This window comes from Myroides sp. 1354, assembly GCF_030324495.1.
GTDB lineage: Bacteria > Bacteroidota > Bacteroidia > Flavobacteriales > Flavobacteriaceae > Flavobacterium.
Genome location: NZ_JACAGN010000014.1, coordinates 149 through 57,819, shown reverse-complemented (window position 1 = coordinate 57,819; position 57,671 = coordinate 149). Strand labels below are relative to the sequence as shown.

Here is a 57,671-nt window from a genome sequence, read left to right as displayed (position 1 = left end):
TCCAGATTGGACTGGACTGACTAATCCTACGGTATGGGTTGTAGCAGGAACCATTGCCATTGTTGCTTCTATTGAAACTTTATTGTGTATTGAAGCAACGGATCGCCTCGATCCTTTAAGACGACATACCGATACCAATCGCGAACTTAAAGCACAAGGAATAGGTAATATTATCAGCTCCTTGATTGGAGGATTACCTATGACTTCTGTAGTAGTGCGATCATCTGCTAATGTTAATGCAGGAGGATTGTACAAAGCCTCTGCCATTATACACGGAGTATTTCTCCTGTTGGCTGTTGTAGCACTGCCTTTTGTGCTGAATATGATTCCATTAGCTTCTTTAGCAGCCGTGCTAATCTTGGTGGGATATAACCTAGCAAAACCTGCTGTTTTACTCCATTTCTGGCATAAAGGTTATACGCAATTTGCTCCTTTTATTGTAACATTAGTTATGGTTGTTGCAACCGATTTACTTATGGGAGTTTTAGCGGGAATGCTCGTGAGTATCGCCTTTTTATTGTTGGGAAATGTTCGAAAGGCTTTTTCTATGCAACATACGGTTAAGGATGAACAACTCGTCTATACACTAACATTAGCACAAGAGGTATCTTTCTTTAATAAAACCGCAATTAAAAATAAGTTACACCAATTACCAGATAATTGCCATTTGGCGATTCAAGCCAAGCAAATGGGGTATATCCATATGGATGTTCTAGAAATGATTCAATCGTTTATCAACGAAAAAGCCAAGGAAAAGAATATCGCAATTACTACAACGGGATTTCATAAATCCATTCAAATCAGCCAAGGGCAGTCAAATCTTATTTTATCACATCGCAAAACGATCTAATTATGAACTCATTTACAAAAGAAATATTAGCAAATACAACACCAGAGCAAAGTTTAAACCTTTTATTAGAAGGGAATAACCGCTTTGTTAACAATTTAAAATTCAATAGAAACTTTTTACATCAACTCCAAGAAACCAAAGATGGTCAACATCCCCATGCGGTAATCTTGAGTTGTATGGATAGTCGAGCTCCATTAGAACATGTATTAGATCAAGGAATTGGAGATATTTTTAGTTTGAGAATAGCAGGTAACGTATTGACTGATGAAGTCATCGGCAGTATGGAATATGCTTGTCAAGTTGTGGGTAGTAAGCTAATTCTCGTCTTAGGACATAGCCGATGTGGAGCAGTAACAGGTGCTTGTAATCACACTAGTTTAGGTAAATTAGACACAATCCTAGAACGCATCCATCCTATTGTTGAAAAAGTACGCGAGAAGAACCAAGATAAAGAATTAAGTCAATCGGAACTAGTTGAATTAGTTACCATGGAGAATGTTCGTTCTATTGTAGCACAGCTTCAACGCGTTAGTCCAGCCTTAACTCAATTAATTGAAGATGGTCAAATTGGCGTTGTGGGTGGTTATTACGATGTGGTTAGTGGAAAAGTAGAACTGATTTGTTAGTATATCGTTATACTTTGTTAACGTTGAAAAGCCCCTTGTAGGGGCTTTTTTATTGTTTATCGCATTAAATCTTCTTGTTGGGTTTAAAAAGGAATAGCAATACAGCAATACCATAAAGTAGAAAGAAAAAAATACACGTATTGTGAATTTTATTTTAATTAAATATTGTTTTTTGCGATTTTTTTGTATTTTTAATCGTTTATTTAAACTGTTAAAATATTGGCGTTATTTCTATTATTTGGGATATTTATATTTATTGGATAATAAATTCGCCGTTATGATTGAGTATTTACTTTTTGTTTGGAATTTGCGATTGTGTTGAGATTAAAGCTTTAATACTTGGTTTTAATGCATTCATTTACACTTGTTTAATTATTAATAGAGGAAACTATGTTACAAGCGAACGACATAATCAAACGATTAAAACAGTTACTGGGATTTAAAACAGATTTGGAATTAGCTAATTTGTTGGAAATTAAACCCAATACTTTATCGTCATGGAAGGTAAGGGAGACTTTGCGTTATGATAAAATTATTGAGATTTGTAAAGAGCATAAAATTGATTTGAACGATTTGTTCTTGGTTCATCCCAATTCAGTTTACAAGGCTGATTTAGATAATCGAGTGGTAAAAATGATTAGTGTCAATCAACATATTGAGTATTTTATTAATCCTGAAAAGTGTTTGGCTTCTTCTCCAGCTTGTGTTTTTCCAACGGAAGAGGAAGTTACTATAGGTTTTCAAATTGGTGTGGAGAATATGTATCCTACCCTAAAAGTAAGCTCTTATCTCTTGTCAATAAAAGTTGATCCTACAGCGCTAAAACCTTGGTATATGTATGTTTTGATTGTGGAGAATCGCGGTATTTTATACCATCGTTTTAAACGGGTATTGGACAATGGTAAACTTTTATTTGTTAGTGATAATCCCGCTTTTGAAAGTGTAACGCTATCTGTAGGAGAAATCCGCGAAGCTTTTGTTGTTCGCGCTATCTTTTTACCTCATGTCAAAAGTTTAGTGGAATACTAAAGAGGAAAGAGGATCGTAGGGGCACAGGGTCCTGTGCCTAATAAAACGAAGTCGTTTTTAATCATCCTCACCACCACACCGTCTAACCAAACACCTCACACCCCACGCATGTAAACACTTGGTGATACGCCGTATTTTTTTTTGAAAGCTGTAGAAAAATGGCGCTGGTTTTTATAGCCGATACTGTCTGAAATTTCACTGATATTGAGGTTGTTATCGGTTAATAACTTTTTGGCATATTCCAGCTTTTGATTGGTCCAAAACGAAATGACCGTTGTTCCGAATAATTCTTTAAATCCCTTTTTCAACACAAAATCATTGGTTCCTACTTGATGGGCTAAATCGACAAGGGAGTAAGTACAATCTAAATTGTCAAGCATAAAATCGCGAACAGCATAAATCTTGTCTAGGTCTTGTTTCTTTAAAGATCCTTGGTAGGGAGATTCTCCATAAAATTGCTCCAACTGTAAGAGCAGAAGTTCGATAACTTTAGCCTCTAAAAAAAGACGTTTGAAAATCCCTTTCTTATCACAGTGAATGATTTGATTTAGGATTTGATGCATTTCGTGGTTGATGATGTGATGTTCAGGATGCAATAAACTCGATTTTCCCTTTTCAACTGCCTGGCGAAAGCGATCAAATAAGTGATGATCACTAGGAAGAAAACGCTTGAAGAATTCAGGTCTTAAGTTGATTTCACACAAGTGAAAATCTTCACTTTCCCATTGCATTCTTCCTCCTAATCCATTGGTGTATAAAATGTTGTGAGAATGAGCGTCAAAGCTGATAGGTTGATCAAATTGAGAGGTCTGTGCCCTGCTGGATCCTTTCAGTGTAAAGTGCATTTCGATGGTTTCAAAATCGCTTTCAAAACCCAATAATACGGGCTGTGTTAGACGAACATTTCCAATTCCGATATGAACACCATCAAAGTATATTTCCTTGTAATAACCTCGTCCCATAAAGGAATCTAGATGGGTAATACTTTCTTTTACAGTTCCATCTGGCGTATCAAAAAAGGAGGTAGGGTACTCTTTTTCAACTATAATATGTTTGTGTTTAAGGTCATATAATCGTAAAGTCATAAGCTCAAGTATGGTTTTTTGACGGACATTTTTATCCGTATTTGAAACATCAGGGGAATATTCGCCCGCTATCTTTGCAAATATATTAATTGTTTAGAATCAATCTTAATAAGGTGGACGTTTTTTATAAATGCTTGTTAGAAAGGAATTATGAAAATAGATGATGATATCGGATTGATGAAAGAACAGATTTAAGTATAAGATATGGACAAGCAAAAACAACTTATTTTAGAAGGAAAACTGCCCACCGTCATGTGGCATTTAGCCTGGCCAGCTGTGGTGGCTATGGTGATGTACGGATTGAATAATTTCTTAGATGGTATTTTCGTCGGACATCTCATCAGTAATACTGCCTTAGCCGCAGTGGGGATTGCCTATCCTTTAGCGCAATTTGCACAGGGATTTGGTACGTTGATAGGTACGGGAATTGGTTCAGCAATTAGTATTTGGATTGGCGGACAAGATACGAGTAAGCTGGAAAAGGCGATGGGAACAGTGAACTATTTAACCTTACTTTTTTCTATCGGATTAACCTTGCCCTGTTATATTTTCGCAGAAGAATTGGTCTATATGATGGGAGGTAGAGGTGAAATTCTAACGTTAGGGGTGGAGTATTTTCAAGCTACAATCTTGGGGAGTTTTTTTTGGATTCACGGGTTAGCACTTAATATGATTATCCGCGCGGAGGGAAGAATGAAAACGGCAGCTTGGATGATTGCCATTGGACTTTTAGTGGATTTAGCATTAAAACCTATTTTTATTGATACATTAGGTTGGGGAGTGGCGGGAGCCGCATGGGCAACCAATATCTCTATGATGGTGTATACGCTTTTAGGCGTTTGGTATTATGCTGGTGGTAAAGCTTCTTTTTATACTAAATTCTGGTCGATAAAACGCAATACAGCGATTGTAAAGGAAACCCTTTCTCTAGGTATGCCCGGTTTTATTATGATGGTGATGATTGTCATTCAAAATATCGTCGTCTTTAATGCACTCGCGAAATATGGAACCGATGCGGATATTACTTTTTTTACCGCTGTGAATCGCTTTTATATTTTACTGAATACACCTTTATGGGGGCTGATGCGGGCACTACAACCCGTTGCGGGAATGAATTATGGAGCCAAAAACTATGATCGAAGTAGTAAAGCCTATCGCTTGTTCTCTTTTGCAGGGTTGGCTATTCTCTTGCCCTTTTGGTTATTCGTAATGCTCTATCCTTCAGGTGTGCTTGCAGTAATGATTCCACATACAGAATTTTTAAGCGATCAGCTTTTTGATTTCCGAATCTATATGAGTGTCTTACTCGTCTTGCCTTTTGTATTTATGGCTATGGTATGGTTCCCGGCTATCGAAGATGCTAAACCTGCTACCTTCATCAGTCTGCTTCGTCAAGTCGTATTTTATATTCCCATTATGCTTTTTGTTCCAGGAGTACTCGGTGTTAGCAGTATCTATTGGGCTAGTGCAGCCATTGACTGGATCGTTTTCGGGCTTATTCTCTACGCGGTAAGACGAAGTGTTAAGCGGTTAACCGTTAACGGTTAAATTTTCTGATTTTGAGGATACATTTTCTTTAATCGATAATCTGACAAAAGCACAAAAGCACAAAAACACAAAAAAGCAAATTTAAAGGTTATCGGTTATCAGTTTTCAGTTAAATTTTCTGATTTTGAGGATACATTTTCTATAATCGATAATCTAACAAAAAGACAACTTGCGAAAAAACAAAAAAGCAAATCTAAAGGTTATCGGTTATCAGTTATCAGTTATCAGTTATCGGTTATCAGTTAAATTTTCTGATTTTGAGGATACATTTTCTATAATCGATAATCTAACAAAAAAACAACTTGCGAAAAAACAAAAAAGCAAATCTATCGGTTATCGGTTATCAGTTATCAGTTTTCAGTTAAATTTTCTGATTTTGAGGATACATTTTCTATAATCGATAATCTAACAAAAAAACAACTTGCGAAAAAACAAAAAAGCAAATCTATCGGTTATCGGTTATCAGTTATCAGTTATCAGTTAAATTTTCTGATTTTGAGGATACATTTTCTTTAATCGATAATCTAACAAAAAAACAACTTGCGAAAAAACAAAAAAGCAAATAAACAAAAACACAAAAAAATGAATTATTCTACAAAAATTAAATGGTCTTTTATCGCTGCTCTTGTAGCTTCTCTTCTTTGGGTAATTGGAGATATTCTCATTGTAGGGTTTTATGTCGATTCTACAAAATATCCTTTATTTACGGATACGTACGCTAATGAATTAGATACTACTTTGGCACTTTTAATGATTGAAGGGTCTACTCAACGCCTCATGTGGGGAGCCTTGATTGCGTCTATGTCTGCGTTTCTTTTTCTGCCTGCCGTATGGTTAGCTTATCAGTTCTTTAAGGATAAAACGAAACCTTATGCCTGGATTACGTATTTTATTTTGGTCATCAGTGTGGTTTTAATGCCGCTTGGACATGCAGATTTTTATTATAGTGGGGAACTGTTCAAAGCTATTTATCACACGGATCCTGTAGCACATCCTTACTTAATTGAAATGGCTGAAGGATTTACAACTGTACTTTATATCGCTTGGGGAACAGCTATTGCTGTACTCTTATTGGGTTGGTTGTTATTTTCGATCTTCGTATTTATGGGTAAAACGATACTTCCTAAATGGGTGGGCTTTATTTCGCCCGTTTTTATTACCCTCTATCAACAACCCATTAAATTCATGTTGCCCGATTCACTACTAAAATCGTGGATTAGTGCCGCGGGATTTAATATCGCTTACTTGATTTTCTTTATTTTACTGTTCGTCTTTTTTAGAAAAACAGCGAAGGAAATGGCGTAACGAATCTTTCATTCAGGAGTAAGGACTGGGAAATAGCAATTCACAACTTGCGGTTTGTTAATTATTATTTAGAATTATTCTAGTTTATATCCTTTTTTAGTATACTTTTGTTTTTATTTAAACTTAATATAAATAACAAGGGTGTTACGCAAACTTTTTATATACAGTGTATTTCTTTCAACAAGTGCTTTAGTAGCCCAGCATAAAGTTTCATTTGCGATTGAAAACCAAGAATCTCAATCGATTAAAGGCGCTGTGCTCTATTTTAATCAAGTCGCCTATACTGCTGATGTTGCAGGGCGTGTAGATTTAGAAGTAAAGGAAGAGCAAAGAGGGTATGTTGTGGTCTATGCGGAAGGATACCTGCCTTTACAAGAAGAAGTTCAGCTATCCAATGGTAGCTCTCGTATTTTGAGGTTAACAAAAGAGGGAACGGTATTAGCGGATATTCAGATTGCTAAGAGAGCGGAACAGGGGGAAGTAAATAGAGGAATCATACGCGCCTTGGAGGTTGATACCAAGAGTCAAGTGGTACGCCCGGTGTCTTTGGAAGATGTTATGAATCGCACCACAGGGGTACGCGTTCGAGCAAGTGGTGGATTGGGAGGGGAGACTCATGTCAACATCAATGGGTTTCAAGGTCACGCGATTCGCTATTTTAAAGATGGAATTCCAATTAATTACTTAGGAAATTCCTATACACTCTCTACCATTCCCTTGGATGTATTGAATAAAGTAGAGGTGTATAAAGGGGTGATTCCCGTTTATTTAGCTAGCGACGTCTTGGGTGGAGCGGTTAATTTTGTCTCCAATACTAACCAAGCAAATAGCTTAAGGATTTCAGGAGAATATGGTTCGTTTAATACTTGGCGTACTGCAGTACGCGGACATTATAACCTCAATGAACATTTTTATATAGGAGGGGAATTTTTCTCTAATTATGCTGATAACGATTATAAAATCAATACACCAGACCCTGAACTGGCACAAGAAGTTGGAAAAGTGCGTTTGTTTCACAATAGATTTAAACAGTATACTACCAGTGTTTACGTGGGCGCAAAACACTTGAAAATAGCAGATCTTTTGCAGTTGGAGTTGAATTATTACACCTTAGATAAACAAATTCAACACAGTCCAACAACCATGCTTACTCCCTTTGGGGGAATTGAAGATCGTCAGCACAGTTGGATACCTTCCTTGCGTTATAAAAAGAAATTTGCACAAGACAAACTATCTATTGACCAATTCTTTGCTTATAATGTAGTGAAAAGCAAAACGATAGATACCCTTCAAGGGCGTTATTCTTGGTTGGGAGAGTTTTCTCCTAGAGGCTTTAGAGGAGAAGGGGATCATCCTACACAAGCAGCAATTGATATGACGTTTTTTACTAGTCGAACATTGGTTGGATTTCAGTGGGATAAAAACCAACAGTTCTGGCTGAACAATACGTATACGTATAACAAAAGAGTGGGTACAGATAGTTATGGTAAAAGAATTGAAGATACTCAACAACCCCTTATTGAAGTTCCTTCTTATTACAAAAAAAATGTAGTGGCTTTAGGGTTAACGAGTCAATGGTTATCTACTCGATTGGAAACGATTTTAGTACTGAAACACTATCAGTACTCCAGTGAAGGACTCAATACTGCGTATCAAGTGGATTGGAGATCGAAAGAGCTCCACACTACTGCCAATACGGATTGGGGATGGGCTATGGCGGCGAAGTACCGCTTGAACAACAGCGTTAATTTGAGATTTTCTGTTGAACATGCCCGTCGATTACCTGGATATAGTGAGCTTTTTGGTGATAATCTTTTTATAGCTTCTAATTTTGACCTGAAACCCGAACAGAGTTTAAACTTCAATCTAGGAATTGATAAACAAGGAGGACGATGGGAGGCTAGTTTGAATGGATTTTATCGCCAAACCAAAGATATTATCGTCTTAACGGCTGGAAGTCCACCTTTGTCACTCTTTGTCAATAAGGAACGCGCCCAAGGTTATGGTTTTGAAGGAGATGTGTCCTTTAAATTGACACCAACGACCAAACTTTTTAGCAATTTTACCTGGCAAAGTATTCGCTACGGTCGTTTTGAAAATATTGCTGATCAATGGCTCAAAGGCAATCGCGTACCTAATATTCCTTATTTTTTTGCCAATATTGGGGCGGAACATAAATTCAACGCTCTTTTTACTACTCAGGACGTCTTCACACTTTATGCGCATCTAAACTTTGTGCGTGAGTTTTACATTCAACCCATTGATAAATCGATGGAACCCAGTGGTTTTCTCGGTTTATTTGGAAGTAGTAAAGGAGATGTGAAAAATGTGGTTCCCGATCAAACCTCCTTAGCTGCTGGCTTGGTTTATGAATGGCCCTCTAGTGGATGGTCCGTTGGTGTGGAAGGACGAAATCTGTTGAATCAAGATTTATATGATTATTACAAAATTCAAAAAGCAGGTAGAAGTTTCTATCTGAAGTTCAATTATAAACTCAATTAATCTATGCACACAATGAAACGAATATTATCCTTGGCTTTTATCTTGCCTTTAGTTTTGACGGGATGTTCGTCAGATGATACTACACCTACCCCTGAACCCCCTTACCCACCATCCGATAAGGAAGCTCAATATTTTGTGATGACCTTAGCTGAAGGAAAGGGACCAATTAAGAATGGATTCCTCAAAAGCTATGCCGCGCTCCCAACCGGAACTCTTGACAATGCAACCGGAAATACGACGGCTGCGGGTGGAATGGGAGGCTATCGCCAATACGGAGATCGCGTGTATCGCATGTTTGACGATAATAATGCCAGAAGTTTAGGGCAATTTGTTTTTGATGAGAAGGGATTTTATACGACAAAATCAATTGCTGTTGAACCTAAAATTGCGGGTTCAGGAAACTTTACCCTGACGAATGACAATCAAACGGGATATTATTTTGAAGGAGCTACTCCTACGGCAATTCAGATTTTTGATCCCATTACCATGACCAAGAAGGGACAATTGGGGGATTATACAGCCCAAATTCAACAAATAGAAGCAGACTTACAACTGACAGGAGTAAATTTTCGCGCAATTGGTCAACATTTTCTAGCAGTAAATGGTGATAAATTATACGCGGATATCACCTTTGGTAAGAATCAAGGAGCCCAAGGGGGAATGTTTGATGGAGTAGCTCCTGATGTTCACTTAGCGGTGATTGATTTGAAAACAGGGAATTGGCTGGCACATACGGCTGTGAGAAATACAGGGAATATTGCTTTTGTAGATGAGAATCCCCTGTATTATTTTGATGAGAATAGAGATTTATACTTGATTACCCAAGGAGTCAAAACAGGTGGTCTGGGAGATCAATCGAAAATAGCGCGAATTAAAAATGGCGCAAATGAGGTGGATTCCTCTTGGGAATTAGACTTTAATACTCTATTTAGTCAGGTTGCTTCGGGAAAATTCTCAACAATTTTTGTGGAAAAAGGAAAAATTATTACCCTAGTAAATGAGGTGACCTTAGCTGATCCACAGTCGATTAATTTAACGCCTATATGGAAATACGTGCTCATCGATATTCAAACTAAAACGGTTACACCGATTGCTATTGAAGGAGTGACCTTAGTAGAAACTCCAGCTGCTGCTTTGGGGGTTTCTAAAATTGACGATAAACGTTTTATTCGCGTGGTGAGTGAGACTAAGTTGGGATTTTATGAATTATCTGCTGATTTATTGACTGCTAAACCATCAATTGCCATCGGAAAAGGAGGTAAACCACAGGGATTATTTAAAGTGAATAGAAAGTAAAAGAATGAAGATAAGAGTATTAGTCATAATACTAGTAGGAATGATAGCGATGAATGTACAGGCTCAAAAGAGATATACCATAGAAATCAACCTTCGTTTAGAGAAACAAGCTCAGACTCAGGAGGCAATATATATAACAGGGAATTTCAATACATGGAACCCCAAAGATGAACGTTATAAGTTAACACCTAATTCAGAACGCATAGGTGAATATTATATTCAATTAAACGATATTCCGCAAGGAGTATTGGAATATAAATTTACGCGCGGTTCTTGGCAAACGCTAGAATGTTCTCCAAAGGGACGATTAATCAACTTACACGACCAAGTGATTGAACAAGATGAAATACTTCAAGAGACCATTTATGCTTGGAGAGACCAGTATCCAGTCTCAACGGCACCAGAAGGTCTTATTGTGTTGGAGAATTTTATTATGCCTGAGCTAAACCGAACGCGTGCAATTCGCATTTATCTTCCTCGAAATTATAAAATGTCTCAACAAGCTTATCCTGTTTGGTATATGCATGACGGACAAGATTTGTTTGACGAAGCCACTTCAGAAGGTAGATTAGGTCCTGTTGAATGGGGAATAGATGAAACCCTTGAACGATTGGGAGACCATTATATAATTGTGGGAATTGATCATGAATATGAGAAGAATAGAAGAGAAAGAGAATATGCCTTTTTCCCTACGAGTCAAACACCAATGGCAGAAGGGAAACAATACTTGTCTTTTATCGTTCATACGCTAAAACCCTATATCGATGCCAATTATCGAACGCGAAAAGATAAAGAAAGTACAGGGATTGCTGGAGGTTCTTTAGGAGGATTGATTTCATTGTATGCGGGACTAACTTATCCCGAAGTATTTGGTAAAGTAGGTGTTTTTTCTCCTTCACTTTGGCAAGATCAACAACTACAAGCCTATATGGACGGATTTACACCTGAACAAATTCAATTGCTACAGCAACAGCAGTACTTCTTTTATGCAGGTGGGAGAGAAAATCGAAAAATTGGAGGTGGAGAAGTGGTTCATATGGATCAAGATGTTCTGAACCTTGTTCAACAAATGGAAGAGCGTTTTCAATTGCACAACCAAGTAAAAATAAATCCCATGGGAAAACACGGAGCCTGGTATTGGCAACAAGCATTCTCTTGGATGATAGAATTAGATAATCAATTTAATATCAAATAATTATGAAATACACAAAACAAATTACTTTAGTGGGAGCTTGTTTCTTGGCACTGTCAACAACAACTTTTGCACAAACAATAGATAAGAGTCAGGCCGTTGGAAAAGGGTTATATGAATTGACTTACAATAGCGGTGATAATGGAGTTTACGTGGCTTCTGTAGTTGATTTCAAAAATAAAGAAGGTATTATCTACAAGTTGAATGGCAATACATTAGCTGTAGAAAGTGAAATCAATGTACAAGGAAATCCTGTATTTGGAATTGCGGTCAACGAAAAAACACAAAAGTTGTACGGAACCAATACCATTACCAATGCGATGACGGTAGTAAACTTGAAAACAGGGGAGGTAAAGGTAATTACCGGCACACATGAAAAAGGTCACAATAGAGAAATCGCTATAGATGAACGTACGAATACCATTTATGCTTCAGATACACAAGAAGAAGGGAGAATCTGGATCATCAATGGAAATAATGATACACTAGAAGGCTATATTGAAAATACAGGTGTTTTTACAGCTGGTTTGGCGTTTGATGCGAAAACAAACCAATTATACGCTACAAATATGGGAACAAATGAAGTAGCGATTATCGATCCGAAAACCAAAAAAGTAGTGAAGAAATTCGCTTCTGGAGGAGAGAGTCCTATTAATGTGGCTCTTGATGAGGTAGGAAGAAGATTGTTTGTTACTAATTCTTCTACGGGATTAACGATTTTACATGCTGATTCAGGTGAACTTTTAAAAGTAGTGAAATTCAAAGGTGGGTCTTTGGGTGTTAAATACGCTCCTACAGTAAATAAAATTGTGTTAGCCAATAGAGAAAGTGGTAAAACAGCTATTGTTGATGGTAAATCATACGAGGTTGTAACAGAATTAGAAACGGGATCTCATCCCAATACAGTAGCAGTTAATGTGAAAACAGGAACAGCCTATGTAACGAATAAAACAAAACGTATGCCTAAAGAGGAAGGAAAAGAACCTCAAGTGGATACCAAGGGTGATATTGTGAGTAAAATCCAATTGTAAGTTGAAACGTTAGATTTTAAGTTGTGAAAAGAGACTGTGATTGCAGTCTCTTTTTTTATGGAATGATTTATAAAGTTTTAGTTCATATCGTTGAGCAGAAAACCCCTAGAAAACTTTTACTTCAAACAGAAGAATCTTACCTTAGTAGGTATTACTTTTAGTTACTATCGATGAAAACCATCTATTATTATATTCCATTTATCAACTTATTAATTGCTGCTTTATTAGGCTTGCTGTTGAGAGCTGCTTATGTATTTCCTTTCGACGGTTTTACGTTTTTATATGTTTTACATGGACATTCTCATGTAGCGCTATTGGGATGGTTGTATTTACTCGTTTATGTACTATTGGTCGATCAATTTGCAGTAGACACGCCAAAAGAACATCGGTTTTATCGTCGTTTGTTTTGGATGACAGAAGGGACTGTAATCGGAATGGCGGTGACTTTTCCTTTTCAGGGATATGCAGCACCTTCCATCTTCTTTTCAACGCTGCATATAATTTGTTCTTATTTGTTTGTTTATCGCCTATGGCGTAGGGGAAGAGAGGGAAATCAACAACAACAACTTTGGATGAAAACAGCCTTGTTTTTTATGGTGCTTTCTACACTTGGTGTGTGGTGTTTGGGACCTGCTATTGGTATGATGGGCAAGGTTAGTGCTTTCTTTCAATTGTGTATTCAGTTTTTTCTGCATTTTCAATTTGATGGATGGTTTTTTACGGCCTTTATTGCCTTATTGTATCCATATTCCTTTTCCGCTTCTATACCACAACAAGCATTTAAAAAAGGATATGTCTTATGGATTGTTTCTATCGTGTTAACGTACGCCCTACCTATCAGTTGGTATGTTTCCGCTCCCAGCTTATATTACGTCAATGGTGTAGGGGTGGTGCTACAAGCGATAGCTTTGTATAAGCTTATTCAGCCGTTGTTGAAAAATGCAAAAGATAAATCAACAACTTCCATTTGGGAGAATCTATTATTCTTCCTAGCAATCAGTTGTATCGGTATCCGTTTAGTACTCCAATTGCTAACATTAGTAGAACCTTTTGCCGTAGCGTTAAAAGGACTTAGAGGATGGATTGTCGGATTCATTCATCTGAATATGTTGGGGATTTTTACGGCTCTAGGCTTGTGGTTGCTCATTCAAAAAGGAAAAATACTCTTAACCATCTGGACGAAAATAGGATGTATATGCCTCGTACTTGGATTTATATTGACAGAAGGTTTATTGGGGATACAGGGGATTCAACAATTTTTGCAGGTACCTTGGCTTGATGCCTATAGTATATTGCAGTTATTGTTTTGGTTTTCTGTTTTTTTACCGGTAAGTGTGGTTTGTTTTTTGATTGGAAATCGCAAGGTAGAGAGAGGAAATCGGATAGATGTAGGGGCACATGGCCATGTGCCTAATAACATGAAATAACTTTTTTAAAGCGACTACCAAAATAAATATAAAAGAGGTGAGATAAAGAGGAAAGAGGATAGAGGAATATGTAGGGGCAAATGGCCATGTGCCTAATAATATGAAATAACTTTTTTAAAGCGACTACCAAAATAAATATAAAAGAGGTGAGATAAAGAGGATAGAGGATAGAGGAATATGTAGGGGCAAATGGTAATTTGCCCATTATCCTGCATAATAATTGGAAAGAAGATAGAGGTGAAATTTCTAAATATTGAAAATCTACACAAAAAAACAAAAAGGCAAATAAACCAATGAGATAAAGAGGTTCCCTCACCACCACACCAACTATCTCACCTAGTTTATAGTATCTCATTAGGTTTATGTTTTGTTTTGGTGTTCGATGAATCTCCACTGCGTTCCGATTTCACCACCTCAATTCTCAACCAACAACCAACCAACAAAAAAAAAGCTGGTATAAAACCAGCTTTCTTATTATGCATCGAGATTTCTAATTTGTTGTAATTTATCTTGCCAGATTTTCAACTCATCTCTGTATTTTTCAATGTTTTTATTCACTTCCTTCACTAGTGGATTATCTTTTGTAGCATTAGAAACATAAGCTAAGTTATTTTCTAATTGTAGAATTCCACTTGTAATTTCCTCAATCTTGCGTTGAATGAAGATAGCTTCTTGCTGTAATTTGCGTTTGTCATTTGATTCTAATAAATCATCTAATTTATTTGAGAACTTCATGGCTTCAGCCTCTCTTTTGCTTAGACTTAATTTATCGAACAATACATCCAAGATTTTATTGAATTTACCCTCAATAAAACGCTTGTTGTGTGGTACATTTCCGATGCTTTTCCAGGTATTTATTTTTTCCTTAATCGCATCTAAGTCTGCCTTATGCTCACCAATTAAATTGAAAGACTTCAACTCCTCTAAGAATTCTTTTTTCTTGTTGTAGTTTTCATTGCCTTCTTGGTTCTCGCTATTTCTAACAGTATGCAGGCGATCGAAGTAGTAATTACAAGCATCTTTGAAGTCTTTCCACAACTGATCAGAATATTTTCTTGGTACGTGTCCAATTTTTTTCCAATCCTCTTGAATTTGCTTCATGATAGGCGTTACTTTATCGTATTCTTCGCTATCCTTGTATTTTAAAGCCTTTTCAATTAAAGCCAGCTTATCGTTATAGTTCTTCTGTTGAACTTTCTTTAAATCTTTATAGAATTTATTCTTGTTGGCATTGAAGTTTCTTGTAGCCAATTTGAACAAGTTCCATACTTCTTCATTATTCTCTTGAGGCACTTTGCCAATAGAGAAGAAGTGATTGCGTAAATCTTCTACTTTTTTAATCTCTTTTTGCCATTGACTATGAGAAGTAATCTCTTGTCTAGACAGTATATCGATTTGGCTAATCACTTGAACTTTTAATCCCAAGTTTTCTTTTTCGCCTTCGCGTAAATTCTCAAATAAGGATTCGCGTTTATCGTGTAATTGTTTAGTTAAGTCACTGAATCGTTCCCAGATTTCTTCTCTGATTTCGCGATCAACTGGACCAATTTCTTCTCTCCAAATGCGGTGTAGCGTTTGCAGTTCTCTGAAGGCTTTGATTACATCATCTTCTTGTAGTAACTCTTCCGCACGTGTAATTATCTTTTGTTTTTGATCTAAATTGTATTTAAAATCTAAATCTCTGGATTCTCTGTCTAAGTGTAGTTGATCGTAAAAACGCTCTATATGGAAGTGATAGTTATTCCAAACATGATTGTATTTATCTTTTGGAATCGCTCCTGCATTTTTCCATTCGTCTCTTAAATCACCTAATAGCTTAAGCGCATCGACTTTATTTTCACTAGCGTCTACAAGATCTTTAATGCGATCAATAATATTTAGACGTTTGTTTAAATTCGACGTTAAGTTGTTTTGCAATTCTTTATAATACGAATTTTTCTTCGTCTTAAATTCATTGTAAAACGCATCGAAAGTGGCTTTTATTGGGAGGTTGTATTCAAAATCACTAGCATTTGCATCGGGATTCTCCTCTAAGAAGGTTTCTCTTTTTTCGTCTATTAAATCACTGTATTTTCTGTAGAATTCTTTTTTGATATCTTCTACTAAATCTTTGATGTTTGTGATTTTATAGCCTTGCGTAAGCTTTTGCAACTCCGTAGCAAGCTGTTCCAAATCTAGCTTCTCGTAGTCAAGGATTGTGATGTCATTTTTTTCATGTACATCATTGTCTTCGCCTTCTTCGGCATTTGATGCAATAATGGAATCTAGAGCTTTCTCTCTTTCAGCAAGATCTGCAGAATTTGGCGTATTTGATTCCGGATTTTGTCCATCTGCTAGCTCGTGCAGGTTTTCATTCTTTTGTTCTAACATAGGTATAAAAATCTTATAATTAACAACAATAATCCTTGCTTAGGATATTTCTAATATTCTCAAATTTAATAAAAAATATCTAAAGTAAAAGGAAATAATACGATTAATACGCGATAAATAATCTTGTTTTGTCCGTTTAATCTTGTTGAAATCGCTTAGACCATATTTTATATGCTTTCTCTGCTTGTAGGACTAGCATTTCATGCCCGTTTTTAATGGTGGCTTGTTGTGCCTCAGCTAAGCGCAAAAAAGCCGTTTTCTCTGGATTGTAGATTAAATCATAGACCAAATGTTGCGCAGTTAGGTATTCATATGGAATATTTGGCTTTTCCTCTACTCGAGGATATGTTCCTAAAGGTGTTGTATTGATAATCAAGGTGTATTTGGTTAGAATCGCCTGCGTTAACTCTTCATACGTCAATTCATTGTCTTGTTTCGTTCGACTGACAAATTTATATTTGATCCCCAATTTCGTTAAAACATATTCAATGGCTTTACTCGCTCCTCCTGTCCCTAAAATCAATGCATGGGTATGCTGCTTTTTTAATAATGGTTTGAGGGAATGATAGAAGCCATACCAGTCGGTATTATACCCTTTAAGTCTGTTTTTTTTCGTGATGCGAATGGTATTCACTGCTCCAATAGTTGCTGCCTTTGTAGACAAACTGTCTAAATAGGGGATAATCGCTTGTTTATATGGAATAGTGACATTGAGTCCCTTCAGATTGTCAAAACGCTCTAAGATGTCGTTAAATTCACTAATTTTGCTTAAATCAAAGTTGCTGTAAAGACTATCTGTTAGCTGCAGTTTTTTAAATTTCTCGGTAAAGTAATTTTGAGAAAATGAATAAGCAATATCTTTCCCAATTAATCCGTATTGTTTCTTAATCATAGCATGGGTATTAAAGTGAAATAGCTATTCATTATGTTGAATAGCTATTGTTTTATGGGGTGTGATTTTTAATGGCTTGTTGTAATAAGGCGTTCTCCCATTGTGCAGGAAATAATGATTCAATGATAGACACTTTTTCAAAATCTGAAGCAAATCCTTTTTTCAGCCAAACTAGAGCTTCTTCATTTTGGTGAGAAGCGAAGTGATAAACGGCTAAGCGGTAGTAAATCTCTACTGCATGTGGATGAGTTTCTTCAATTTGCAATAACTTATCAATGGCGTTGTCATATTCTTCTAAAAGATAGAGGATATCCGCCCAGTCCATCCAATAATCAAGGATGTATTCTCCAAGTTCAGTTGCTTTGCGATAGCCAATTTCTGCTTCTTTAAATTGCAACAAATTGCGATTTAATACCGCGTATCTGATCCAATAACGCTCATTGAGTTCATCAATATTAATGGCCTTTTGTAGGGTAACTAAAGCTTTGTCAAATTGACTTTCTTTGATGTAGATATCGGTTAAAGCAATCCAACCTTTGTCCAACATCGGATCTTCGTGTACTGTTTTTTTGTAGTATTGAATCGCTAAAGGGAAGTTATTCAAGGCTTCATAACAAATACCAATGCGCAATAATACATAAGAAGAAGGAGCATCCAGCTCAAGCGTAATCATATAATTATCAATAGCCTCTTGGTATTGTTGTAACTTTTCTAATGATTTTCCTTTTTCGAGATAAGCTCCCAAAAACTGTTCGTCAATTAGTGTAGCATAGTTGAAGGCCCAAACGGCTTTTTCGTAATTCTTTTGGGCGTAATATTGTCTTCCCAATTGATGCCATGCAATCTCGCTATATGGATTCTTATCAATGAACGAATTTAAATACGAAATAGCAGCTTCGTTTTCATTTAAGAAATCAAAACAGTAAATAATATTATATAAGGTTGATTGATCTTCATCGTCGTTTTCTAAACACAAAATAAAGCTTTGCTTGGCTTTTTCAATTTCGTCAATAAACAAATATTCCATGCCCAGAAGGGAATAGATATCTGCTAAGTCTTCGGTAATAGTCAACGCTTTTTCTAAGGCCTTGATAGCCTCTAAGTGATTTCCTTTTTTTGAGTATATACTCGCTCTATGGATGTAAACCTCGTCGTTGTTTGGTTCTACTTGTTCTATTTCATCAAGCAGACGATCGGCTGCTTCTAATTTATTTTGAAAAATTAATATTTCAACTTCAACAAGCTTTAAGCCTATGGAAGTAGGATGTTGGTCCAAAGCTAATTTTAATGCTTTCTTGGCCAAGTTAATCTTACCTGAATCTAGGTAATGAAGTATGATATTCTCAAACTCTTCCGAATCAAAAAACAAAATTTTATTCGTTTTGAGCATTGACTCAAAACGAGCAAGTGATAAGTTGTTTTCTTCTTCTTCGTTTTTATTGAAATCCATTGCTTTTTATTAGTGCGTTAATGAAAAAGTTATAATCCTAACTCTTTTTGAACTTCATCTAAAGCTTCTAAAATCATGGCACAACCTTCTTTTATTTCTGTTTCGCTAACAGTAAGTGGTGGGGTGATGCGAATTGCTTTTCCTTCGAATAGAAGCCAGAACAAAATTAGTCCTTTTTCTTGACATTTTAAGATAACGCGGTTAGTAATCTCACTGCTCGGTGTCATTGGAGCAATCATTAATCCTCTTCCTCTGATTTCTGTAATCAAAGGGTGAACAAGTAAACGTCTGAAGAGTTTTTCTTTTTCTAGTACTTGTTCCATAAGGTCAGTTTCTACAAGCTCTTTTAAGGTAGCTAAACTAGCTGCAGCAATCACAGGATGTCCTCCAAAGGTTGTAATATGACCAAATTTAGGGTTGTCATATAGCAAGTCCATGTGAGCATCACTCGCTGTAAAAGCGCCACAAGGCATTCCTCCAGCCATTCCTTTTCCCATTACGATAACGTCGGGTACAACGTCGTAATTTTGGAAGCCAAACAAGGTTCCTGTACGACCAAATCCCGGTTGAATCTCGTCGACAATCATCAAGGCACCCACTTCGTCACAACGCTTTCTCACTTTGGTAAAGAAACCATCAAAAGGTTCTACGAAACCAGCACCTCCTTGGATAGTCTCTAGAATAATACCTGCGGTACGTGTCGTGATTTTTTCTAAGTCTTCTACGTTGTTGAAATGAATAAAATCAACATCGGGTAGGAGGGGACGAAAAGCTCTCTTGCGCTCTTCAAATCCCATAACACTCATAGAACCCATCGTATTGCCGTGGTAGGCATTGAAACACGAAATCAATTGACTTCTTCCTGTGACGCGTTTGGCTAATTTTAAGGCTCCTTCTGTTGCTTCGGTTCCTGAATTTACCAAATAGGTTTTATTCAACGGAGCAGGAATGTTCTCTGCTAAAATCTTACAGAATTCTACTGCAGGGTCTTGGATGTATTCGCCATAAACCATGACATGAGAATATTTATCTAGCTGATCTTTGATCGCGTTGTTTACTTTTGGATGCTGATGTCCCAAAGTACAAGCCGAAACCCCCGCTACGAAGTCTAAGTATGCTTTTCCGTTTTTATCGTATATATAAGACCCTTTTGCATGGGAAATTTCCATCGCTAAGGGATTAGGTGAAGTCTGTGCTTGGTATTTAAAAAAATCTTCTTTCATTTTATTTAGAGGCTTTTTTATCTTTTGTTGGTTGAGGTTCAGCTCCTGGATTTAAAGTTTCTTTCTGAACTTCTATCGGGTCATCTGCCTCTTTTTGTTTTTGTTCTCGTTCTTCTTTTTTATCTACTTCATCCTGAATTTCTTCCTCACTGAAAATCTCAGCTAGCGTGTTGATTTTTTCCTCGCCCCGCCAAAGGAAATCCTTCAAGAATCTCGCATTTTCTGGTAACATATTATCGGGATAGAGTTGACTTTCTGGAGAGACGAATAGTGTTACACTGCTAATCTCATTTTCACTAAAACCAACGTTAATATGGCTACAAATTCCTTTGTCTATACCGATAAATTCATTCTTTTCATTGTAGGCATAGTAAATCATCTCCGCATTTTTAACCAAATCCAGTTCACTGAGCTTGTTATCTACAAACTTGCCGTAGAGATTGACCCCCTTCACTTGGTTGTATCCTGTGCCTATCGTATCTTTTTCAATGATAAAAGCATTGTTGAGCACTTTAAGAGAATCCATTTGATTGGTCTGTAAATTGCTGAGTAGATGCATTACTTCACCTGTCACTTGGCTATCGCCATTCCACAAAACAGGACGTCCAATCATTTGAGTTAATCCCAGTTTTTCACTCGAGTGGATCGAATCGGCTTTTCCACTCATACTATCTCGAAAGATTCGAGCATCGTGATACCCGCGAATAATACGGTCTTTTTCTGGTCCAGTCAGTACAATGCGCTTGGCGTGAAACCAAACGGAATCTCCTTCTTCTGTAAGCATGCTAACCAAAGCCTTTTGCGTGACAAACATGGAGTCTTTTAACTTGTAAAGTTCTGCATAATGCCCCGTTATTCTTGATTTGTTGAGGGTGTCTGTAATGCGCACATGATTGGTAGCAGATGCAAATTCATTGAGCTTGTTATAGTAAATGGAATCGCCTTCTATCTTGCGTTTATCATACCAGATATAGGAATTCTTGACCATCTTACCCAAGTCGTGTTTCACGTCGTAATAGCCGTTTTCGGTATAGATATAATCTTCTTTGTTGGTAATTGTTGACGGACCAAATACATAAGCATGCTCTGGTACTTCATAAAAGTCCAAATGGTTGGATTTAACAATTGTTCCTTGTGTGGTGGTAATCGTAACAGCAGTGAAGAATTGAAACTTCTTTTCTGTTAACAAGTATTTTCCAGATTTACTTTTTAATACATTTCCCTTGTTTACAATGGTTCCCGGTGTATTGTAGTAAATTAAGTTTTCATTGCGATTAAAGCGCAAGGTATCTGTTTCTAAGGTTGAGTCAGGAGAACGTACAATGACATTTCCCTCTGCATAAGCAAAACCGTTGATTGCATTGTATTCCGCGTATTTACTGTCTAAGAATAGGGTATCCCCTTGATTCATTCGCACATCACCCAAAAGTTTGATGTAGTTCTCTTTTTCAAAGTAATAGGCTTTGTTGCAATTGAGGATGATTCCATTGTGCTCTGCCGTGATATTTCCTCTTAATAAGGTCGCATCGGGCAACTCTGTTTGGTTGCGATCTGATAGATCCGCGTGATGAATGATAATCTTATTTTTATCTTGACTAAAACTAGGAATGCTAATTAACGTAAATAGGATAAAGAAATATAATGTTCTCAAGTCTATATTTTTTTTCAAATTTAAACAAAATATGCGAAGTTTAATTTGACTTAAGAAGAAATTATGGGTTATCCCTACAGCGTGATGGGTTGTAGCGTGTCAGTTAAGGGTTAAGATTGTAGGGGTTGGTCTCTTTTTTTAAAGCTTTTCTTCATGCAAGTCAATTTTTAGGTTTACAAAATTCTTGGTACGAAATTTGTTTAGGTACACAAGCAGTATGCTGGTAATGAATAGATCGAAAAAAATAGTGTTTTTGTTTGATTTTATTGAATATTTTGTTGAATTATAGGTGTTACGCGTAAACTTAACGAAGACGAATGACAAAAGCATATGGGGAACTTCCAAAAGAAGTATAACGGAATTACTTTGAGCCCCTATTTAAGTACAAACTGTTTATTTTTGAATACTACGTCCTGTTTTATTTCTTGCTAAAGATGAATGAAATAGGAGATAGAGGAACGGAGGTAAAGACTGCAGGCTTATAACTCCATTTCAATCCATATGCGATACTATAGTTTTTACTTGTTGATAGATAAAAGGGAAGTTTTCCTTTCTATTCACTCTTAAATTTAGCCCTACTGTTTTAATCTGTATATAGGCGTCAAGCCTAGATAACCCATATCAATTCTTTTGTTTGAATACCTAAGATAATTAGACTCTTGCTGATTTCTTCTCCCTTAGTGTAGGTGAACTAGAAAGAAGGGTTGGGTTTTAGATGTACTTACTACGATACGAGCTATTGCCTCTAATGAATCACCAATTAAATTTAATTATTATGAAAGCAATACAAGAAAGTACCTTGAGAATAGCCGTGTTTTTTGACGGCACTGGAAACAATAAAACAAATTCGGGAAGCGATCCCATCAAATACGGAAACAAAACCAATATAGCGAAGTTGTTTGATGCTTGTCAAATTAGTGATCGTTTCTATGTCGAAGGAGTGGGAACCTTAGACAACAAAGATGATTCTATTTATGCTAAAGGAACAGGCAACAATCCTATAGGATATTCTGGATATTCATATACAGATAAGCTCAACAAGGGAATGGATTATTTTAAGGAGATGAGAGAGAAAAATCCGGGGGTGACTTTGGAGTTCTTAATTTTTGGTTTTAGCCGTGGAGCTACCTTGGCACGTGATTTCGCCAAAAGGATTTTAGCTGATTCTCAGGTTAAGATTGCCTATTTAGGTATTATGGATACGGTTGTTTCGCTTTTTACTCTAACTGTGTCCATTCATTTTAACGATAGTGAGTTGGAGCGAATAGATCAAATCTTGCATCTGTGTGCCATGAATGAATGTCGTTACTACTTTTCTTTGACGAGTATTCTGAGTACAGAAGATTTAGGCGCCTTTGTGAGGTTAGAAAACCACTATACCGCTAAAGTAAAGGAAATCTATGTTCCAGGGGCACATGCAGATCTAGGGGGCGGTTATGTCTCCGATGTAGAAAATGTATATTTAAATGAAATTAGAGCCGAAGAAGTGTATTTAGCTTCTAGTTTATCCATTATTAAAACAACAGTAAAAGACAACTTATCGTGCTCTATTTTTCAGCCAATTTGGGAGTCGCTTATGGGCTCTAATGTATTCATTAAACCGTATACAACACTATTTAATTTGGTGTCTGAACGTCCACGTGTAAAAATAGAATTAGCTTTTACTTATTTGGAAGTAATGGTCTCTGTTGTAAATACGTATTTTAATTCTACGGTATTTATGCATGAATCGTCCGTCGAAGATGAGCATCTTTTGCAACTACGCGATGATATTATAACGTACGTAAATTCCAATGTGCCCCTTAAAGGACCTTGTTACAATTACAGTGTTCTAACTGATTTTACCCATATTTCAGCTAATTTTGGAAAAGAAGGAACAGGAGTTAACAATTGGTTAAACACTTTTGATCCAGAGCTTTTGGAGAATGAGATTCAAGAGATTAAAACGGCTAATCCGTCTCTTAATGACGAAGAGTATGATGTGAATTTTATCTTATCTGCTTTTGGTTTGCCTTCGTTTTTTGTCAATGCCCCTGCTAACCCGCAGTGGTTTAGAGAAGTTCACTATGGCAGATCTTAATAAAAGAGGATAAAAAAATCCCACTTCATATGAAGTGGGATTTTTGTTATTTTACAATGGTTTGTTTTCTATCAGGACCAACAGAAACAACTTTTACTGGAATTTCAAGGTAGTTTTCAATGAATTGAATGTACTCTTTTAATTCGATAGGCAGTTGTTCATAAGACGTCATGCCTGTTAAGTCAGCGTTCCAACCTTTGATATCTTCGTAAATAGGCTCTACGTTTTCAGGTTCGATATTATATGGAAGGTAGTTGATTGTTTCTCCTTTGTAAGAGTATTTCGTACAAACTTTTAATGTTTCGAAACCAGATAAAACGTCTGCTTTCATCATGTAAAGTTCAGTAACACCATTTACTTCTACAGCATATTTTAAAGCAACTAAATCTAACCATCCACATCTTCTAGCACGACCAGTAACAGAACCAAATTCACGTCCTACAGAAGCCATAGTAGCGCCTACTTCGTCGTGTAATTCTGTTGGGAATGGTCCGCTTCCAACGCGTGTAGTATACGCTTTGAAAATACCAAATACTTCTTGTACGCGATTAGGAGCAATTCCTAAACCAGTACAAGCACCAGCTGCTGTAGTATTTGAAGACGTTACAAAAGGATAGGTTCCGAAGTCAATATCCAATAACGATCCTTGTGCTCCTTCAGCTAAGATTGTTTTACCATCTTTCAATGCGCGATTCAAGTACTCCTCGCTATCAATGAAAGTTAATTTTTGTAATTCTTTAACTGCTTGGAAGAATTCTTCCTCTAATTCAGCTAAATTGTATTGCATGTCCACATCGTGGAATTTAATCATTGATTCATGCTTATCTGCTAATGCGCGATATCTTTGCTCGAAATCCTCTAATTCAATATCACCAACACGAAGACCGTTTCTACCGGTTTTGTCCATATACGTAGGACCGATTCCCTTTAATGTAGAACCGATTTTTGCTTTTCCTTTTGCAGCTTCAGAAGCAGCATCAAGTAAACGGTGCGTAGGAAGAATTAAATGCGCTTTTCTAGAAATCAACAAACGATTAACAAAATCGATGTTGAATTGCGCTAAACCTTCAATTTCTTTCATGAAAACAACAGGGTCAATTACCACACCGTTTCCGATGATGTTGATTGAATCTTTATGAAAAATACCAGAAGGAATTGTGCGAAGAACGTGTTTAATTCCGTCAAATTCTAAGGTGTGTCCTGCATTTGGTCCACCTTGAAAGCGTGCAATAATGTCGTATTTTGAAGTAAGGACATCCACAATTTTTCCCTTACCTTCATCACCCCACTGCAAGCCAAGTAGTAAATCTACTGCCATTCTTTTGTGTTGTTAAAGTTTTAAATTAGTTGTGTTAGGATTCAGACTCTTCTTCATTCGTCTTTCTATTTCCATAGAAATACAACGAGTGATTGTGAATCTCAATATTAAAAATATCTTCTATTGTTTTTTTAATTGTTTGAATACGAGGATCACAGAACTCAATCACTTCTCCTGTGTCAGTTAGGATGATGTGATCGTGTTGTTTGTCGAAATACGACTTCTCGTAATGCGCTTGGTTTTGTCCAAATTGATGTCTTCGAACTAAACCACACTCTAATAAAATTTCAATAGTATTGTACAGCGTTGCTCTACTAACTCGATAGTTTTTATTCTTCATTTTGATGTACAAAGACTCAATATCAAAATGCTCCTCACTATCGTAAATTTCTTGTAAAATAGCGTATCGTTCAGGCGTTTTTCGATGACCTCTTTCTTCTAAAAATTTCGTAAAAACGTTTTTTACTATTTCTTGATTATTCTCGCTTCCCATAACTAAATACTAAAATGCAAATATAGTTGTAATTTCTCTTGTGAGAAAATTAATTGATTGATTATCTTTTTTAAATTAAATACAGACAGGTGTACTGTGTTTAATTGGTGTTTACACGAGTGACTTTATCTACTCCTTCGATTTTCTTAATATTGGTGATCATCTTTTTCAGAATATCGTTGTTTGGAACGATAACCGTAATCGATCCTTTAAATAAACCTGCATTTTCACTCAAGGCGATACTGCGAATGTTTACAGCTTTACTCTCCATAATAATCTTGGTAATTTCCGTGGTTAAACCTGCGGAATCTAATCCAGTAATATTAATGGTCGCCTCGAAATTCAACGAAGTTGAAGAAGCTACCCAATGGGCTTGCATAATGCGGTAAGCGTAATTTGAACGCATACTAATTGCATTAGGGCAATCGGTTTTGTGTACTTTTATTCCTTCGTTAATGGTGACAAATCCAAAAACATCGTCTCCTGGAATTGGATTGCAACAAGTCGCTAATTTGTAATCCAATTTCTCTTTATCTTTTCCAAACACAAGTAAATCCAGTGCTTTTTTATCTTCGGTTTCTTGAACAATTGGAGTAGAAGGTGTTCTCTTAATGCTTTTCTTGAAAAAGTTAAAGAGTGTATTGTTGCGTTTGGATGCATATTCTTTTAACTGAGCATTGTCAATTAAACCCGCACCAACGCGATAAAATAAATCTTGACTTGTTTTGAGTTTGAAATGATTCACCATCTCATTAACTGTTGTTTCGTCTAGATTAATTTTTAAGTGTTTTAGCTTTCGTTGTAACTGTTCTTTTCCTTCATCTGCAATTTTTTTGGTATTCTCGTTTAAAGAGCTTTTGATTTTATTGCGAGCTCTACTAGTCGTCACATAATCCAGCCAATTGACATTGGGTTTTTTATTTTCTGAAGTTATAATCTCCACTTGATCTCCACTAGATAAGATATGGTTTAGTGGAACAAGACGCCCATTAACACGGGTTCCTCTTGTTTTTAAACCAATCTCCGAGTGAATGGCAAAAGCAAAATCTAAAGCAGTAGCTCCTTTTGGAAGAGATTTAATCTCTCCTTTAGGGGTAAAGACGTAAATCTCTTTTGCATAGAGACTTAATTTAAAGTCTTCAACGAAATCAACGGCATTGGTTTCTGCGTTTTCAAGAGCCTCTTTCAATTGGTTTAGCCACAAATCCAAACTGTTTTCTTCCGTAACTCCTTGTTTGTATTTGTAATGTGCCGCATAACCTTGTTCGGCAATTTCGTCCATGCGTTCACTTCGGATTTGTATTTCAACCCAGCGTCCTTTAGGTCCCATAACGGTGATGTGTAAGGCTTCATATCCCGTTGATTTAGGAGATGAAATCCAATCTCTTAAACGACTAGGGCTAGGACGGAAGTGATCTGTCACGATAGAATAAATTTTCCACGCAATGAATTTTTCTTCGTGCGGGGTTGATTTATAAATAATGCGCAATGCAAATTTATCGTATACTTCATCAAAGGTCACATTTTGTGCCTTCATTTTGCGTCGAATCGAATAAATGGATTTCGGTCGACCTTTCATCGAATACTGAATGCGTTCTTCATCAAGGGATTGTGTCAAGATATCAGAAACCGATTTGATATAAGCTTCTTGCTCTTCTTTGGTTTCCTTCATTTTGAGTACAATGTCTCTATACACTTCAGGTTCGGTGTATTTTAGGCCTAAGTCTTCTAGTTTTGTTTTGATGTTAAACAATCCTAAACGATGGGCGAGTGGTGCGTAGATATACAGTGTTTCTGAGGCGATTTTTGCCTGTTTGTAATCTACCATGCTCTCCATGGTTTGCATATTGTGTAAGCGATCGGCAATTTTAATAAGGATTACGCGAACGTCGTCATTTAAGGTCAGCAACATTTTACGGTAGTTTTCCGCTTGCATGGAGATATGGGAATCAGGCTCTAACATAGCCATTTTCGTTAATCCCTCTACAATCTTAGCAATTTTGGGATTAAACCACTCTTCAATTTGTTCCACGGTAATATCCGTATCTTCGACCACGTCGTGCATTAAAGCTGCTGCGATTGAGGTTGCACCTAATCCAATTTCAGAAGCGACAATTTTTGCAACGGCGATAGGGTGAAAAATATAGGCTTCCCCAGATTTTCTGCGTTGATCTTTATGTGCATCAACGGCAACGTCAAACGCCTTTCTAATTAATTTTTTATCTGCATCAGATAAGGTTTGATAACTGATTTTCAGTAACTCCTTGTACTCTTTTGCTATTGCCTTATTTTCTAATTCAATTTCTGCTTCTGTCATACTACTATTAATCGATAAAGATATACTAAATGTAAGAAAAAAAGCCTGTATATGCAAGTAGGGGTGTATCGCAATACACCCCTACTTGTTGTTTTTTTCTATGGCTTTCGGAATCGCCAATTTATTTTTGTAGTTTAGAATACAAAGAATACCCCTCCGTTAATTTGAACATTGTTTCCTGGTCCTCCACTTAGGTTCTTTTTGCCTAAAACTTCAAGGTTTAATCCAAAGCGATTGATAAATAAATCACGGTTGAATTGTCCTGTTTTGAATAATCCAGTGTCTGATAACCAGATGTTTACTCCTCCACCAAAGTTGAACATCGCTTTGTCATCTTTGTTGAATTTTGTATAACCCAATCCTGTTTCAAGATAAGGATCAACAATGGGAATGTTAAACAAACCTCCTAGGCTGTACACCATAGTCGCATCAACAGCAAAAACGTTAAATTTATCGTGTGCCACTTGTCCATTAACAATATCATTGGTCTTTACTTCACTAGACAATACACCTAGTTTAAAACTGATGTTTTTCCCGGCATAGTATTCTACGGATAATTTAGGTAAAGTAGCCGCTTTTAATTCGTCAAAATTTGTGGGATCATCCCAACTAAAATTATTGTTAAGCATACTCATTTGAACGTTTACTTTCCAAGGATAGTTGTAGTGTAAACGCTCTTCGTAATTGTATTTTGGCTTAAATTGAGCCAGGGCTGCTTGAGTAAAAGAAAGAAGTAAAGTAAGGGTGAATAAGTTAAAGAATCTGTTGCTTCTTTTCATAGCGCTTCGTCTGTTTTAGTTTTTGTTAAGGAAAAATTAATAAAAATCAAATATAAATAAAATATACTTGTTGTAATGCGAGATTAACATTTTAATTCTATTAACTAAAAACGTCAACTTGATTGCTTTATTGTTAGGAACTACTTACATTTCTTTCAGAAGTATATTTAAGCATCTTGTTTTGTATCGGAAATTAACAATTCTCTAATTAATACAGATTGAGGAAGCTCATAGGTAAACTTAATGGTTTTAGCTACGTCAGCAGCCGTAATATTAACTGCACCTACGGATTGCTTCCAATTTTCGTAATTTTCAATAATTTCAGGTGTTGTGGTATGACTCAATAATTCAGTTTCAACTGCTCCAGGTTCAACGACAATAACGCGAACATTGTGTGGACTTAACTCCAAACGAGCGGTTTGTGTAACTCCTCTCACAGCGTATTTACTAGCGCAATAAGCGGCGTGATTGCCAAAAGGCATGACACCAGCCATTGAAGAGATGTTAATAATGGTTCCGTGCTGTCTTGCTTTCATGTCATTCATGACAATTTGCATACCATTCATAACACCAAGTACATTGACATCGAGCATTTTCTTCCACTCTGCTGTATCTTGTATTGCCAAGTCACCCAATAACATAATACCTGCATTGTTGATCAATAAATCCGTTTTACCGTATTGGGATTCTGCTTCTCGAACGGCCACCTCAAAAGCTTGTTTATCAGTAACATCGACTTTTCTACAAAGGGTATTGGGAAGATTAAGGGCTTCCATTTTTTCGATTCTACGCGCTAAAAGTAGCAGGGGATATCCATCCTGAGCAAAGGCTTTTGCTAATTCAAGCCCAAAACCAGAACTAGCCCCCGTAATAACAATTAAATTCTTTTTCATCATAATGTGTTTTATAGGCAAGATAAGCAATAAAACACTTGATTCAAAGCATACGTTTTTTTCGGGTAGGTTAGGGGTACTCGCGTTCTTAGCTAAAGTTGCGTTGTCTTTTTGCTTCATAAAGCAAAATAGAAGCTGCAACAGAGACATTCATCGAGTCAATCGTACCACTCATTGGTATAATAATATTCTGTGTACTGCTTTCGCGCCATGCTTGGGTTAATCCCGTTGCTTCAGTTCCTACAACAAAAGCAGTAGGTGCAGTGTAATCTTGGGTGTGATAACTACATGAATTTTGTAAAGTAGCTGCATAAGTGTGAATGCCACGTGCTTTTAAAAAGGCAATGGCTTCCTCTGTGGTGGCTACGGCAATTTGATTGGTGAATAAACAACCCACACTAGAGCGTATGATATTGGGATTGTATAAGTCTGTTCGCGGATTAGCAATGATGACCGCATCAATATGAGCTGCATCAGCTGTGCGTAACATAGCGCCAATATTTCCTGGCTTCTCTGTAGCTTCCGCTACTAGAATAATAGGGTTTTCTGGTAATTCTAAGTGTTCTAAGGCATGTGTTTTGGTCTTTGCTAAAGCCAAAACTCCCTCTGTAGAATCGCGATAGGCCAATTTTTGGTAGACGTCTTTGGTAATCTCAATACACTGTATCTGTTGATTGATAAAGGATTTTAAAGACTCGAAAGATACAATAGCTGGACAAAATAATAAAGTGTCCAATTGGTAGCCACCTGCTTGAGCAAGTTCTAATTCTCTCAGTCCTTCAATGATAAATAAGCCCTCTTTCTTTCGCGTCCTCGCTTTCTCTTGTAGTTGAAGAATATTTTTTATTAGGGGATTTTGTGTGCTTTCTATTTTTTTTGTAATCATAATTTAGAAACCTTTTGCCTTGATTTTTAGGTACATATTAATCGTTTCAATGGATAGATTTTGCGGAGTAGTCAGAATACTCTGTATGCCGTATTTGGTCAATTCATTGGCGATTAAACGCTTTTCAAAGTTAAATTTTTCTGCAACAATTTTGTCTATAATTTCATCTGTATTTTTAATCTTCTTTTCTGTAAGGGCTTTGAGCTCTGTATTCTCAAAGAAGATAACCACCAAGACGTGACTCTTTGCCATAGCACGTAAATAGGGTAATTGTCGTTCTAAACTGGAAAGGGATTCAAAATTTGTGTACAGCAACAATAAACTGCGATGCGTAATACTTTGTTTCACTGCGCTGTATAGGTGGCCAAAATCGCTTTCACTAAAATTAGTTTCCAAGTTGTATAAACTGCTGATAATCTTTTGTAAATGTGTGCGTTTATTTGATGCTGCAACGATATTTTCTACTTTCTTTGAAAAAGAGAGCATTCCTGCACGGTCGTTTTTCTTTAAAACAACGTTTGAAATAGCCAGGGTAGAGTTAATGGCATAATTGAGTAAAGACATTCCTTCAAAAGGCATTTGCATTAATCGACCTTTATCGATAATCGAATAAACGGTTTCTGTATTTTCATCGAGGAATTGATTGACCATGAGTTCGTTTTTCTTGGCCGTTGCCTTCCAATTAATGGTGCGTATATCATCACCCGAAACGTATTCTTTGATTTGTTCAAATTCAGTCGTATTTCCTATTTTTCTCAATTTCTTTAATCCAAAAGCGTATTTATTTTTGGCAAAGGCAATCAAATCGTATTTCCTCATTTGAATGAAAGATGGATAACACGGCAACATCTGACCTTCAGAAAAAATATAGCGTTTTGCTACTAATTGTAAGGGCGAATTGACGTAAACATTGAGCTTTCCAAAGTGATATTCCCCTCTAAATTTAGGCGATACTACATAGGTTAATCGCTTGGTTTGAGCTATTTGCAGTGGTTGCTCTAACAAGAAGTCGCGTTGTTGAAATTGAAAGGGAATTTCATCAATGATTTGACAGTTAACAGAAAAATTGTAGTTATTGGTCAGTTGAATCTCAATGGGATTGTCATCTCCATTGGACAATTTTTCGGGTAAATAACGCTGTGCAATCAATTTATCCTTACCGCGAAATAACACGAGATAATCCGTAAGAAGGAGCATAAACCCCACGCCAGCAAGTCCCCATGTTATGGTAAATAAAACAGGGAATAGGAAAGATAGGATAAACAGTACGATAAGAATACCGAATCCTATATAGACGCGTGGAAGTAGAAAAAGGTTTTTCATTAGGATCCTCTTTTATCTTGGAATATCGATGGTTTCTACAATTTGTTGGATAATATCTTTGGCTGTAACACCTTCCATTTCGCGTTCTGGCGATACAATTACACGGTGTGTCAACACGGGATAAGCTGCTTCTTTGATATCTTCTGGTGTAACAAAATCTCTATTGTTAAGGGCTGCATATCCTTTGGCTGCATTTAAAATAGCGATGGAGGCTCGAGGAGAAGCTCCTAAATACAACATGGGATTGGTACGCGTTTGGTGTACAATTTTTGCAATGTATTCCATTACTTTTTCTTCTACAACAATCTGTTTGACTAGCTTTTGGAACGCTATAATTTCACTTGGTGAAATTACCTTGTTAATCTGTGTGGTTTTTTTCTGATCCAAGAAAGCGTGTTCTTTGACCAAAATATTAATTTCTTCCTCTAAAGAAGGATATTCTACGTCAATTTTGAATAGGAAACGATCCAATTGCGCTTCTGGTAAACGGTAGGTTCCTTCTTGTTCGATTGGGTTCTGTGTGGCAATAACCAAGAAAGGCTGATCCATTTGAAATTGAAGGTTGTCAATGGTAATTTGTCTCTCTTCCATCACTTCAAACAAAGCAGCTTGGGTTTTGGCAGGAGCGCGGTTTATCTCATCAATCAATACTAAGTTTGCAAAAATAGGTCCCTTCTTGAAATCGAAAGTCGCCGTTTGCATATTGTACACTGAGGTCCCTAAAATATCCGAAGGCATTAGGTCAGGAGTGAATTGAATACGACTATACGTGGTATCAATAGTTTGAGATAATACTTTAGCCGTTAGTGTTTTGGCAACACCAGGAACGCCTTCTAAGAGAATGTGTCCATTCGCTAATAACGCTACCAATAAGCGATCAATCGTTTTGTGTTGACCTACAACTACCTTGCTTATTTCGTATTTAATAGCGGCAATTTTATCCGTTAAAGGCCCTAGGTCTAAACGAGATTCAAAAGCTAAGTTATCCGATTGTTCTGGTGTATGTTCTGTTGTATGTTCCATCGTATTTTAGTCTAATATTTTTTTGGTTGCTTGATGTAATCGAACGAGATCTTCTTCGGTTGCTAAATAGCTTGTGCGTCTGAATTCGTTCACTAGGTTGACAAATGCGAGAATATCGGCTTTGTCTTTGTTGGTTTTTAGTTGATAATGGTAGACAAATTTTTCATCCAATACCGTTGTATCAATATAGTAAATTCGCCTGATTTTTTCTAAAGAGTAAATAATGCTCTTGTGTATTAAATCATTGTAATCTTTGGACTGAATATACAAATTTGAAACGGTTTTGGTAAATGCTACGGTTGTATTTTTAACTGGTGGAATGATAGGTATGATGCGTTGTCTGCGTTTGGCTGTAAATAATGTGAATACGATTAATCCAATTAAGAAGAAATACCAAGCCCATTTCAAAGCGGGGTTAGCAAAAATAAAGCGCAAAAGTGAGCTACTCTCTTTGAGTTCTCCGGATTTTAAAACGTACATATACGTCAAGTCGCGTAGAGGAAGGTAAGAAAGTACACTTTCGATATAGAGGTGGTTATTGCTATTCAACAAATAGTAATTCGTGAAAATCAGAGGAGAACTACTGAGAATTAATTCTCCTTTTCCGTGTTTGATTCGCACTAAATTTACTTGTTTGATGCTGTCATTCACCAAGCGATAACCCAAGATTTCTACGTTGTTTTTTATACTGTCTAGAATTTCAAAAGATCGAGGATTCAACGAGTTTTTTACGCGGAATTTTTGTTTTGTTAGCTGTTGGTTGGTAAGCGATAAAACGCCTTCTGTTTTTTCGCCAAAAGCATCTGGAATTTCAGCACCATTTTGCAATCCAAAAGCTTTCAGAAATGAATCTTTTGGGTTTTCAACTGCAATAAAAGCCGTATTGCCTGAAGCAATGTATTTTTTAAGATGCTTCGCTGTGTATTCGTCTAAATCTGCATAACCACCAGATATAAGAATTAGGTTACTGGTTTTTACAGTATCGTAATCGGGTTGATACAAAAAGTTAAATACAGAAGAAGAAAATCGAGTGAGTTTCTTTGCTTGAAGTAATTGCGCGGCTTCTTGATCAAAAATATATAATCCGTAGGGGTTTTTATCTTTGTTGTTGAAGGTTTCGGACCAGTGCATGGGTTGCTGTTTTCCTCTTTCGTAAAAGAATACACAAGTAACCAATATCAACAGGGCAAGGCCAAACTTTTTTAAGGAACTGTTCATGGTTTACTTGTTTTTAAGTTTCAAATCAAAAGAGCTCTTCGCTTTGAAAAAATCTTCATCGGTTAGTTCATATTCTCCATACCAAATATTGTTGTAGAGATAGGAGAGGTAAGAGAATTCTTCTCGTTCTCTTTCTTCTTTTAATTCATAGGTATAGTCTGCATTGGTTTTTTCTGGTGCCCATACAATTTTTTGCTCTTCTTGTAGGCGTTGTAACAACCAAAGATAGTACAAGCGAATGGACAAACGATACTGCTTTTGTTCCAACGCTTCTGCCACCAATTGTTCAAAATTAGTGGTTTTGAAATCCTCCGTTGTAATATTTTCCAATGCACTGATTTTTTTGCCTTTCTTTTTGATGATCCAATAGATGTCTTTTTGGATAAAGGCTTTGGCCAAGTAGTAAATAACAAGTCCTAAGATAAAGAAACCGAGTACGCGAAGAAAAACAACATAATAGAAGTGGTTGAGCTCTTCTCCAACTTGTTGGACAAAGTTGCGGTAATACCAATTGCGTATGGCTTGTTTGATTCGATCAAACAAGCCCTCTTTTTTCTCTACTTTTACATAGGTAAATTCTGGTTTTCCTTTATAGTTATCTTTGAATTTCGCTTTGAATTTTCTCTCGTTAACTGCGCTGTTTTTATCCTGTAAAAGAAAAAGAGAATCCACTGTTACTACTTTTTTAGGAGTAGTATCAGAAAGGATAACTTCTTCTACTTCTGTCGGACAATCGTCGCAATCGTCATCCTCTGTTGTTTGGGCGTGTACCGTAACCGTAAACAACAAGCACAATAAGATCGATAGCAAAGAAAGGGGCAGGCGTTTATTCATTATTTGAACCAATACTGTCAATTTTACTTTTTGTAAAGAAATTTTCTTCTTTTTCTCTTTCGCTATAGTAGATAATCCCTTGGTTGATAAACATAATATTTTGTGCTAAAGTAGCCAATAAGATATAAATGAAATACAATAAGACAATGCCCCAAGTTAAAGCTGTACTAAAAGTAGCACTTTCTGTATTCTCTAAATCTAAAAATGCACTACTCCCCAAAGTTAGTACTTGAATAATCATGGATGGGATAAAGGTGATTAAGGATGTAATAATATAAAAAATAAAGGTATTTCCTATAATCGTCCAATAATTGTAACGTACGTATCTGATTGCATTTCCATAGGCTGTAAAGAAGCCTGTGTTTTTAGTTAGGTATTCGAAAATGGCTAGAGTAAAAATCGAGTAAAATGTTGGAATCATTAAAATTAGAATCGGAATTCCAACAATAAGAAAAGCCAAAAGTACAGAAATATAAAACATCAATATCGCTAAAGGAGCAATAATAAAGGTCGATCCCAATAGAAAAACAAGGATTGAACCTAGTTTGCTCTTCATCTGTTTGCCGATTTGATTTGGATCGGCAGGTTGTGTTTCTATAGCTAAACCGAGGTTTTTCATGTAGAGAACAGGGTATGAATAGCAAATTATTCCCATGATAAAAGCGACTAATAAGGCACCAAAAACGGCAAGGATAACAAGTCCAATGTGATTTTCAAAAAGCGTAGTGATAAATGCATCTCCTTCAAATCCACTTGAATGAGAAGCGGTTACTGCTGAGGAGATGGTTACATCTGCCAAAAGGTAAATGAGTACCAGCATGAGAATAAGAGGAATTCCACACAACTTTAAAAAGTGTTTGAAATAATTTTTCCCCTCTAATCGCAAGAAGGTAAAAGTGTCGCTAACTAGCGCGCTGAAATCACGTTTCTGAAATAATAAAAACATAGCAATTGTTTATATAAGGTTTAGTTTTTTTACTAATCGTTTGGGGTAAAGAAAGAAATAGAACACGATAAGACTAAAGGTACTGAGGATGATGGCATAATTGAGTACATCCGGCATTGATTTGGCATATCGGGTGATAAATCCTTCAATGAATCCCGCTAAAATGGTAAAAGGAATAGTGGCGATAAAGATAGTTAAAGCATCTTTAAAACCTATTTTCAGTGAATTGACTCGGGATAGGGTTTTAGGGAAGAGCAAACTCGCACCTAAAATAAATCCAGCAAATGCTTCAACTACCATAGCGGTTATTTCTAGGGCTCCGTGTAACCAAATACCGCGTACACTCTCCATAAAGGCATTTTCATTAACGAAAAAATACTGGAAGGTTCCCAACATTACTGCATTGTAGAAAAGAAAGAGCAAGGTTCCCAATCCTGCGGTTAAACCGAAAAGGAAGAAACGCAAGCCTACATAAAGGTTGTTGGCTGTAATGCCAATAAAACTTCCCCAATTACTACCTGACTGATACACGGCCATTGCATCCTCTTGATCAATATTGTCAATAGTAGCATTGACATAAGAATCACCTAATACATTTCGAGTAAAATCAGGGTCGTAGTGGGTTGAAATTATACCGATGGCGACGAAGACGATAAAGAGCAATAGGGTGAAGTTTAACTTGCGTCTGTGGCGATAAACCGCTAAGGGAACATCGTATAGAAAGAAGCGTTTTATTCTATTTTCTTCAATTCGCTTTGTTTTGTATATTTTTTGGTAAGTTTGTATCGCCAAACTGTTTAAATATTGTGTAATTTTACTATTGGGATAAAAAGTTTTGGCATATGCTAAATCATTCATGATCTGCATATACATTGATGCAAGATAGTCTGGTTTTTGCGTTTGCAAGGAATAGAGGGCCTTTTCGTATGAAAGCCAGTGTTCTTTATTTTTTTTAATAAACGCGACTTCTCTCATGCTGTGATTAGTTAAAAATATATTTATGGCTAAATTAACAATAAATACAACACAAAACATAGAAATTGATTTTAAAGCAGCTTCAATAGGAGAGCGAATTTTAGCTTTTTTATTGGATATGATTTTTAAAATTCTGTATTTTATCGTATTTTATTATCTCAATACTATCTTTCATTTTTCTAATCTTTTTCCCGATGACATCTGGTCTATTAATGCCTTTTTTATCTTAATCAGTATTCCCGTGATCTTTTATACGGTCATCTTTGAGGTACTCATGCAGGGATCAACACCAGGAAAGAAAATATTGGGAATCAAAGTCATCAAGATTGATGGGTATCAAGCAACAGTTGTCGATTATTTTATTCGTTGGATTTTTAGAGTCATCGATCTTTTTATTGGAAATGGAATTATTGCCGTAATCAGTATTTTGGCTACTTCCAAAAGCCAACGATTGGGAGATTTCTTTGCGGGAACTACTGTCATAAGCACTAAGAATAGGGTGAGTTTGTCTACCACCATCTTCCAAGAAGTAGAGCAGGAATATAAACCTTTACTACCTCAGGTGATTCGCTTATCAGATGCGGACATTGGCGTGGTGAAAGAAATTTATTTGAAGTATATCAAAAGCCGAGATTATTCTTTAATCAAAGCATTAGCCAATAAGCTGGAGTCTGAACTAAAGGTAGATCAAGGGCAATTGGCGTTAAATAACCAAGAATTTGTAGAGTTAGTCTTGAAGGACTATAGTCATTTTACAGGTAAAGAGTAATATATTTTTTTAAATGTTTAGTTTTTTTGAGATTTTAGATTTGCTCGGAACATTGGCATTTGCAATTTCCGGAGCATTGGCGGGGCGTGAGCGTAAGCTAGATTTGTTTGGTATGATTATCTTGGCCTTTGCCACAGCAGTGGGAGGTGGAACCATACGGGATATGATGATTGGAATTACCCCCGTATTTTGGTTAACTGACCTTAGTTATTTTTATGTCACCTTTTTAGGCGTTTTCCTTTCGTTGGTATTTTATAAACGCTTTACGATTTTGCGCTATTCGCTTTTTTTGTTTGATACGATTGGAATCGCTGTTTTTACGCTAATTGGAATAGCAAAAGGAATGTCTGTGGGATTACATCCCGTATTTTGTATCGCATTAGGTACGATTACGGCTTGTTTTGGAGGGGTTATTCGCGATATTCTAGCGAACCAGATTCCCATTATCTTTCAAAAGGAAATTTATGCAACAGCTTGTATATTCGGAGGTTGCGTATACTATTTATTAGATCATTACCAAGTTAATAAAGAAGTAATTTATCTGACTACAGCCGGTAGTGTTATCATTCTTCGTTTGTTGGCCGTTCGCTATAAATGGAGTTTGCCTTTTGCAAATCGGTTGACAGACAATTAACGGTTATCGGTTATGGGGTATCAGTTATCAGCTGATAACCCATAACCCATAACCGATAACCATTTATTCCTGTAAGGTGTTTTTTGTATGTGTTTCAAAGTGATCTGGACTGAGAATAACGATTCCTTTTTGTAGAAGGAGGTTGTTGGGATAGGAAATTTGTTCTCCATCTTTCGTTATTAACAGCAGGTAAAAAGCTTTGATGTCTACGATTCTACCTTCTGTTGGAAAATCTTTGTCCTGAATGCGAATAATATCGCCGATGCGAAAAGGAAAAGAAAAGAATAGTAAAATACCCGCTGTGATATTGCTTAATAAAGACCATTGGGCAAACATAGCAACCCCAATTACTGTAAATACAGAGGTTAAGGTCAATAGTACATTGTCTTTTTCAACGCCCCAAATGGTAAAGATGATAATAAACAACAAGACGAGTAGTAGCAAGTTAAACAAGCGAATGACCACAGCTTCTCGACCTTCTTTCATTTCAGATTTTTTTGAAAAAGAGTGAATGATTGTCGTAATGACTTTTCTCGAAATCAAAAAGATTAGGATAGCGATTGCTGTAATTATAGCTTTAAATAAATATCCTTCAGGCATGTTTTAATCTTTAATAAACTGTAATAATTCTTCCATTAGTTCTGTCGTAGGCAAGCCCACGATATTGGTATAGGAACCATTGATTCGTTCGATTCCCACTAAGCCAATCCATTCTTGAATACCATAGGCCCCTGCTTTGTCATAGGGTTTGTATTGATCAATGTAATATTCAATTTGCTCCAGACTTAACGGTTTAAAATGTACGGCTGTGACAACGTGAAATACATGTTCTTTTTGCTGTGTTTTTAAACAGATTGATGTAATTACTTCATGTGCTTTTCCTGATAAGGAGGTTAGCATTTCAATCGCATCTTGTCTGTCTAAAGGCTTTCCTAATGATTGACCTTCGTGCCATACAGTGGTATCGCTGGTAATTAAAATTTCTCTTTCATCCGTTAGCGCAATAGCGTCTGCCTTTAATTTAGCAATATAATCGGTAATTGCGGCGCCTTGAAGTTCATGGGGATAAATTTCATCTATATCCGAAGCTCGTACAACAAAAGTTAAGCCTAAGTCGTGTAAGAATTGCTTGCGTCTAGGTGAATTAGACCCTAATACAAGGGTATAGTTGTTTAATATTTGATAAGGCATAAGATCAATTAATCGTATTTAGCATCAAAGTGTTGAAACCATTTTTGTTGGGTTTTCATCACTTGTTCAATTACTTCTCTTACTGCGCCTTCACCGCCATTTTTATGTGAAATATAACGAGAGATACGCTTGATTTCTGGTGAAGCATCCTGAGGAGCAGTAGGAAGTGCTACTTGTTGCATCACGTGATAATCGGGAATATCATCTCCCATATATAAAATTTCATCTGCCGTTAGGTTGTGATCGGCACAGTATTTTTTGAAAATTTCCACTTTATTGGAAACCCCCAAGAAAATATCTTTTACCCCTAAGTTGCTCAATCTTGTTTTTACACCTTCGTTACTTCCTCCAGAGATGATACATACGCGATAACCGTTTTCTAAAGCAGCTTTGATGGCATAACCATCTTTGATACTCATAATTCGCAATAAATCTCCATTGTTGGTAACGTGAACTTTTCCGTCCGTTAAAACGCCATCTACATCCAATATGAATGTAGTGATATCGTTCATGATTTCTTTAAAGTGTTTAGACATTATCTATTTTGTATTGATTTTGTAATAAGTTGATAGATTTCTTTTTTTGTGGGATCAGTCAACATTTTGAGGTGTTGATTGATGGTATTTTCATCTCCTCTAGATGCAGGGCCAGTTTGGGCATCGAGTGGAGATAAATGCATGATTTTATTGGCTGTTTCTAAGATTAACGGTTTTAGAATTTCAAAGGGCACTTGGTATTCTTTGCAAATGTCTTCTCCCATGGTAAACATATGATTGGAGAAATTATTGACAAATACCGCAGCTAAGTGAATGGCTTTTCGCTGTTCCGAAGAAATTTTATACACGCGTTCTGAAAAACTCACCGCAATGTTTTCTAGCAATTGAAAATCCTCTGTGTGATTCGCCTCAATGCAGAAGGGAATGGAAGAAAAGTCTAGCTCTTTATCTTTCGAAAAGGATTGTAGCATATACATTACTCCCTTGCGTTGTTGTTGTATGGCTGACATAGGAATCGTTCCTGAAGTATGCACTACAAACTGATTGGGGAGTTGAATGGATTTGGAAACTTCTTCAATGGCAATATCGCTAACGGCAATGATAAAAATATCCGCAGGTTTTAATTGCGCGATATCACTCACAACTCTACTTTCAGGAACTAAATCAGTAACTGAATTCGCTTTTCTTGCGTATATTTGTTGTAGCTCCAACCGATCACTTTCTAGGATGTTTCCTATTAAGTGGTGCGCAACTTTTCCCGAACCTAAAATTGTTATTGTAACCATAAGGTAAAGATAAAGATTTTAGTGGTAAGGGAGGGAGGAATTAAAATAAATAATCGCATGATGAAAGATATTGAAAACCTAAAAGATATTCAATTGTTGGTCAATACTTTTTATGGTAGAGTGCAACAAGACGATTTGATCGGGCCCATATTTAATGAGCGTTTAGCAGGTAAATGGGACTATCACTTAGAAAAAATGTACGCGTTTTGGCAAACGGTCTTATTAGAAGAACACACCTATTCAGGGAGACCTTTTCCGCCTCATGCTAAATTACCCGTTAACCAAGAACATTTTGATCGGTGGAAATCAATTTTTAATCGCACCGTCGATGAATTGTTCGAGGGAAAAATTGCAGAAGAATCCAAATGGCGTGCAGAACGCATGGCCGCAATGTTCTTGAGTAAGATTGAGTATTTTAATGGAGAGAGGTGAGAAGATAGAGGAAAGAAGAAAGAAGTGAACGTTAAACGTCCATAAATAAGGTTCACTTTTTGAAGAACGAAAGTTTACAAAAACGCATAAAAAAAGAGTAACTCCTTTAATCGAAAATTTCACTTCTTTCCTCTCTCTCCTTTCCTCTTTCCATTAACCATTTACTTTTTCTTCCCGTTGTTAAACTTTACATTTCCCAGTGGATTTTTCGGTTTATCTGTTTTCGTGAAAGGTTTTTTACTCGATGAACTTGCTGCTTTAGGTTTGCTGTTGAATGGCTTAGCTTCTGCAGGTCGCTCTGATTTTACTTTCTTTACGATGTTTTCTTTATTTTGTTGTAAAACCTCCATGGGATTTTTAGGTTCGTCTTTTGTACCTCTAAGATAAATAACCAATCCATTTAAGAAGTTTCTCAAAATTTGATCTCCACACTCCATGTATTTTGGGTGGTCAACATTTCTAAAGAAATTTCCTAATTCTCCTTTAGAAATTCTAAAATCAACCAATTCAAGAATTTCTACAATTTGTTCGTCTCTCAGTTGTAAAGCAACTCTCAGTTTCTTTAAAATATCGTTATTAGTCATGGGCGATAGTTATAATTTATCTTTTAATATTTGAATTTCATCTCGTAATTGTGCAGCTAGCATAAAATTGAGGTCCATGGCTGCTTTTTCCATTTCCTTGCGCTTGCTGTTGATTAGCTTTTGTAGCTCCTCTTTGGAGTAGTATTTCGCTTGGTCTTCAGCAACTTTTTTTACCTGTTCGGTCATCAACTCATCATAGGTTGGTTTAATCAGGTCGTTGCTTATTTTTTTATTCAATCCCGTAGGAGTAATATGGTGTTGGGTATTATAGGCAATTTGTTTTGCACGTCTATAATTTGTTTCGTCTATGGTTTTTTGCATGCTGGCAGTAATCTTGTCTGCATACATAATGGCTTTTCCATTGACGTTTCTAGCAGCTCGACCAACGGTTTGGGTTAGTGAACGATGACTGCGTAGAAAACCTTCTTTATCTGCATCTAAAATCGCGACAAGCGATACTTCGGGTAAATCCAATCCTTCACGCAATAAGTTTACCCCAATGAGAACATCAAACAAACCTTTTCTCAAATCTTGCATGATTTCGATGCGCTCAATGGTATCCACATCTGAGTGAACATAGCGACAACGAACCCCCATTTTGGTGAAGTATTTAGCTAATTCCTCTGCCATGCGTTTGGTTAAGGTTGTAACGAGTATTCGCTCATCTTTATCTACGCGTTGTTGAATTTCTTCGATCAAGTCGTCAATTTGATTTTCTGTTGGACGTACCTCAATAATGGGATCTAGTAATCCTGTAGGGCGAATTAATTGCTCTACAATAACGCCTTCACTTTTTTGAAGTTCATAATCAGCAGGGGTTGCCGAAACATAAATGACTTGGTTCTGCATGGCTTCAAATTCTTCAAACTTTAATGGACGGTTGTCCAAAGCTGCAGGTAATCGAAAACCGTATTCTACTAGATTTTCCTTTCGTGAACGGTCACCACCATACATGGCGTGAACTTGAGAAATAGTCACGTGACTTTCATCTACCACCATTAAGTAATCATCAGGAAAATAATCCAATAAACAGAAAGGACGGGTTCCTGGCTCTCGTCCATCTAAATAGCGAGAGTAGTTTTCAATTCCAGAACAATAGCCCAATTCTTTCATCATTTCTAGATCAAAATTAGTACGCTCTTCTAAGCGTTTTGCTTCCAGGTGCTTACCAATTTCTTTGAAATAAGTAATTTGCTTTTCTAAGTCTTGTTGTATTTCCCAAATGGCGTTGTTTAACACATCAGGAGAGGTAACAAACATATTAGCAGGATAGATATTTAAACGAGTAAATTTCTCAATGACCTGAGCTGTTGTCACATCAAATACCTCAATGGCTTCAATTTCATCTCCAAAGAAGTGAATACGGTAGGGGTTATCTGCGTAACTAGGAAATACTTCAATGGTATCTCCTTTGATTCGAAAATAACCAGGAGTAAAATCTGCTTCTGTACGGGCATATAAACTTTGTACCAATCGATGTAACAATTGAGTACGGCTTATTTCTTGGTCAATTTCAATTGAGATTACGTTCTTTTGAAACTCAACAGGGTTTCCAATACCGTATAGACAAGAAACAGAGGCTACAACTAAAACATCACGACGACCAGATAATAGGGTAGAAGTGGTGCTAAGACGCAGTTTTTCCAATTCCTCATTGATAGATAAATCTTTCTCGATGTATTGACCTGTAACGGGGATAAATGCTTCAGGTTGATAGTAGTCATAATAAGAAACGAAGTACTCTACCGCGTTGTTGGGGAAGAAACTTTTAAATTCTGAATACAATTGCGCCGCCAAAGTTTTATTATGTGCTAAAACTAAGGTTGGTTTTTGTACTTCTTTGATTACGTTGGCAATACTAAAAGTTTTACCAGAACCCGTAACTCCGACTAACGTTTGATATTTCTGATCATCCAAAATACTTTGAGTCAATTGGCTAATAGCTTCTGGTTGATCTCCGGTAGGGCTATAATCAGATTGTAAATCAAATTTCATAACTACTTGTTTAAATGCAAAGGTACGCATTTAAACAAAAAAAGCACAAGCATATAGCTTGTGCTTTTTAGTATAATTAATGTACTAATTAGTTTACTTTGAAAATTGCTCTTCTAGCAACGTTTTTAGCTTGTGATCCGTCGATACCATTTCCTTTAGCAGAAATTTTACCTGCAGGAACTCCAGCTTTAACTAAAAGATTTTTCACAGCGTCTGCACGTCTTTGTGATAATTTTTGGTTATAGTCTTTGTTTCCTGTTGAATCAGCATATCCACCAACTTCTAAAGTAGCAGAAGGGTTATTTTTCATGTAAGAAACGATGAAGTTAATACCTTCTAAAGTTGTAGGCTCAGCTTTATCGAAACCAAAGTTAACAGCTACATAACCTTTATTGATTAATTCTTTAACCAAAGCAGCGTCATCAGCGTTCATTGTTTCGTTATTTCCGTATTTCTCTTGGAAATAAGCCTCAATGTTATCAGCGATACCATTGTTGTTTTTATCAATGTTTCTTCCTCTTGAATCAACTAAAGCTCCAGCTGGTGTATTAGGCTCTAAGTCTAAGTAATCAGCTACTCCGTCGTTGTCTGAGTCAACTAACATTGATTCGATTTGATCTAATCTGTTAGCTAAAGAATTGATTTCATTTTTAGTTTGAGATTCTTCAGAATACCAGTCAGCGTGTTGACCGTGTTTACCTAAATAGATAGAGATACCCATTGAAGCATTAAACATTGTTCCTTGGAATACAGAACGGTTTGTTGCAGAAGCACCATCCCAGTTTCTGTCTTGTTGTGTATTTTGAATTACAGTGAAGTCAGCGTTTAAAGCTACTCTAGAGTGTAATTTAACTTGTCCTGTTAAACCAGCCATTAAGTGACCCATTTTGTCAGAACTAGAGAAATTATCTCCATTTAACCAAGAATAACCTCCACCCGCGTGAACTTGTAATCCTAAAGTATTTGTCCAGTTTTCAAAGTTTAAAACTCTACCTAAGTTTACAACTCCTTCTAAACTTGTTCTGTAGTAATCGCTTTGTGCGTTTAAATTACTGTTTGTCCAGTTATCAATTTTGTCATAACCAAAAGAAGCTTTAACTCCAATTTTGTTGTTGATGCTATATCTAACACCACCGTCTAAATGTAAGTTTTTGAAAGTCTCAGCAGAATAGCCTGAACTTAATGTTCTTGCTGGTTTTGCAAAACCTGCATTTAAATCAACTGACCACTTATTATATGGCTTGTCTTGCGCATTAGCACAAATACCTACCGTAAGTGCTAATAAAGATAATGTGATTTTTTTCATAATTTAATTTTTACTTTCACTTGTCCGCTATCGTAATAGCTACTATTGTTTCGTTTACGAGGCAAATATACTATAAAGTTTTTAAATATGCATTTTTTACAAGAAAAATACAATTTTTTAAAGAAAAAGTGAATTATATAAAATCAATGAGGAGTCTCTTTGTTTTATATAAATGTTGCTTTTTGAATAATGTATTGCAAAAAACATAACTTTTACTTCAATTATTAACTAATTTGTTTTTTTATTTTTTTCTCTACCACAAATGTTCCAAATGGGATTATTGAAGCTATACATGCTAAAAATAATGTTTTGTTCGACCATTTTAACTCATTTTTTATCAAAATAGCGAAAACGATATAAGCAATGAATAAAATTCCGTGTGCCATACCTACTTTTTGTACCATATATGGACTATCCCATATATATTTTAGAGGCATTGCGATGAACAATAATACAAGGAGAGACACTCCTTCTAGAAAAGCTATAATCCTAAATAGATTAACCATAATTTTGAGTCTTTAATTTGAAGGAGCTAAAATAGGGCTAATGGCGAATAATTCAAATATTTAGGACGGGATTAATGCTAAATATATCATAAAAAAAGCCTAGTCGAACTAGGCTTTTACATTTATGCTAAGAACTTAGCATTATATTCTTTTAAGTCAGCAATGTTATGCTTGTTTGTCGGATCTTTGAATAGAGATAGTAAATATTGTAAGCTCTCTATGTCGTTTTTTGTAGGAGCAGTTACTTCCTCTACGATTTCATCTTCTTCGATTGGATCATCGTTTGGAATCGCAATGAAAAAACCATTGTTATTTTCAATGTGCTCATACGTAAGTCTAATGGCTTTTACCAAAGTAGGAACTTCTTCTAGTAAAGCATATTCTCTTAATTTCTTAAGGTTTGGAACTATTTGATCCACTACAAGACCGTTAGTAACTAAATCAGATTGGATTAACTTAATTAGTTTAATTGCGTTTGCGTTTTCCACAGTATTAAATTTTGGGTATTATTAATTGTAGTACAAAAATAAGCTTTTTAATAGTTTAGCAAATAAAAAAGTAGATTTAATTTTAAATTGTATGCTCTTTTTAGAATAATACTCCTTCTTTCGCAATTGTATTTTTGTAGTTTCTTTCTTGTAAGGTACTATGAGGCAGTTAGTTTATCAAGAAATGCTGTTGGGTACAACAAGTAGAAGACGCATTTCTTGTTTTGTATTTTCTCTGCGAATCACTTTCATCTGTTTGACTTATTTTCGCGTTTGGCGACTTTGTTATTTTTTTGCGATTTATTTAAAACGACATTTTTCTCTTTTTTTGTCGATTGCAACGAGGGTATTTTTCAAAAAACGCAAGGGTTTTGCCTTGAAATGCTCCTTAAGGGTTTGTTTTTTATATGTATTTATTTCTGTTTGTTGTGTGTATTTATTAGTATGTGTTGTTAATTTATGTATTTTTTTAATTAAATATTTATTGGTTTGTTAAAGTGTTGTGTTTTTCTATATTGTGTTAATTGTTGGTTAAAGCGTGTTTCATTAAATTACTTTGACCAACTTATAAAAGATTTGATACATAAATTAACAGATCAAAAGTTAAATTTGTTTAAATGAATTGTGTAAAAAAGTTTATTAAAATTAGTGAAAAATTGATAATTCATTATTTATTGATGATTTTCGATTAAACGGAATTAAGAGTGAATTTGTTGGACATTATCCTGACTATTCTGGGACACTAAATGATGTTTAAACGCTTTTTACAATCAATAATTCTCTTCTATTTAGAAGAGATAGAAGTAAAAAAATAAAACCTGTTGATCTAAAAAAAAAAAGTATCATGAAGTTATATGAATGGAATGTGAGTGTTCAAATGGAGCGATTTTTCTTTATGTTTTTTCTTTGCCTTTCTTTTTTGCTTTTGGCGAGTTATTATTATGCGATGATTGCACATAAAACAATGTATATCGTGAATTTTTTCGCCATTATCTTTAGTACTAAGCTTTTTTACATTATGGCTGATGTGGAAGATCACGTATTGAAAAAACAAATTGTACAGTTGATGAGTATCGGTGTGTTTATCTTGGTTATCAGTTTTTTACCTGTTCCTTTTTGGATTGTTGTGACCGTAAATAATTTCTTTGCCTTAGTCTATTTTGGCTTTATGTATCTTCATCAGCGAAAGAGTAGACAAAAATATAGGTTTATACAATCCTATGTTAGTTTAGTGCATCTATTTTATATTATTTATTTGATTTCCCTTAATTTACAAGTTCTCTTCATCCAATACGCTGAGAATGCAATCTACGTTTTGCTAAATTATCTTCAAGTTGGACTTCAAAGTGTTTTGTTAGTTTTATCTATGGTTAGTTATCTTTTTTATTCTAGAACATTGAGACTGAGAAAGATTAATTCTTTTTTTGATCTAGGACATCACTTAGCCAATCAGGAAAATAAACAAAAGCCGAGTTTGATGATTCGAAAAGAAACGCCAATATCCGATGAAGTCAAAATCAAACATCAAGAGGTCATGGAGCAGATTTTGGAGTTTTTTGAAACGCATACCGATTATTTAAAGAGCGACTTTACGCTTGAGCTATTGGGAAAATCTATTTCTATTTCCAACCTAAATCTAATTAGTTTCGTGATTAACAATCATTTAAATACCACTTTTTACAAGCTTGTGGCGTATTATAGAATTCTATATGCATTACAGTTGTTTGCGCTCCGACAAGATTGGACGTTAATTGCTATTGCAGAAAGTGTAGGTTTTAAGTCAGTCAATACTTTTAATAAGTATTTTAAAGATTTAACGGGGTTAAGCCCTATAGCGTATCGAGTTAGTTTAGAGAAAAAAAGAGCGTAATTATGTTTTGGATGTTGGTTATTTTTTCTTGTTATAGTTGTTTGTTTCTGTGTGCTAGGGAAAAGAATGAGGAACGAATGAAACTTTTTGGGATGAGTTGTAGTATTATAACTTTGAATATTTCTTTGTATTTCTTTGATTCTTTTCAAGATAATCGACCTTGTTTTTTCTTGAGTATTTTATTGTTTTTCTTGCAGGGATTTGGTTTGGTTTACGTATTAAAAATAACTCCATGGAAGCGCTATTTGCATTTACTACCTTTTGTATTATTTGCTGTATTCTATTTTTTCAATAACGGATTTGCTCAGGCGTTTATTCCTTTCAGTGCACTTAATAAAACGGGAATATTGTATAGTAGTATTTTGTCTTTCGCCTATGCTAATTATGGTTATTGGTGTTTAATAAAAGGAAAATATTATAAGACACTTCGACAATTTACGGCTTTTTATATCGTACTTTTATATTGTACTTCAATCTTATTTTTGATTGTTTATTTTTATCGGTACTCCTTTTTTGAGTACGTTACCTGTTTGTTTTTAATCATTAGTACTTGTCTTCTTTTAGGTGCGTTACTCTACGAATGGAGTTTGTTCTTTTACGCGAGAGTAAAAAAGATAAATCCTCATGTAACTAGGGAAGTCGATGTTATAGAACAACGTTTATTTGATAAAATAGCGTTGGATATTTCTGGATCTGAAGGTAAAGGCGAAGGAGCAAGAATTGATATAGGATTTAACCAAATTTCTGTAGGGAATATTTCTGGAATGCAATTAGCTGTTGTAGAAGAAACTTCTTATAAATCTGCAGTTATTCGAGAAGTTATCAGTGAAAAACTGATTGAGTCTCGTTTGTTTTTGAACCCTACACTCAATTTAGACCAACTAGCTGATTTAGTACAAGTGCCTAAGAGTGATTTAACGCGTTTTTTTAAGGAGTCTCAGGCAATTACATTCAAGCAATATATCAATCGCTTAAAAGTAGAATATGCAATTTTATTGATACGAGAGCGAGAGGAAAGTTATACGGTTGAAGAATTGAGTTTGCTTTGTGGATTTAATACGCGTTTGTCGTTTTATCGTGCTTTTGTCGATGTCTACGGTTTTGCACCTTCTGAAATTTTGACTTAAACAACAGGTTATCCCAGGCTGAAATTGTACTTGCGAAAGTGCGGTTGGGCAGTTTGTACGGATCTATAATTCGTCGTTTATACCATAGAAAATAGCATTAAAGTAGCCGAATAATTTTTTCATATCCTGCTGTAGGATGTAAAACCAACAGCAACTACCTAAAACGAGGGGGTTGCCTATGCTCAGGCAACCCCCAAATTTTGAAATGTGGTTTAGGTTATTCGTTTTCTACTTGTAAAAAGTTGCCCTCTCGATCAAAGTATAGTTCGACTTCTTGTCTTTCTTTTTTTAACTCTACTTCAAATCCGTTTCTCTTTTTTTCTATGCCTGTGTGTTTAAAATCAGCATAATACGTTTGAATATACGTCGTTATTGGAGTAGGGAAGATAGTCGTAGGGATGGTCTTATCTTGTTTATTTTCAACATCCGTCCAATCTCCTTGATGATTGAATTCAATCTTGAACCCATCATTCGTATATACTTTATATTCGGTTTCTTTTGCCTCTATTTCTTGCTTGATCAATACAGCCTCAGAGGAAGGAAAATGTTGATTTAGCAGCGATTGAGCCTCAGCAGGTAATTGTGCATAAGCAATTAATTGTTCGTTTTCATCTTCGTCTATATCAAGGCCGACAAATACTTGTGCTTCGTTAAAAATCAGTTCTAATTCATTGTTTAGCTTTACTTCATATCCTTTGCGATCGCGATCAATTTCGATGATGTGATTGCTTGGGTAGTGTTCTGCTGCATAAGCTTGAATAAGAGGGACTTCTTGTGCTAGAAAATCTGCGGGAATAGCAGAGTGATCTTCTGTTTCAATCTCAGTCCAATTTCCATTTTGATCGAAATCAAGACTCACTTGGTTATTGAGTAAAATATTATAATATGAACCATAATAATTCGGTTTACTTACCTTATGTGCGCGTAAGAATGTAGCATGAGGAAATGTCGTTGCAATAAACTGTTGCGTCGTCTCAGGTAATTGACCTAAGGTGATCTGTTCCACGTTAGTTGCATGAGAATCGTCACTACTACAAGCAGTAAAACCAAAACTCAGTGCTGCAAATAAAGCGATAGCGATTATTTTCTTGTTCATTTTTTTTGGTTTTTATTAGTTGTCAATTCGTTTAAATACTCCTGATTTTGAAAACTCTAATTCAAGTCCGTTGTTCAATTTTACTTCAAACAATCTAGTTTCTTTGTCTATTTTGACAATTTGGGCGTCAGGATAGTTTGTTTTTATATAGGTTACAATCGGTTCTAAGATGAAAGTAGTGGGAAGCGGATTTTTGTTGCCATCTACTTCATCCCATTCTCCTTCCTTGTCAAACTCGATTTCAATGCGATCGGCAAAGGTTACTTTGTAAGATACAGCTAAGAAATCCGTGTCTTTTTCTACTGTCTGTATGGTTTTACCATTGAAATGTACATCCATAAAAGCAAGTGCTTTTTTAGGTAATTCTTTTTTTGTAATGATGACATCTTTGGCTTGGGCAGATTCACTCATTATTAAAGCAAATACACTGATCATTCCTAAAAAAAATGTTTTTAATGTTTTCATAGCGGTCTCTGTTTTTTTAATTTATAGGACAAACATAGCTCGAGAATCTGGAAAGAATTGGGAATAATAAAAGAAAGTAAAGATTTCGAAGGGGATACAAGCTAATTGTTTTTAATTTATTTTGTTATATGACTGAAAAACAGCTGGGTATGTTGATTTTTTACTGAGATTATAGATGAAAAAAGAGGAGTTTTTAATTATTTGTTGTATCTTGTATGCTACTATAAGGAGGTTGATTTTGAATCAAATTGAAGGCTTTTTACTTTAAAAATAACAGGAGATAGGCAATCTTTTAAAAAAATAGAAAAATGAAAAAAGGAATCGGATTAATTTTAGGATTATTTACGTTGGTTGCATGTAACAATGGACCAAAAAATACGACGAATACCTCTACATCGGAACTACCCCAAGAAACACAAATCGTAGGGGGAGATAAAGATGACCATGGTTGTTTGGTAAGCGCTGGGGAAACATGGAGCGAATTAAAGCAAAAATGCCTGCGATTATTTGATGAAGGGATGCGTTTGGATCCTGTATCTACAGAGAAAACAGCCGTGTTTAGCGCTTTTGTTTTGGTTAATGAAGATCAATCTAAAGTTGAACTGTTTTTACCTGATGAGGATAAAACCAGTTTTATTTTAAATAAAAAAGAAGGTGATCTTTTCGAAGATAATACGTACAAGTACGATGCCAAAGAAGGTATACTCTACTTCAATGGACAAAAACAGTACGCAAAGTAAAACCCAGTTAGCAATAACGGGTTGTAATCAATTTTATGTAATGTTAGTCAATACACCTCAGAAAAACGTTTTTTGAGGTGTTTTTTTGTTTATTTGCCTTTTTGCAAGTCGCTTTTTCGCTGGATAATCGATTAAAGAAAATATATCCTTGATTCAGAAAATTTATCTGATAACTGTTAACTGATAACTGAAAAACTACCAACGAATACTAAAACAGTGCATTCCATTGTATTCGTAGTGAATAGATAGGAGAGGTGTAACTTTGATAATCGTTTGGACTAGTGCTAATCCCAACCCTGTAGATTCTTCATTGGTGGTACTTCTATAAAAGCGATTGTAGATTAAACTTTCATCTAAAGGAACTTTTACAGTACTGGTATTACGGATTGAAAAAGCATGTGTCTGTAGGTCAATTACAATTTGACCGTTAGGAGTATTATGTGCAATAGCATTCTTTAATAGGTTTTGTACGAGGGTGATTGCTAGTCCTTTATCCATGAAGATAGTACTAGATGTGGGGGTTTCGTTTATCGTAACCTCTAGTTGCTTATAAGCCAAGATATCCTCCCAATCTTCTACCAAATCTTTGACGATCTGATTGAGGTTTACCTCTTGGTATTGAACAAATTGTTTATTCTCGATTTTAGCGAGCATTAAAAGAGATTTGTTCAGCTTAATTAATCGCGTTAAACTTTGGTGAATGGATTGAATTTGATTGATTTGATGTTCATTTAGATCTTCTGCTTCAACAAGTAATTCGAGTTTATTGTTAATAATGGCAAGTGGAGTTTGAGACTCATGTGCTGCATTGGAAACAAAGGTTTTTTGTTGCTCTACCATATCTTCAATACGTTCAATCATTTTGTTGATTTCGCGCTGTAAATCAGTAAATTCCTTAATTGGCGTTTGCGTCTCTGGCGTCACGATACGCTGGCCTAGTGTATAGGTTTTTAAGTTGTGCAACAAACGGTAAAAGGGACTCCAAACGGCGCGTTTTAGGAGGATGTGATTAATGAGGTAAATACTGACTAAGAGCGCGAGGTATAAGATAAAAACGGCTAATCCAAAATCGCGTAATAAGTCATCGGCCTCAATGGTCGAGGTGCGTATTTCGAGTAAATAAGGATTTCCTTTTTGATCAATAAAGGTTGTGGTTAACATGCGAACAGGTTCGTCATTGTCATCCGCATCCATATAGATCATTTCTGTGCTGAATACATTCTTTCGAGAGTATTCGCCTGGTTCTAAAGGGGTAATGCGAAAACCATTTGTCCCAAAAGGAAGAAAGCTCTCTACCTGTGGATTTGCATAGGCTTTTTTGATGATTTCCGTTTTGCTATTTTTCAAACCATCGTCAATATTATCGTAAACTTCATCCGTCATAAAGGCATAAAAAATGACAACCCAGGCAGTTAAGACCACAATGATTCCCACCGATAAATAGCCCAACATATAATGATGTAGCTTCATTTTATTCTTGTACGAGTTTATATCCCATGCCATAAACAGATTGTATATTCACCTCCGCTTGGTGTGTTTTTAATTTTTTTCTCAGGTTTTTGACTTGTGAATAAACAAAATCAAAACTATCTGCCTCATCCATATTGTCTCCCCATATTTGCTCTACCAAGGAAGATTTAGTCACTAATCGATTGGCATTGACCACAAAATAGTACAACAATTCAAACTCCTTGTGGTTTAAGGCTAGCGGAGATCCATCAACCAAAACTGTGCGCTCATCTGTAATGATTTCTACATTATTCCATTTAATACTCTGAAAACCATGCTGGTTTTTTCTTCTTAAAACCGATTTGATTCGCGCCAATAATTCCGACAAATGAAAGGGCTTCGTAAGGTAATCATCTGCTCCAAGTTCTAATCCTAATACTTTATCGTCAATGGAGTCTTTGGCCGAAATAATAATGACAGAATCTTCCTTTCCTATTTGTTTAATCTCTCTCAGTAAATCAATACCATTCCCATCAGGAAGCATGATATCTAGTAAGATACAATCATAATCGTAACCAATTAGTTTGTCTATCCCTTGTTTGTAATTTTCGGCCAACTCAACTACATAATGTTCTTTGGCTAAGGATTCTTGTATAATGGAACGAAGTTCTTTTTCATCTTCTATAACAAGGATTTTCATAGTCTTTTTATAGTTAAAGGTAGTGTTTTTTTGGTTAACTGTTATCTGTTATCAGAAAGAGGATCGTAGGGGCACAGAGTCCTGTGCCCGATAAAACAAAAACACAAAAAAGCAAATCGACTGTTTGCCTTCATTTTTTCGTATCTTCATTTTTTATTTACACCCGTCTGCATGTACAACCCTATCAATATTCAAAATAAAATCCTTGATCTAGCTTCTAATGACAGTAGAATACGCGCAGTATTGCTCAATGGATCAAGGGCAAATCCTCAAGTTAAAGCCGATGTGTATCAGGATTTTGATCTTGTATGGGTAGTGGATGACATGGATTCTTTTTTAAACAATCGTTCCTGGTTGTTTGCCTTGGGGACTCCACTGGTACAACAATTGCCAGACGAAATGGAATTAGGAAAAGACGAGTCCATTGAAAAAGTGTCTTTTACTTTTCTTATTATTTTTAACGAAGGGTATCGCTTAGATATTACGCTGTTTCCCAAAGCCAAAATGGCTACTCATTTTCAATCGGATAGTTTGACTGTCGTTTGGCTGGATAAGGATGATTTGTTTCAGGATATTGCACCAACTTCAGATAAGGATTATCACGTTCAACTGCCTACACAACGACAATTTAGCGAAGTGAGTAACGAATTTTGGTGGTGCATGACCAATGTCGCAAAGGGCTTGAAAAGAGGTGAAATTACCTATGCAAAAGAGATGTTGGAAACCGTCGTTCGTCCTGTTTTTATGGAGATGGTTGCCTGGAATATTGGTGTACAATATCACTTTTCCGTTTCCGTTGGGAAATCAGGTAAGTTTATGCGTCACTATTTAAAAGATTCTCACTATCAAAAGCTGTTGCAAACGTATAGTGACTCCTCTCTAATCCAGAATTGGCAAGCGTTGTTTGTCATGATGGATTTCTTCTTGGAACAACAACAAGAAGTAGCACATGCACTGAATCTATACCACAATAAAGAGGAAGCAAAAGGTGTTCGTCATTTTGTTGACACAATCTATGCTTTGGGTTAGTTTTGTTTTTCTGTTTTTTCGTTTTTTTGTGAGTAGATATTGATATCAGTTATGAGTTATCGGTTATCGGTTATGAGTGATTAGAAAGAAGAAAGTAGGGGCACAGGGTCCTGTGCCCGATAAAACGAAGTGATTTTTTAAAATAGAATATAAGTCTTATAAGGAAAGAAGAAAAAAGAGAGAAGAAAGAGGAAAATTTTTCTAAACATTGAGAATCTCTACAAAAAAGCAAAAACACAAAAAAGCAACAAACAAACGATGCAAGCAATCATCCAGGAATTTGAAACTCTTATTGAGCAATTTCCTCCCGCAATTTTAGCACTTTCACCCACAGAGATGGAAAATAAACCAGCTTCAGATAAATGGAGTAAAAAGGAAATCGTAGGGCATCTAATTGATAGTGCTATAACGAATTATCTTCGATTTATTAAAGCGCAGTTTCAAGAGAATCCACAGCTTTTTTACGAACAGGTAGCATATTGTCAAAGTGCTAATTATCAAGAAACTGAACTAATACAACTCGTCGAATTATGGCGTGCTTTAAATAAGCAGCTGTTGTTTTTGTTTCAAACGGTTTTACAGAAAAACGCACAAAATAGAATTTGTAACAATCAAACACTTGCGTATTTGATGGAAGATTATGTCAAGCATTTCAAACACCATCAAAAACAAATTTTTGAATAACTTTTGAGGGAGAGAAGAAAGGGGAAAGAGGAGAGAAGAAAGAAGAAAATTTTCTAAATATTGAGAATCTCTACAAAAAAGCGAAAACACAAAAACACAAAAAAGCCTAATGAAATAAAGAGGAGAGAAGAAAGAAGAAAATTTTCTAACTATTGAGAATCTCTACAAAAACACAAAAACACAAAAAAGCAAAAACACAAAAAAGCAATTTGTCCGATTTTCGCTTCAACTTGTGTTGTTTTCTCCTCAGAGAAGGAGACTACCTTTGATGTAAATTATAAATAATGTACAGATGAAAGTAGATGACCTTTTAGGAAAAACAGACAAACCGATTTTATTGCAATTTTTTGCGGAGTGGTGTGGACCTTGTAAAATGTTATCGCGTATGATTGATGAGTCATACGATATGGTAACAGAAAAAGTAGAATTACAGCGTATTGATGTGGATCATGATTCACAATTGGCGGCGGAGTTTTTTGTACGCGCTGTTCCAACGATGGTGTTGATTGACCAACAAGGTGTAATTTTGTGGAGACACACCGGTGTATTACCAGTACCAGAAATTTTGAAACAGGTGAATTTGTAAAATACAAAGGCCGATGTGGTGAAAAGTAAAGTACTTTAGTTCAGAATAAAATAAATTAGTAAAATAGAAAAAGAATGGAATTTAGTGCATTAAAGGAACGTGCATTGGCCTATGCTAAATATCAAGAAGTAAACCGATTTGTTGCTTTTGGTTCTGTAGCATCTGCTATTTTAACAAAGCAAGGTAATGTTTATGTGGGAATTAGTATTGATACGGCTTGTTCGATGGGATTTTGTGCAGAACATAGCGCTATTGCTGAAATGTTAAAACATCAAGAAGTAGAAATAGCAAAGTTGATTGCCGTTACAGAAAGCGGAGAAGTAGTACCTCCATGTGGACGCTGTCGTGAATTTATAACGCAAGTATCTCCAGAGAATTATAAGACACAAGTGATGGTTAACTCAGATACTGTTTTAACGATGAAGGAACTTTTGCCCTTTGATTGGAAACCTACAGTAGATAAAACCTGGTAAATTAAAGTGAGATAGATGAGAAATGTTATTTTATACATAGCGGTAAGTTTAGATGGCTATATCGCTGCACCCGATGGGAGTGTTGCTTTTTTAGATGATTTTCAAGAGGAGGCTGTAGGAGATTATGGTTATCAGGATTTTGTGTCAGGAATTGATACCTGCTTAATGGGAAGTAATACCTATAAAGCAATCTTGGGATTTGGTTTTCCGTGGCCGTATATGGATCAAGACACCTATGTTGTAACCTCTAATCCACAATTGGAGATTGATAGTCCAAAAACCACCCGAGTAGTGGGAAATATAGCGGAAACAATTCAACGATTAAAACAAGAAACAATAGGTAAAGACATTTGGCTAGTTGGAGGAGGACAATTGGTTCAATATGCGTTGAATGCAGATGTATTGGATCAAATGATTTTGTCCATTACACCTAAATTACTTGGAGAAGGAATTCGATTGTTTCCTGAAAAAAGTTTGGGCTCTGCTTGGGAATTAACCCATCAACAAGCATATGAAACAGGGATGGTGGTGTTGACTTATACTAAAAGAAAAGTCGCAAAGTAAACGGATATAAAAACGAGAAAGCGTATCTTTATAAGATGTTGAATTAAATACTTGTCAAGATGTCCATTCATCCATCCAATACCACGCGATTTTCCAATCGCGTAGCGGATTATATTCGTTATAGACCTACCTATCCTGTAGAAATTATCCAACAATTAGAACAAGCAGTAGGGTTGAATCCGATGTTTGCTGTGGCGGATATCGGCAGTGGAACCGGGCTTTCTGCGCAGCGCTTTGTTGAAGCAGGGAATTTGGTGTATGGGGTAGAACCTAACTTTGAAATGAGAGAAGCCAGTCGAACTTTTTTTCAAGGTAATCGCAATTTCAAAGCCATAGATGGAACAGCAGAGCAAACGACTTTAGTTACCAAGTCGATTGATTTAATTTTCTGCGGACAGGCCTATCATTGGTTTGATTTTGAACAAACAAAATTGGAGTTTGATCGCATCCTCAAACCTAAAGGGGTGATTGTATTGGCGTGGAATGAACGCAGTACATCAGATCCACTCCAACAGGAATATGAACAGATGATGCGCGATTTGATTCCAGAATACAGCAAAGTCACCCAAAAGAACATAGATACAGACAATATAGCAGCCTTTTTAGCTCCTAGACCGTTAGAAATTATATCCTTGACGAATCAACAAGTTTTTAATCTGGAAGAACTCAAAGGTAGGTTACTATCGTCTTCTTATGCTCCTAAAGAAGGAGAAATGAATTATCAGGAGGTCATGCAAGCATTAGAACAGATTTTTGAAAAATATCAAGAAAATGGAAAGGTCGTATTTCGCTATGATACCTTGTTGTACGTAGGGAAAGGAATGTTGTGAAGCTGTTTTTTTGTTCTTTGCTCTTTGTGAGATTGTGAATTGGAAAGAAGAAAGAAGAAAGAAGAAAGAAGAAAGAAGTGAATTCTCTACAAAGCACAATCTCACGATGAACAAATCGGAGCGCAGCGAAAATCGTAACGTAGTGAAGATTCATCGAACACCAAAACCAATATAAGCTCTGTGAGATATATTCATCAAATACCAATATAAAACATTAACCAATGAGATAAACCTCACGATGAACAAATCGGAGCGCAGCGAAAATCGTAACGTAGTGAAGATTCATCGAACACCAAAACCAATATAAGC

At 36.0% G+C, this 57,671-nt stretch carries 54 protein-coding genes (1 of these 54 cut by a window edge); 23 read left to right on the top strand and 31 right to left on the bottom strand.

Annotated features, from left to right (window positions below; all coding sequences use genetic code 11):
- From HX004_RS13675 to HX004_RS13665, 3 genes are all read left to right on the top strand, one after another.
- A protein-coding gene (locus HX004_RS13675; RefSeq protein ID WP_286443165.1) for a SulP family inorganic anion transporter crosses the window boundary here: on the top strand, window positions 1-850 show its 3' portion. 692 nt of this gene lie to the left of the window's left edge; the window shows 850 of its 1,542 coding nt (coding positions 693-1,542); its start codon lies off the left edge, out of view; it ends in the stop codon at window positions 848-850.
- Window positions 851-852: 2 nt separating this feature from the next.
- Window positions 853-1,476 carry a carbonic anhydrase gene (locus HX004_RS13670; protein ID WP_286443163.1) on the top strand — a complete coding sequence of 208 codons (624 nt, stop codon included), beginning with the start codon at window positions 853-855 and terminating at the stop codon, window positions 1,474-1,476.
- A gap of 390 nt (window positions 1,477-1,866) precedes the next feature.
- Window positions 1,867-2,505, top strand: coding sequence for a helix-turn-helix domain-containing protein (locus tag HX004_RS13665; RefSeq protein ID WP_286443161.1), 639 nt, complete (start codon window positions 1,867-1,869; stop codon window positions 2,503-2,505).
- Window positions 2,506-2,600: 95 nt separating this feature from the next.
- On the opposite strand, the gene HX004_RS13660 is transcribed toward HX004_RS13665, so the two are convergent.
- Complete coding sequence (locus HX004_RS13660) at window positions 2,601-3,590, bottom strand: helix-turn-helix transcriptional regulator (RefSeq protein WP_286443159.1); 990 nt, start codon at window positions 3,588-3,590, stop codon at window positions 2,601-2,603.
- A gap of 204 nt (window positions 3,591-3,794) precedes the next feature.
- Between HX004_RS13660 and HX004_RS13655 the strand changes: the two genes are divergently transcribed.
- The 7 genes from HX004_RS13655 to HX004_RS13625 all read left to right on the top strand — a co-directional run bounded on the left by HX004_RS13655 (window position 3,795) and on the right by HX004_RS13625 (window position 13,891).
- On the top strand, window positions 3,795-5,138 hold the full coding sequence (locus HX004_RS13655) for an MATE family efflux transporter (protein ID WP_286443157.1): 1,344 nt from the start codon (window positions 3,795-3,797) through the stop codon (window positions 5,136-5,138).
- 582 nt (window positions 5,139-5,720) lie between these two features.
- Window positions 5,721-6,443 carry a DUF6796 family protein gene (locus HX004_RS13650; protein WP_286443155.1) on the top strand — a complete coding sequence of 241 codons (723 nt, stop codon included), beginning with the start codon at window positions 5,721-5,723 and terminating at the stop codon, window positions 6,441-6,443.
- A 141-nt stretch (window positions 6,444-6,584) separates the two neighbouring features.
- Entirely contained in the window at window positions 6,585-8,945 is a 2,361-nt protein-coding gene (locus HX004_RS13645) for a TonB-dependent receptor (RefSeq protein ID WP_286443153.1), read from the top strand.
- A 12-nt stretch (window positions 8,946-8,957) separates the two neighbouring features.
- Window positions 8,958-10,241: a DUF4374 domain-containing protein gene (locus tag HX004_RS13640; protein WP_286443151.1), complete on the top strand. Its 1,284-nt coding sequence runs from the start codon at window positions 8,958-8,960 to the stop codon at window positions 10,239-10,241.
- 4 nt (window positions 10,242-10,245) lie between these two features.
- Window positions 10,246-11,436, top strand: coding sequence for an alpha/beta hydrolase (locus tag HX004_RS13635; protein ID WP_286443149.1), 1,191 nt, complete (start codon window positions 10,246-10,248; stop codon window positions 11,434-11,436).
- A 2-nt stretch (window positions 11,437-11,438) separates the two neighbouring features.
- On the top strand, window positions 11,439-12,464 hold the full coding sequence (locus HX004_RS13630; RefSeq protein WP_286443148.1) for a YncE family protein: 1,026 nt from the start codon (window positions 11,439-11,441) through the stop codon (window positions 12,462-12,464).
- A 170-nt stretch (window positions 12,465-12,634) separates the two neighbouring features.
- Window positions 12,635-13,891: a hypothetical protein gene (locus HX004_RS13625; protein ID WP_286443146.1), complete on the top strand. Its 1,257-nt coding sequence runs from the start codon at window positions 12,635-12,637 to the stop codon at window positions 13,889-13,891.
- Window positions 13,892-14,365: 474 nt separating this feature from the next.
- Here HX004_RS13625 and HX004_RS13620 read toward each other — a convergent pair whose 3' ends face one another.
- The 5 genes from HX004_RS13620 to HX004_RS13600 all read right to left on the bottom strand — a co-directional run bounded on the left by HX004_RS13620 (window position 14,366) and on the right by HX004_RS13600 (window position 21,477).
- Window positions 14,366-16,261 carry a DUF349 domain-containing protein gene (locus tag HX004_RS13620; RefSeq protein ID WP_286443144.1) on the bottom strand — a complete coding sequence of 632 codons (1,896 nt, stop codon included), beginning with the start codon at window positions 16,259-16,261 and terminating at the stop codon, window positions 14,366-14,368.
- Between the two features lie 136 nt (window positions 16,262-16,397).
- Window positions 16,398-17,153, bottom strand: a complete 756-nt coding sequence (locus HX004_RS13615; protein ID WP_286443142.1) for a shikimate dehydrogenase family protein — start codon at window positions 17,151-17,153, stop codon at window positions 16,398-16,400.
- Between the two features lie 52 nt (window positions 17,154-17,205).
- Entirely contained in the window at window positions 17,206-18,603 is a 1,398-nt protein-coding gene (locus tag HX004_RS13610; RefSeq protein ID WP_286443140.1) for a tetratricopeptide repeat protein, read from the bottom strand.
- 29 nt (window positions 18,604-18,632) lie between these two features.
- On the bottom strand, window positions 18,633-19,826 hold the full coding sequence (locus HX004_RS13605) for an aspartate aminotransferase family protein (RefSeq protein ID WP_286443139.1): 1,194 nt from the start codon (window positions 19,824-19,826) through the stop codon (window positions 18,633-18,635).
- Between the two features lies 1 nt (window position 19,827).
- Window positions 19,828-21,477 (bottom strand): OstA-like protein, encoded by a 1,650-nt coding sequence (locus tag HX004_RS13600; protein ID WP_286443137.1) that lies wholly within the window; start codon window positions 21,475-21,477, stop codon window positions 19,828-19,830.
- Window positions 21,478-22,252: 775 nt separating this feature from the next.
- Here HX004_RS13600 and HX004_RS13595 point away from each other — a divergent pair.
- Window positions 22,253-23,557: a T6SS phospholipase effector Tle1-like catalytic domain-containing protein gene (locus HX004_RS13595; RefSeq protein ID WP_286443135.1), complete on the top strand. Its 1,305-nt coding sequence runs from the start codon at window positions 22,253-22,255 to the stop codon at window positions 23,555-23,557.
- Between the two features lie 46 nt (window positions 23,558-23,603).
- On the opposite strand, the gene HX004_RS13590 is transcribed toward HX004_RS13595, so the two are convergent.
- The 12 genes from HX004_RS13590 to HX004_RS13535 all read right to left on the bottom strand — a co-directional run bounded on the left by HX004_RS13590 (window position 23,604) and on the right by HX004_RS13535 (window position 36,562).
- On the bottom strand, window positions 23,604-24,875 hold the full coding sequence (locus HX004_RS13590) for an adenylosuccinate synthase (RefSeq protein ID WP_286443134.1): 1,272 nt from the start codon (window positions 24,873-24,875) through the stop codon (window positions 23,604-23,606).
- A gap of 34 nt (window positions 24,876-24,909) precedes the next feature.
- Window positions 24,910-25,368 carry a Fur family transcriptional regulator gene (locus tag HX004_RS13585; protein WP_002991826.1) on the bottom strand — a complete coding sequence of 153 codons (459 nt, stop codon included), beginning with the start codon at window positions 25,366-25,368 and terminating at the stop codon, window positions 24,910-24,912.
- A gap of 100 nt (window positions 25,369-25,468) precedes the next feature.
- Window positions 25,469-27,685 (bottom strand): RelA/SpoT family protein, encoded by a 2,217-nt coding sequence (locus tag HX004_RS13580; RefSeq protein WP_286443133.1) that lies wholly within the window; start codon window positions 27,683-27,685, stop codon window positions 25,469-25,471.
- Between the two features lie 134 nt (window positions 27,686-27,819).
- Window positions 27,820-28,464 carry a hypothetical protein gene (locus HX004_RS13575; protein ID WP_286443132.1) on the bottom strand — a complete coding sequence of 215 codons (645 nt, stop codon included), beginning with the start codon at window positions 28,462-28,464 and terminating at the stop codon, window positions 27,820-27,822.
- Between the two features lie 167 nt (window positions 28,465-28,631).
- Window positions 28,632-29,357 (bottom strand): SDR family oxidoreductase, encoded by a 726-nt coding sequence (locus HX004_RS13570; protein WP_286443131.1) that lies wholly within the window; start codon window positions 29,355-29,357, stop codon window positions 28,632-28,634.
- Between the two features lie 88 nt (window positions 29,358-29,445).
- Complete coding sequence (locus HX004_RS13565; protein ID WP_286443130.1) at window positions 29,446-30,243, bottom strand: TrmH family RNA methyltransferase; 798 nt, start codon at window positions 30,241-30,243, stop codon at window positions 29,446-29,448.
- Window positions 30,244-30,246: 3 nt separating this feature from the next.
- Window positions 30,247-31,566 (bottom strand): DUF58 domain-containing protein, encoded by a 1,320-nt coding sequence (locus HX004_RS13560; protein WP_286443129.1) that lies wholly within the window; start codon window positions 31,564-31,566, stop codon window positions 30,247-30,249.
- Window positions 31,567-31,578: 12 nt separating this feature from the next.
- Window positions 31,579-32,589 carry an AAA family ATPase gene (locus HX004_RS13555; protein ID WP_286443128.1) on the bottom strand — a complete coding sequence of 337 codons (1,011 nt, stop codon included), beginning with the start codon at window positions 32,587-32,589 and terminating at the stop codon, window positions 31,579-31,581.
- Window positions 32,590-32,595: 6 nt separating this feature from the next.
- On the bottom strand, window positions 32,596-33,807 hold the full coding sequence (locus HX004_RS13550) for a DUF4350 domain-containing protein (RefSeq protein WP_286443127.1): 1,212 nt from the start codon (window positions 33,805-33,807) through the stop codon (window positions 32,596-32,598).
- Window positions 33,808-33,810: 3 nt separating this feature from the next.
- Window positions 33,811-34,641, bottom strand: a complete 831-nt coding sequence (locus HX004_RS13545) for a DUF4129 domain-containing protein (protein WP_286443125.1) — start codon at window positions 34,639-34,641, stop codon at window positions 33,811-33,813.
- The gene (locus HX004_RS13540) at window positions 34,634-35,587 is read right to left on the bottom strand and encodes a hypothetical protein (RefSeq protein WP_286443124.1); all 954 of its coding nucleotides are present in this window, start codon (window positions 35,585-35,587) and stop codon (window positions 34,634-34,636) included. The genes HX004_RS13545 and HX004_RS13540 overlap by 8 nt, the downstream gene beginning before the upstream one ends.
- Window positions 35,588-35,596: 9 nt before the next feature.
- Window positions 35,597-36,562 (bottom strand): stage II sporulation protein M, encoded by a 966-nt coding sequence (locus tag HX004_RS13535; protein WP_286443123.1) that lies wholly within the window; start codon window positions 36,560-36,562, stop codon window positions 35,597-35,599.
- Between the two features lie 25 nt (window positions 36,563-36,587).
- On the opposite strand from HX004_RS13535, the gene HX004_RS13530 reads away from it, so the two are divergent.
- Window positions 36,588-37,331 (top strand): RDD family protein, encoded by a 744-nt coding sequence (locus HX004_RS13530; RefSeq protein WP_286443121.1) that lies wholly within the window; start codon window positions 36,588-36,590, stop codon window positions 37,329-37,331.
- A gap of 13 nt (window positions 37,332-37,344) precedes the next feature.
- Window positions 37,345-37,965, top strand: coding sequence for a trimeric intracellular cation channel family protein (locus HX004_RS13525; RefSeq protein WP_286443120.1), 621 nt, complete (start codon window positions 37,345-37,347; stop codon window positions 37,963-37,965).
- Window positions 37,966-38,028: 63 nt separating this feature from the next.
- On the opposite strand, the gene HX004_RS13520 is transcribed toward HX004_RS13525, so the two are convergent.
- From HX004_RS13520 to HX004_RS13505, 4 genes are read right to left on the bottom strand one after another with little or no spacing between them, the layout of a single operon-like run.
- Window positions 38,029-38,565 (bottom strand): mechanosensitive ion channel domain-containing protein, encoded by a 537-nt coding sequence (locus HX004_RS13520; RefSeq protein WP_286443118.1) that lies wholly within the window; start codon window positions 38,563-38,565, stop codon window positions 38,029-38,031.
- A 3-nt stretch (window positions 38,566-38,568) separates the two neighbouring features.
- Complete coding sequence (locus HX004_RS13515) at window positions 38,569-39,156, bottom strand: Maf family nucleotide pyrophosphatase (RefSeq protein ID WP_286443117.1); 588 nt, start codon at window positions 39,154-39,156, stop codon at window positions 38,569-38,571.
- Window positions 39,157-39,164: 8 nt separating this feature from the next.
- Window positions 39,165-39,692 (bottom strand): KdsC family phosphatase, encoded by a 528-nt coding sequence (locus tag HX004_RS13510; RefSeq protein ID WP_286443116.1) that lies wholly within the window; start codon window positions 39,690-39,692, stop codon window positions 39,165-39,167.
- Window positions 39,692-40,438 (bottom strand): Rossmann-like and DUF2520 domain-containing protein, encoded by a 747-nt coding sequence (locus HX004_RS13505; RefSeq protein ID WP_286443115.1) that lies wholly within the window; start codon window positions 40,436-40,438, stop codon window positions 39,692-39,694. The genes HX004_RS13510 and HX004_RS13505 overlap by 1 nt, the downstream gene beginning before the upstream one ends.
- Before the next feature lie 57 nt (window positions 40,439-40,495).
- Between HX004_RS13505 and HX004_RS13500 the strand changes: the two genes are divergently transcribed.
- Window positions 40,496-40,870, top strand: a complete 375-nt coding sequence (locus HX004_RS13500; RefSeq protein ID WP_286443114.1) for a group III truncated hemoglobin — start codon at window positions 40,496-40,498, stop codon at window positions 40,868-40,870.
- A 161-nt stretch (window positions 40,871-41,031) separates the two neighbouring features.
- Here the strand turns inward: HX004_RS13500 and HX004_RS13495 are convergent, their stop codons facing one another.
- The 5 genes from HX004_RS13495 to HX004_RS13475 form a co-directional block, all read right to left on the bottom strand.
- Window positions 41,032-41,454, bottom strand: coding sequence for a DUF1456 family protein (locus HX004_RS13495; protein WP_286443113.1), 423 nt, complete (start codon window positions 41,452-41,454; stop codon window positions 41,032-41,034).
- Between the two features lie 9 nt (window positions 41,455-41,463).
- Complete coding sequence (gene uvrB / locus HX004_RS13490) at window positions 41,464-43,449, bottom strand: excinuclease ABC subunit UvrB (RefSeq protein WP_286443112.1); 1,986 nt, start codon at window positions 43,447-43,449, stop codon at window positions 41,464-41,466.
- Between the two features lie 88 nt (window positions 43,450-43,537).
- Entirely contained in the window at window positions 43,538-44,755 is a 1,218-nt protein-coding gene (locus HX004_RS13485) for an OmpA family protein (protein ID WP_286443111.1), read from the bottom strand.
- 224 nt (window positions 44,756-44,979) lie between these two features.
- Window positions 44,980-45,261: a DUF3817 domain-containing protein gene (locus tag HX004_RS13480; protein ID WP_286443110.1), complete on the bottom strand. Its 282-nt coding sequence runs from the start codon at window positions 45,259-45,261 to the stop codon at window positions 44,980-44,982.
- 122 nt (window positions 45,262-45,383) lie between these two features.
- Window positions 45,384-45,749, bottom strand: a complete 366-nt coding sequence (locus HX004_RS13475; RefSeq protein WP_286443109.1) for a hypothetical protein — start codon at window positions 45,747-45,749, stop codon at window positions 45,384-45,386.
- Between the two features lie 844 nt (window positions 45,750-46,593).
- On the opposite strand from HX004_RS13475, the gene HX004_RS13470 reads away from it, so the two are divergent.
- The gene (locus HX004_RS13470; RefSeq protein WP_286443108.1) at window positions 46,594-47,619 is read left to right on the top strand and encodes an AraC family transcriptional regulator; all 1,026 of its coding nucleotides are present in this window, start codon (window positions 46,594-46,596) and stop codon (window positions 47,617-47,619) included.
- A gap of 92 nt (window positions 47,620-47,711) precedes the next feature.
- On the top strand, window positions 47,712-48,746 hold the full coding sequence (locus HX004_RS13465; RefSeq protein ID WP_286443107.1) for a helix-turn-helix transcriptional regulator: 1,035 nt from the start codon (window positions 47,712-47,714) through the stop codon (window positions 48,744-48,746).
- A gap of 217 nt (window positions 48,747-48,963) precedes the next feature.
- Here the strand turns inward: HX004_RS13465 and HX004_RS13460 are convergent, their stop codons facing one another.
- Window positions 48,964-49,842: a PepSY-like domain-containing protein gene (locus tag HX004_RS13460; RefSeq protein WP_286443106.1), complete on the bottom strand. Its 879-nt coding sequence runs from the start codon at window positions 49,840-49,842 to the stop codon at window positions 48,964-48,966.
- Between the two features lie 15 nt (window positions 49,843-49,857).
- Window positions 49,858-50,307, bottom strand: coding sequence for a PepSY-like domain-containing protein (locus HX004_RS13455; RefSeq protein ID WP_286443105.1), 450 nt, complete (start codon window positions 50,305-50,307; stop codon window positions 49,858-49,860).
- A gap of 308 nt (window positions 50,308-50,615) precedes the next feature.
- On the opposite strand from HX004_RS13455, the gene HX004_RS13450 reads away from it, so the two are divergent.
- Window positions 50,616-51,047, top strand: a complete 432-nt coding sequence (locus HX004_RS13450) for a hypothetical protein (protein WP_286443104.1) — start codon at window positions 50,616-50,618, stop codon at window positions 51,045-51,047.
- 195 nt (window positions 51,048-51,242) lie between these two features.
- Here HX004_RS13450 and HX004_RS13445 read toward each other — a convergent pair whose 3' ends face one another.
- Window positions 51,243-52,550, bottom strand: a complete 1,308-nt coding sequence (locus HX004_RS13445; RefSeq protein ID WP_286443103.1) for a sensor histidine kinase — start codon at window positions 52,548-52,550, stop codon at window positions 51,243-51,245.
- Window positions 52,519-53,196 carry a response regulator transcription factor gene (locus HX004_RS13440; RefSeq protein ID WP_286443102.1) on the bottom strand — a complete coding sequence of 226 codons (678 nt, stop codon included), beginning with the start codon at window positions 53,194-53,196 and terminating at the stop codon, window positions 52,519-52,521. Before HX004_RS13440 ends, HX004_RS13445 begins: the two co-directional genes overlap by 32 nt.
- A gap of 171 nt (window positions 53,197-53,367) precedes the next feature.
- Here HX004_RS13440 and HX004_RS13435 point away from each other — a divergent pair, with 171 nt between their 5' ends.
- The 6 genes from HX004_RS13435 (at window position 53,368) to HX004_RS13410 (ending at window position 57,362) form a co-directional block, all read left to right on the top strand.
- A complete protein-coding gene (locus tag HX004_RS13435; protein ID WP_286443101.1) occupies window positions 53,368-54,225 on the top strand; it encodes an aminoglycoside 6-adenylyltransferase in 858 nt (285 codons plus the stop codon).
- Window positions 54,226-54,483: 258 nt separating this feature from the next.
- Window positions 54,484-54,909 carry a DinB family protein gene (locus HX004_RS13430; protein WP_286443100.1) on the top strand — a complete coding sequence of 142 codons (426 nt, stop codon included), beginning with the start codon at window positions 54,484-54,486 and terminating at the stop codon, window positions 54,907-54,909.
- Between the two features lie 292 nt (window positions 54,910-55,201).
- On the top strand, window positions 55,202-55,495 hold the full coding sequence (locus HX004_RS13425; protein ID WP_286443099.1) for a thioredoxin family protein: 294 nt from the start codon (window positions 55,202-55,204) through the stop codon (window positions 55,493-55,495).
- Between the two features lie 74 nt (window positions 55,496-55,569).
- Complete coding sequence (locus HX004_RS13420; protein WP_286443098.1) at window positions 55,570-55,968, top strand: cytidine deaminase family protein; 399 nt, start codon at window positions 55,570-55,572, stop codon at window positions 55,966-55,968.
- A gap of 15 nt (window positions 55,969-55,983) precedes the next feature.
- Window positions 55,984-56,532 (top strand): dihydrofolate reductase family protein, encoded by a 549-nt coding sequence (locus HX004_RS13415; protein WP_286443097.1) that lies wholly within the window; start codon window positions 55,984-55,986, stop codon window positions 56,530-56,532.
- A gap of 59 nt (window positions 56,533-56,591) precedes the next feature.
- Window positions 56,592-57,362, top strand: coding sequence for a class I SAM-dependent methyltransferase (locus HX004_RS13410; protein ID WP_286443096.1), 771 nt, complete (start codon window positions 56,592-56,594; stop codon window positions 57,360-57,362).
- The last annotated feature ends 309 nt before the right edge of the window (window positions 57,363-57,671 follow it).

What these genes read in the sequence shown, in the direction of transcription:
- HX004_RS13670 (WP_286443163.1), top strand. Translation starts at nt 853, where the DNA reads ATGAACTCATTTACAAAAGAAATATTAGCAAATACAACACCAGAGCAA.
- HX004_RS13665 (WP_286443161.1), top strand. Translation starts at nt 1,867, where the DNA reads ATGTTACAAGCGAACGACATAATCAAACGATTAAAACAGTTACTGGGA.
- HX004_RS13660 (WP_286443159.1), bottom strand. Translation starts at nt 3,590, where the DNA reads ATGACTTTACGATTATATGACCTTAAACACAAACATATTATAGTTGAA.
- HX004_RS13655 (WP_286443157.1), top strand. Translation starts at nt 3,795, where the DNA reads ATGGACAAGCAAAAACAACTTATTTTAGAAGGAAAACTGCCCACCGTC.
- HX004_RS13650 (WP_286443155.1), top strand. Translation starts at nt 5,721, where the DNA reads ATGAATTATTCTACAAAAATTAAATGGTCTTTTATCGCTGCTCTTGTA.
- HX004_RS13640 (WP_286443151.1), top strand. Translation starts at nt 8,958, where the DNA reads ATGAAACGAATATTATCCTTGGCTTTTATCTTGCCTTTAGTTTTGACG.
- HX004_RS13635 (WP_286443149.1), top strand. Translation starts at nt 10,246, where the DNA reads ATGAAGATAAGAGTATTAGTCATAATACTAGTAGGAATGATAGCGATG.
- HX004_RS13630 (WP_286443148.1), top strand. Translation starts at nt 11,439, where the DNA reads ATGAAATACACAAAACAAATTACTTTAGTGGGAGCTTGTTTCTTGGCA.
- HX004_RS13625 (WP_286443146.1), top strand. Translation starts at nt 12,635, where the DNA reads ATGAAAACCATCTATTATTATATTCCATTTATCAACTTATTAATTGCT.
- HX004_RS13620 (WP_286443144.1), bottom strand. Translation starts at nt 16,261, where the DNA reads ATGTTAGAACAAAAGAATGAAAACCTGCACGAGCTAGCAGATGGACAA.
- HX004_RS13615 (WP_286443142.1), bottom strand. Translation starts at nt 17,153, where the DNA reads ATGATTAAGAAACAATACGGATTAATTGGGAAAGATATTGCTTATTCA.
- HX004_RS13610 (WP_286443140.1), bottom strand. Translation starts at nt 18,603, where the DNA reads ATGGATTTCAATAAAAACGAAGAAGAAGAAAACAACTTATCACTTGCT.
- HX004_RS13605 (WP_286443139.1), bottom strand. Translation starts at nt 19,826, where the DNA reads ATGAAAGAAGATTTTTTTAAATACCAAGCACAGACTTCACCTAATCCC.
- HX004_RS13595 (WP_286443135.1), top strand. Translation starts at nt 22,253, where the DNA reads ATGAAAGCAATACAAGAAAGTACCTTGAGAATAGCCGTGTTTTTTGAC.
- HX004_RS13590 (WP_286443134.1), bottom strand. Translation starts at nt 24,875, where the DNA reads ATGGCAGTAGATTTACTACTTGGCTTGCAGTGGGGTGATGAAGGTAAG.
- HX004_RS13585 (WP_002991826.1), bottom strand. Translation starts at nt 25,368, where the DNA reads ATGGGAAGCGAGAATAATCAAGAAATAGTAAAAAACGTTTTTACGAAA.
- HX004_RS13580 (WP_286443133.1), bottom strand. Translation starts at nt 27,685, where the DNA reads ATGACAGAAGCAGAAATTGAATTAGAAAATAAGGCAATAGCAAAAGAG.
- HX004_RS13575 (WP_286443132.1), bottom strand. Translation starts at nt 28,464, where the DNA reads ATGAAAAGAAGCAACAGATTCTTTAACTTATTCACCCTTACTTTACTT.
- HX004_RS13570 (WP_286443131.1), bottom strand. Translation starts at nt 29,357, where the DNA reads ATGAAAAAGAATTTAATTGTTATTACGGGGGCTAGTTCTGGTTTTGGG.
- HX004_RS13565 (WP_286443130.1), bottom strand. Translation starts at nt 30,243, where the DNA reads ATGATTACAAAAAAAATAGAAAGCACACAAAATCCCCTAATAAAAAAT.
- HX004_RS13560 (WP_286443129.1), bottom strand. Translation starts at nt 31,566, where the DNA reads ATGAAAAACCTTTTTCTACTTCCACGCGTCTATATAGGATTCGGTATT.
- HX004_RS13555 (WP_286443128.1), bottom strand. Translation starts at nt 32,589, where the DNA reads ATGGAACATACAACAGAACATACACCAGAACAATCGGATAACTTAGCT.
- HX004_RS13550 (WP_286443127.1), bottom strand. Translation starts at nt 33,807, where the DNA reads ATGAACAGTTCCTTAAAAAAGTTTGGCCTTGCCCTGTTGATATTGGTT.
- HX004_RS13545 (WP_286443125.1), bottom strand. Translation starts at nt 34,641, where the DNA reads ATGAATAAACGCCTGCCCCTTTCTTTGCTATCGATCTTATTGTGCTTG.
- HX004_RS13540 (WP_286443124.1), bottom strand. Translation starts at nt 35,587, where the DNA reads ATGTTTTTATTATTTCAGAAACGTGATTTCAGCGCGCTAGTTAGCGAC.
- HX004_RS13535 (WP_286443123.1), bottom strand. Translation starts at nt 36,562, where the DNA reads ATGAGAGAAGTCGCGTTTATTAAAAAAAATAAAGAACACTGGCTTTCA.
- HX004_RS13530 (WP_286443121.1), top strand. Translation starts at nt 36,588, where the DNA reads ATGGCTAAATTAACAATAAATACAACACAAAACATAGAAATTGATTTT.
- HX004_RS13525 (WP_286443120.1), top strand. Translation starts at nt 37,345, where the DNA reads ATGTTTAGTTTTTTTGAGATTTTAGATTTGCTCGGAACATTGGCATTT.
- HX004_RS13520 (WP_286443118.1), bottom strand. Translation starts at nt 38,565, where the DNA reads ATGCCTGAAGGATATTTATTTAAAGCTATAATTACAGCAATCGCTATC.
- HX004_RS13515 (WP_286443117.1), bottom strand. Translation starts at nt 39,156, where the DNA reads ATGCCTTATCAAATATTAAACAACTATACCCTTGTATTAGGGTCTAAT.
- HX004_RS13510 (WP_286443116.1), bottom strand. Translation starts at nt 39,692, where the DNA reads ATGTCTAAACACTTTAAAGAAATCATGAACGATATCACTACATTCATA.
- HX004_RS13505 (WP_286443115.1), bottom strand. Translation starts at nt 40,438, where the DNA reads ATGGTTACAATAACAATTTTAGGTTCGGGAAAAGTTGCGCACCACTTA.
- HX004_RS13500 (WP_286443114.1), top strand. Translation starts at nt 40,496, where the DNA reads ATGATGAAAGATATTGAAAACCTAAAAGATATTCAATTGTTGGTCAAT.
- HX004_RS13495 (WP_286443113.1), bottom strand. Translation starts at nt 41,454, where the DNA reads ATGACTAATAACGATATTTTAAAGAAACTGAGAGTTGCTTTACAACTG.
- uvrB (WP_286443112.1), bottom strand. Translation starts at nt 43,449, where the DNA reads ATGAAATTTGATTTACAATCTGATTATAGCCCTACCGGAGATCAACCA.
- HX004_RS13485 (WP_286443111.1), bottom strand. Translation starts at nt 44,755, where the DNA reads ATGAAAAAAATCACATTATCTTTATTAGCACTTACGGTAGGTATTTGT.
- HX004_RS13480 (WP_286443110.1), bottom strand. Translation starts at nt 45,261, where the DNA reads ATGGTTAATCTATTTAGGATTATAGCTTTTCTAGAAGGAGTGTCTCTC.
- HX004_RS13470 (WP_286443108.1), top strand. Translation starts at nt 46,594, where the DNA reads ATGAAGTTATATGAATGGAATGTGAGTGTTCAAATGGAGCGATTTTTC.
- HX004_RS13465 (WP_286443107.1), top strand. Translation starts at nt 47,712, where the DNA reads ATGAGTTGTAGTATTATAACTTTGAATATTTCTTTGTATTTCTTTGAT.
- HX004_RS13460 (WP_286443106.1), bottom strand. Translation starts at nt 49,842, where the DNA reads ATGAACAAGAAAATAATCGCTATCGCTTTATTTGCAGCACTGAGTTTT.
- HX004_RS13455 (WP_286443105.1), bottom strand. Translation starts at nt 50,307, where the DNA reads ATGAAAACATTAAAAACATTTTTTTTAGGAATGATCAGTGTATTTGCT.
- HX004_RS13450 (WP_286443104.1), top strand. Translation starts at nt 50,616, where the DNA reads ATGAAAAAAGGAATCGGATTAATTTTAGGATTATTTACGTTGGTTGCA.
- HX004_RS13445 (WP_286443103.1), bottom strand. Translation starts at nt 52,550, where the DNA reads ATGGCATGGGATATAAACTCGTACAAGAATAAAATGAAGCTACATCAT.
- HX004_RS13440 (WP_286443102.1), bottom strand. Translation starts at nt 53,196, where the DNA reads ATGAAAATCCTTGTTATAGAAGATGAAAAAGAACTTCGTTCCATTATA.
- HX004_RS13435 (WP_286443101.1), top strand. Translation starts at nt 53,368, where the DNA reads ATGTACAACCCTATCAATATTCAAAATAAAATCCTTGATCTAGCTTCT.
- HX004_RS13430 (WP_286443100.1), top strand. Translation starts at nt 54,484, where the DNA reads ATGCAAGCAATCATCCAGGAATTTGAAACTCTTATTGAGCAATTTCCT.
- HX004_RS13425 (WP_286443099.1), top strand. Translation starts at nt 55,202, where the DNA reads ATGAAAGTAGATGACCTTTTAGGAAAAACAGACAAACCGATTTTATTG.
- HX004_RS13420 (WP_286443098.1), top strand. Translation starts at nt 55,570, where the DNA reads ATGGAATTTAGTGCATTAAAGGAACGTGCATTGGCCTATGCTAAATAT.
- HX004_RS13415 (WP_286443097.1), top strand. Translation starts at nt 55,984, where the DNA reads ATGAGAAATGTTATTTTATACATAGCGGTAAGTTTAGATGGCTATATC.
- HX004_RS13410 (WP_286443096.1), top strand. Translation starts at nt 56,592, where the DNA reads ATGTCCATTCATCCATCCAATACCACGCGATTTTCCAATCGCGTAGCG.